The sequence below is a fragment of the Bacillus sp. TH22 genome (assembly GCF_016651015.1).
Lineage (GTDB): Bacteria > Bacillota > Bacilli > Bacillales > Bacillaceae_G > Bacillus_A > Bacillus_A mycoides.
In genome coordinates this window covers 3,873,711-3,931,381 of record NZ_JAEKER010000001.1, presented here as the reverse complement: position 1 = coordinate 3,931,381, position 57,671 = coordinate 3,873,711, and the positions used below count along the sequence as shown (strand labels likewise).

61 protein-coding genes, 4 pseudogenes and 1 other annotated feature (2 of these 66 cut by a window edge) are annotated in these 57,671 nt (G+C 36.5%); of the genes and pseudogenes, 19 read left to right on the top strand and 46 right to left on the bottom strand.

Annotated features, from left to right (window positions below):
- From accD to dnaE, 4 genes are all read right to left on the bottom strand, one after another.
- A protein-coding gene (gene accD / locus JFU18_RS20070; protein ID WP_002015500.1) for an acetyl-CoA carboxylase, carboxyltransferase subunit beta crosses the window boundary here: on the bottom strand, nt 1-571 show its 5' portion. 299 nt of this gene lie to the left of the window's left edge; only the first 571 of its 870 coding nucleotides appear in the window; its start codon is at nt 569-571; its stop codon lies off the left edge, out of view.
- 185 nt (nt 572-756) lie between these two features.
- A complete protein-coding gene (locus tag JFU18_RS20065; protein WP_002015502.1) occupies nt 757-1,401 on the bottom strand; it encodes a FadR/GntR family transcriptional regulator in 645 nt (214 codons plus the stop codon).
- 14 nt (nt 1,402-1,415) lie between these two features.
- Complete coding sequence (ystJ, locus tag JFU18_RS20060; RefSeq protein ID WP_161793975.1) at nt 1,416-2,624, bottom strand: NADP-dependent malic enzyme; 1,209 nt, start codon at nt 2,622-2,624, stop codon at nt 1,416-1,418.
- 133 nt (nt 2,625-2,757) lie between these two features.
- Nucleotides 2,758-6,090: a DNA polymerase III subunit alpha gene (gene dnaE / locus JFU18_RS20055; protein WP_201034366.1), complete on the bottom strand. Its 3,333-nt coding sequence runs from the start codon at nt 6,088-6,090 to the stop codon at nt 2,758-2,760.
- Nucleotides 6,091-6,132: 42 nt separating this feature from the next.
- Here dnaE and JFU18_RS20050 point away from each other — a divergent pair, with 42 nt between their 5' ends.
- Together JFU18_RS20050 and ytrI are read left to right on the top strand one after the other, a co-directional pair.
- Nucleotides 6,133-6,546: a YtrH family sporulation protein gene (locus JFU18_RS20050; protein WP_002015507.1), complete on the top strand. Its 414-nt coding sequence runs from the start codon at nt 6,133-6,135 to the stop codon at nt 6,544-6,546.
- Complete coding sequence (gene ytrI, locus JFU18_RS20045; RefSeq protein WP_002190855.1) at nt 6,543-7,046, top strand: sporulation membrane protein YtrI; 504 nt, start codon at nt 6,543-6,545, stop codon at nt 7,044-7,046. Before JFU18_RS20050 ends, ytrI begins: the two co-directional genes overlap by 4 nt.
- A 52-nt stretch (nt 7,047-7,098) precedes the next feature.
- Here ytrI and JFU18_RS20040 read toward each other — a convergent pair whose 3' ends face one another.
- Nucleotides 7,099-8,031: a DHH family phosphoesterase gene (locus JFU18_RS20040; protein WP_207192152.1), complete on the bottom strand. Its 933-nt coding sequence runs from the start codon at nt 8,029-8,031 to the stop codon at nt 7,099-7,101.
- 314 nt (nt 8,032-8,345) lie between these two features.
- Here JFU18_RS20040 and JFU18_RS20035 point away from each other — a divergent pair, with 314 nt between their 5' ends.
- Complete coding sequence (locus JFU18_RS20035; RefSeq protein ID WP_002088950.1) at nt 8,346-8,651, top strand: YtpI family protein; 306 nt, start codon at nt 8,346-8,348, stop codon at nt 8,649-8,651.
- Nucleotides 8,652-8,659: 8 nt separating this feature from the next.
- Here the strand turns inward: JFU18_RS20035 and JFU18_RS20030 are convergent, their stop codons facing one another.
- Together JFU18_RS20030 and JFU18_RS20025 are read right to left on the bottom strand one after the other, a co-directional pair.
- Nucleotides 8,660-8,923: a DUF3949 domain-containing protein gene (locus JFU18_RS20030; protein WP_063218372.1), complete on the bottom strand. Its 264-nt coding sequence runs from the start codon at nt 8,921-8,923 to the stop codon at nt 8,660-8,662.
- A gap of 213 nt (nt 8,924-9,136) precedes the next feature.
- The gene (locus JFU18_RS20025) at nt 9,137-10,450 is read right to left on the bottom strand and encodes a DRTGG domain-containing protein (RefSeq protein ID WP_002034295.1); all 1,314 of its coding nucleotides are present in this window, start codon (nt 10,448-10,450) and stop codon (nt 9,137-9,139) included.
- Nucleotides 10,451-10,697: 247 nt separating this feature from the next.
- On the opposite strand from JFU18_RS20025, the gene JFU18_RS20020 reads away from it, so the two are divergent.
- Nucleotides 10,698-10,856, top strand: coding sequence for a hypothetical protein (locus JFU18_RS20020; RefSeq protein ID WP_165690427.1), 159 nt, complete (start codon nt 10,698-10,700; stop codon nt 10,854-10,856).
- Nucleotides 10,857-10,896: 40 nt separating this feature from the next.
- Here the strand turns inward: JFU18_RS20020 and JFU18_RS20015 are convergent, their stop codons facing one another.
- Nucleotides 10,897-11,580, bottom strand: coding sequence for a metal-dependent hydrolase (locus tag JFU18_RS20015; RefSeq protein ID WP_002088954.1), 684 nt, complete (start codon nt 11,578-11,580; stop codon nt 10,897-10,899).
- 149 nt (nt 11,581-11,729) lie between these two features.
- On the opposite strand from JFU18_RS20015, the gene pepQ reads away from it, so the two are divergent.
- Complete coding sequence (gene pepQ, locus JFU18_RS20010; protein ID WP_201031889.1) at nt 11,730-12,827, top strand: Xaa-Pro dipeptidase; 1,098 nt, start codon at nt 11,730-11,732, stop codon at nt 12,825-12,827.
- 45 nt (nt 12,828-12,872) lie between these two features.
- Here the strand turns inward: pepQ and JFU18_RS20005 are convergent, their stop codons facing one another.
- The 9 genes and pseudogenes from JFU18_RS20005 to JFU18_RS19965 all read right to left on the bottom strand — a co-directional run bounded on the left by JFU18_RS20005 (nt 12,873) and on the right by JFU18_RS19965 (nt 18,918).
- On the bottom strand, nt 12,873-13,079 hold the full coding sequence (locus JFU18_RS20005) for a hypothetical protein (protein ID WP_002088956.1): 207 nt from the start codon (nt 13,077-13,079) through the stop codon (nt 12,873-12,875).
- A 63-nt stretch (nt 13,080-13,142) separates the two neighbouring features.
- Nucleotides 13,143-13,389, bottom strand: a pseudogene (locus JFU18_RS20000) (anti sigma factor C-terminal domain-containing protein); the annotation flags it as partial.
- A 50-nt stretch (nt 13,390-13,439) separates the two neighbouring features.
- Nucleotides 13,440-13,784 (bottom strand): DUF6176 family protein, encoded by a 345-nt coding sequence (locus JFU18_RS19995; RefSeq protein ID WP_201034368.1) that lies wholly within the window; start codon nt 13,782-13,784, stop codon nt 13,440-13,442.
- A gap of 2 nt (nt 13,785-13,786) precedes the next feature.
- Nucleotides 13,787-14,575, bottom strand: coding sequence for a GNAT family N-acetyltransferase (locus JFU18_RS19990; protein ID WP_201031893.1), 789 nt, complete (start codon nt 14,573-14,575; stop codon nt 13,787-13,789).
- Nucleotides 14,572-14,904 carry a cupin domain-containing protein gene (locus JFU18_RS19985; RefSeq protein ID WP_201031894.1) on the bottom strand — a complete coding sequence of 111 codons (333 nt, stop codon included), beginning with the start codon at nt 14,902-14,904 and terminating at the stop codon, nt 14,572-14,574. Before JFU18_RS19985 ends, JFU18_RS19990 begins: the two co-directional genes overlap by 4 nt.
- Nucleotides 14,905-14,949: 45 nt before the next feature.
- Nucleotides 14,950-15,359, bottom strand: a pseudogene (locus JFU18_RS30390) (hypothetical protein).
- Between the two features lie 137 nt (nt 15,360-15,496).
- Nucleotides 15,497-16,630 carry an alanine dehydrogenase gene (gene ald, locus JFU18_RS19975; protein ID WP_085312499.1) on the bottom strand — a complete coding sequence of 378 codons (1,134 nt, stop codon included), beginning with the start codon at nt 16,628-16,630 and terminating at the stop codon, nt 15,497-15,499.
- Between the two features lie 214 nt (nt 16,631-16,844).
- The gene (locus JFU18_RS19970; protein ID WP_088034664.1) at nt 16,845-17,609 is read right to left on the bottom strand and encodes an SDR family oxidoreductase; all 765 of its coding nucleotides are present in this window, start codon (nt 17,607-17,609) and stop codon (nt 16,845-16,847) included.
- Nucleotides 17,610-17,760: 151 nt separating this feature from the next.
- Nucleotides 17,761-18,918 (bottom strand): RNA-guided endonuclease InsQ/TnpB family protein, encoded by a 1,158-nt coding sequence (locus JFU18_RS19965; protein ID WP_201034369.1) that lies wholly within the window; start codon nt 18,916-18,918, stop codon nt 17,761-17,763.
- A gap of 477 nt (nt 18,919-19,395) precedes the next feature.
- Between JFU18_RS19965 and JFU18_RS19960 the strand changes: the two genes are divergently transcribed.
- Nucleotides 19,396-19,854, top strand: a complete 459-nt coding sequence (locus JFU18_RS19960) for a universal stress protein (RefSeq protein ID WP_001066676.1) — start codon at nt 19,396-19,398, stop codon at nt 19,852-19,854.
- A gap of 41 nt (nt 19,855-19,895) precedes the next feature.
- On the opposite strand, the pseudogene JFU18_RS19955 reads toward JFU18_RS19960, so the two are convergent.
- A pseudogene (locus JFU18_RS19955) lies at nt 19,896-20,621 on the bottom strand (hypothetical protein).
- Nucleotides 20,622-20,846: 225 nt separating this feature from the next.
- On the opposite strand from JFU18_RS19955, the gene JFU18_RS19950 reads away from it, so the two are divergent.
- Complete coding sequence (locus tag JFU18_RS19950) at nt 20,847-21,026, top strand: hypothetical protein (RefSeq protein WP_002034316.1); 180 nt, start codon at nt 20,847-20,849, stop codon at nt 21,024-21,026.
- Between the two features lie 108 nt (nt 21,027-21,134).
- On the opposite strand, the gene argH is transcribed toward JFU18_RS19950, so the two are convergent.
- Together argH and JFU18_RS19940 are read right to left on the bottom strand one after the other, a co-directional pair.
- Nucleotides 21,135-22,523 carry an argininosuccinate lyase gene (gene argH / locus JFU18_RS19945; RefSeq protein WP_088045196.1) on the bottom strand — a complete coding sequence of 463 codons (1,389 nt, stop codon included), beginning with the start codon at nt 22,521-22,523 and terminating at the stop codon, nt 21,135-21,137.
- Nucleotides 22,520-23,725 (bottom strand): argininosuccinate synthase, encoded by a 1,206-nt coding sequence (locus JFU18_RS19940; protein WP_201031896.1) that lies wholly within the window; start codon nt 23,723-23,725, stop codon nt 22,520-22,522. Before JFU18_RS19940 ends, argH begins: the two co-directional genes overlap by 4 nt.
- 167 nt (nt 23,726-23,892) lie before the next feature.
- Between JFU18_RS19940 and JFU18_RS19935 the strand changes: the two genes are divergently transcribed.
- Complete coding sequence (locus JFU18_RS19935; protein WP_063218482.1) at nt 23,893-24,210, top strand: hypothetical protein; 318 nt, start codon at nt 23,893-23,895, stop codon at nt 24,208-24,210.
- Nucleotides 24,211-24,238: 28 nt separating this feature from the next.
- Here JFU18_RS19935 and JFU18_RS19930 read toward each other — a convergent pair whose 3' ends face one another.
- Complete coding sequence (locus JFU18_RS19930) at nt 24,239-24,433, bottom strand: hypothetical protein (protein ID WP_002067549.1); 195 nt, start codon at nt 24,431-24,433, stop codon at nt 24,239-24,241.
- An 856-nt stretch (nt 24,434-25,289) separates the two neighbouring features.
- Here JFU18_RS19930 and JFU18_RS19925 point away from each other — a divergent pair.
- Nucleotides 25,290-25,952 carry a YitT family protein gene (locus tag JFU18_RS19925; protein ID WP_002015542.1) on the top strand — a complete coding sequence of 221 codons (663 nt, stop codon included), beginning with the start codon at nt 25,290-25,292 and terminating at the stop codon, nt 25,950-25,952.
- A gap of 31 nt (nt 25,953-25,983) precedes the next feature.
- On the opposite strand, the gene JFU18_RS19920 is transcribed toward JFU18_RS19925, so the two are convergent.
- Nucleotides 25,984-26,817 (bottom strand): EcsC family protein, encoded by an 834-nt coding sequence (locus JFU18_RS19920; RefSeq protein WP_201034370.1) that lies wholly within the window; start codon nt 26,815-26,817, stop codon nt 25,984-25,986.
- A 183-nt stretch (nt 26,818-27,000) separates the two neighbouring features.
- On the opposite strand from JFU18_RS19920, the gene JFU18_RS19915 reads away from it, so the two are divergent.
- Entirely contained in the window at nt 27,001-27,459 is a 459-nt protein-coding gene (locus JFU18_RS19915; protein ID WP_085312504.1) for an NUDIX hydrolase, read from the top strand.
- On the opposite strand, the gene ackA is transcribed toward JFU18_RS19915, so the two are convergent.
- The 5 genes from ackA to JFU18_RS19890 form a co-directional block, all read right to left on the bottom strand.
- A complete protein-coding gene (gene ackA, locus JFU18_RS19910; protein ID WP_002015546.1) occupies nt 27,456-28,649 on the bottom strand; it encodes an acetate kinase in 1,194 nt (397 codons plus the stop codon). The genes JFU18_RS19915 and ackA overlap by 4 nt on opposite strands.
- Before the next feature lie 299 nt (nt 28,650-28,948).
- Entirely contained in the window at nt 28,949-29,935 is a 987-nt protein-coding gene (locus JFU18_RS19905; protein ID WP_201034371.1) for a class I SAM-dependent methyltransferase, read from the bottom strand.
- Between the two features lie 211 nt (nt 29,936-30,146).
- Entirely contained in the window at nt 30,147-30,647 is a 501-nt protein-coding gene (gene tpx, locus JFU18_RS19900; RefSeq protein ID WP_002015549.1) for a thiol peroxidase, read from the bottom strand.
- A 135-nt stretch (nt 30,648-30,782) separates the two neighbouring features.
- Nucleotides 30,783-31,178: a GerW family sporulation protein gene (gene ytfJ, locus JFU18_RS19895; protein ID WP_000350005.1), complete on the bottom strand. Its 396-nt coding sequence runs from the start codon at nt 31,176-31,178 to the stop codon at nt 30,783-30,785.
- Between the two features lie 11 nt (nt 31,179-31,189).
- Nucleotides 31,190-31,828, bottom strand: a complete 639-nt coding sequence (locus tag JFU18_RS19890; protein WP_002067581.1) for a DUF2953 domain-containing protein — start codon at nt 31,826-31,828, stop codon at nt 31,190-31,192.
- 205 nt (nt 31,829-32,033) lie between these two features.
- On the opposite strand from JFU18_RS19890, the gene JFU18_RS19885 reads away from it, so the two are divergent.
- Nucleotides 32,034-32,837, top strand: coding sequence for an NAD kinase (locus JFU18_RS19885; RefSeq protein ID WP_002015552.1), 804 nt, complete (start codon nt 32,034-32,036; stop codon nt 32,835-32,837).
- Nucleotides 32,838-33,058: 221 nt separating this feature from the next.
- On the opposite strand, the gene JFU18_RS19880 is transcribed toward JFU18_RS19885, so the two are convergent.
- The 9 genes and pseudogenes from JFU18_RS19880 to refZ form a co-directional block, all read right to left on the bottom strand.
- A complete protein-coding gene (locus JFU18_RS19880; RefSeq protein ID WP_201034372.1) occupies nt 33,059-34,627 on the bottom strand; it encodes an amidohydrolase in 1,569 nt (522 codons plus the stop codon).
- A gap of 87 nt (nt 34,628-34,714) precedes the next feature.
- A complete protein-coding gene (locus tag JFU18_RS19875) occupies nt 34,715-35,146 on the bottom strand; it encodes a VOC family protein (protein ID WP_088040244.1) in 432 nt (143 codons plus the stop codon).
- A gap of 102 nt (nt 35,147-35,248) precedes the next feature.
- Nucleotides 35,249-36,835: an acyl-CoA synthetase MbcS gene (gene mbcS / locus JFU18_RS19870; RefSeq protein ID WP_002034333.1), complete on the bottom strand. Its 1,587-nt coding sequence runs from the start codon at nt 36,833-36,835 to the stop codon at nt 35,249-35,251.
- A gap of 221 nt (nt 36,836-37,056) precedes the next feature.
- A complete protein-coding gene (locus JFU18_RS19865) occupies nt 37,057-37,251 on the bottom strand; it encodes an alpha/beta-type small acid-soluble spore protein (protein ID WP_000168891.1) in 195 nt (64 codons plus the stop codon).
- A gap of 79 nt (nt 37,252-37,330) precedes the next feature.
- Nucleotides 37,331-38,545: a tRNA uracil 4-sulfurtransferase ThiI gene (gene thiI, locus JFU18_RS19860; protein ID WP_002034334.1), complete on the bottom strand. Its 1,215-nt coding sequence runs from the start codon at nt 38,543-38,545 to the stop codon at nt 37,331-37,333.
- Nucleotides 38,546-38,551: 6 nt separating this feature from the next.
- The gene (locus tag JFU18_RS19855) at nt 38,552-39,694 is read right to left on the bottom strand and encodes a cysteine desulfurase family protein (RefSeq protein ID WP_201034373.1); all 1,143 of its coding nucleotides are present in this window, start codon (nt 39,692-39,694) and stop codon (nt 38,552-38,554) included.
- A gap of 427 nt (nt 39,695-40,121) precedes the next feature.
- The gene (gene ezrA / locus JFU18_RS19850; protein ID WP_061689084.1) at nt 40,122-41,831 is read right to left on the bottom strand and encodes a septation ring formation regulator EzrA; all 1,710 of its coding nucleotides are present in this window, start codon (nt 41,829-41,831) and stop codon (nt 40,122-40,124) included.
- A 248-nt stretch (nt 41,832-42,079) separates the two neighbouring features.
- Nucleotides 42,080-42,373 (bottom strand): annotated as a pseudogene (locus JFU18_RS19845) (LysR family transcriptional regulator substrate-binding protein); the annotation flags it as partial.
- An 87-nt stretch (nt 42,374-42,460) separates the two neighbouring features.
- The gene (refZ, locus tag JFU18_RS19840; RefSeq protein WP_060750625.1) at nt 42,461-43,099 is read right to left on the bottom strand and encodes a forespore capture DNA-binding protein RefZ; all 639 of its coding nucleotides are present in this window, start codon (nt 43,097-43,099) and stop codon (nt 42,461-42,463) included.
- A gap of 147 nt (nt 43,100-43,246) precedes the next feature.
- Here refZ and JFU18_RS19835 point away from each other — a divergent pair, with 147 nt between their 5' ends.
- Nucleotides 43,247-43,726 (top strand): GAF domain-containing protein, encoded by a 480-nt coding sequence (locus JFU18_RS19835; protein ID WP_002138633.1) that lies wholly within the window; start codon nt 43,247-43,249, stop codon nt 43,724-43,726.
- Between the two features lie 199 nt (nt 43,727-43,925).
- Here the strand turns inward: JFU18_RS19835 and megL are convergent, their stop codons facing one another.
- A complete protein-coding gene (megL, locus tag JFU18_RS19830) occupies nt 43,926-45,104 on the bottom strand; it encodes a methionine gamma-lyase (RefSeq protein WP_044442168.1) in 1,179 nt (392 codons plus the stop codon).
- A 398-nt stretch (nt 45,105-45,502) separates the two neighbouring features.
- Here megL and rpsD point away from each other — a divergent pair, with 398 nt between their 5' ends.
- Both rpsD and JFU18_RS19820 read left to right on the top strand, forming a co-directional pair.
- Nucleotides 45,503-46,105: a 30S ribosomal protein S4 gene (rpsD, locus tag JFU18_RS19825; RefSeq protein ID WP_002015568.1), complete on the top strand. Its 603-nt coding sequence runs from the start codon at nt 45,503-45,505 to the stop codon at nt 46,103-46,105.
- 241 nt (nt 46,106-46,346) lie between these two features.
- The gene (locus tag JFU18_RS19820) at nt 46,347-47,495 is read left to right on the top strand and encodes a type I restriction endonuclease (protein ID WP_098635273.1); all 1,149 of its coding nucleotides are present in this window, start codon (nt 46,347-46,349) and stop codon (nt 47,493-47,495) included.
- Between the two features lie 87 nt (nt 47,496-47,582).
- Here the strand turns inward: JFU18_RS19820 and JFU18_RS19815 are convergent, their stop codons facing one another.
- Entirely contained in the window at nt 47,583-47,711 is a 129-nt protein-coding gene (locus JFU18_RS19815; RefSeq protein WP_000050938.1) for a hypothetical protein, read from the bottom strand.
- Between the two features lie 150 nt (nt 47,712-47,861).
- Between JFU18_RS19815 and JFU18_RS19810 the strand changes: the two genes are divergently transcribed.
- Nucleotides 47,862-48,164 carry a YjdJ family protein gene (locus tag JFU18_RS19810; RefSeq protein WP_033709496.1) on the top strand — a complete coding sequence of 101 codons (303 nt, stop codon included), beginning with the start codon at nt 47,862-47,864 and terminating at the stop codon, nt 48,162-48,164.
- A gap of 78 nt (nt 48,165-48,242) precedes the next feature.
- Here JFU18_RS19810 and tyrS read toward each other — a convergent pair whose 3' ends face one another.
- From tyrS to acsA, 6 genes are all read right to left on the bottom strand, one after another.
- Entirely contained in the window at nt 48,243-49,499 is a 1,257-nt protein-coding gene (gene tyrS / locus JFU18_RS19805; RefSeq protein WP_002015575.1) for a tyrosine--tRNA ligase, read from the bottom strand.
- A 70-nt stretch (nt 49,500-49,569) separates the two neighbouring features.
- Nucleotides 49,570-49,798 (bottom strand) — a binding site (T-box leader).
- Between the two features lie 77 nt (nt 49,799-49,875).
- A complete protein-coding gene (locus tag JFU18_RS19800) occupies nt 49,876-50,121 on the bottom strand; it encodes a hypothetical protein (RefSeq protein ID WP_016092439.1) in 246 nt (81 codons plus the stop codon).
- Nucleotides 50,102-50,647, bottom strand: coding sequence for an RNA polymerase sigma factor (locus JFU18_RS19795; RefSeq protein ID WP_085312528.1), 546 nt, complete (start codon nt 50,645-50,647; stop codon nt 50,102-50,104). Before JFU18_RS19795 ends, JFU18_RS19800 begins: the two co-directional genes overlap by 20 nt.
- On the bottom strand, nt 50,628-51,083 hold the full coding sequence (locus JFU18_RS19790) for a hypothetical protein (protein ID WP_002112291.1): 456 nt from the start codon (nt 51,081-51,083) through the stop codon (nt 50,628-50,630). The genes JFU18_RS19795 and JFU18_RS19790 overlap by 20 nt, the downstream gene beginning before the upstream one ends.
- A 66-nt stretch (nt 51,084-51,149) precedes the next feature.
- The gene (locus tag JFU18_RS19785) at nt 51,150-51,707 is read right to left on the bottom strand and encodes a maltose acetyltransferase domain-containing protein (RefSeq protein WP_002143401.1); all 558 of its coding nucleotides are present in this window, start codon (nt 51,705-51,707) and stop codon (nt 51,150-51,152) included.
- A gap of 90 nt (nt 51,708-51,797) precedes the next feature.
- Nucleotides 51,798-53,516, bottom strand: a complete 1,719-nt coding sequence (gene acsA / locus JFU18_RS19780) for an acetate--CoA ligase (RefSeq protein ID WP_201034374.1) — start codon at nt 53,514-53,516, stop codon at nt 51,798-51,800.
- 176 nt (nt 53,517-53,692) lie between these two features.
- On the opposite strand from acsA, the gene acuA reads away from it, so the two are divergent.
- From acuA to JFU18_RS19760, 4 genes are all read left to right on the top strand, one after another.
- Entirely contained in the window at nt 53,693-54,325 is a 633-nt protein-coding gene (gene acuA / locus JFU18_RS19775) for an acetoin utilization protein acetyltransferase AcuA (RefSeq protein ID WP_201034375.1), read from the top strand.
- A gap of 17 nt (nt 54,326-54,342) precedes the next feature.
- Nucleotides 54,343-54,987, top strand: coding sequence for an acetoin utilization AcuB family protein (locus JFU18_RS19770; protein ID WP_000634566.1), 645 nt, complete (start codon nt 54,343-54,345; stop codon nt 54,985-54,987).
- Nucleotides 54,984-56,150 carry an acetoin utilization protein AcuC gene (acuC, locus tag JFU18_RS19765; protein ID WP_078175968.1) on the top strand — a complete coding sequence of 389 codons (1,167 nt, stop codon included), beginning with the start codon at nt 54,984-54,986 and terminating at the stop codon, nt 56,148-56,150. The genes JFU18_RS19770 and acuC overlap by 4 nt, the downstream gene beginning before the upstream one ends.
- 135 nt (nt 56,151-56,285) lie before the next feature.
- Entirely contained in the window at nt 56,286-57,146 is an 861-nt protein-coding gene (locus tag JFU18_RS19760) for an alpha/beta fold hydrolase (RefSeq protein ID WP_098168542.1), read from the top strand.
- A gap of 66 nt (nt 57,147-57,212) precedes the next feature.
- On the opposite strand, the gene JFU18_RS19755 is transcribed toward JFU18_RS19760, so the two are convergent.
- Both JFU18_RS19755 and JFU18_RS19750 read right to left on the bottom strand, forming a co-directional pair.
- On the bottom strand, nt 57,213-57,482 hold the full coding sequence (locus JFU18_RS19755) for a hypothetical protein (RefSeq protein ID WP_088040250.1): 270 nt from the start codon (nt 57,480-57,482) through the stop codon (nt 57,213-57,215).
- Between the two features lie 123 nt (nt 57,483-57,605).
- Nucleotides 57,606-57,671, bottom strand: the 3' portion of a protein-coding gene (locus tag JFU18_RS19750) for a response regulator transcription factor (RefSeq protein ID WP_002034338.1). It continues 624 nt past the right edge of the window; the window shows 66 of its 690 coding nt (coding positions 625-690); its start codon lies off the right edge, out of view; its stop codon occupies nt 57,606-57,608.

Genomic DNA, 57,671 nt, shown 5'->3' with positions numbered 1-57,671 from the left:
TACTATGCTTTTTCAAAGCTACGCTTGTTTTTGCCATTTGCATTAAACTTAATATCCCTTCTTGCATACGAGCACCACCCGAAGCAGTAAAGATAATAAATGGAACTTGTAAGTCGTATGCCTTTTCAACCGCACGGGCAATTTTCTCTCCTACAACAGAGCCCATGCTGCCCATTCGAAAACGAGAATCCATTACTGCAACAACAACAAGCATGTCATCAATTGTTCCTTCACCAGTTACAACCGCTTCATTCAATTTAGTCTTCTTACGATCGTTTTCTAGTTTCTCTTCATATCCCGGAAACTCAAGTGGATTTAGTGAAACCATCTCTTTGTCATACTCACGAAATGAACCTTCGTCCAATATACTATCAAGGCGTTCCCATGCATTCATCGGATGATGATATCCACAATTCACGCATACTTTTAAATTTTTAAGAAGCTCTTTCGTATACATGATTTTTTTGCATTTCGGACATTTTGTCATAACGCCATCTGGTACATCTTTTCGTACTTGTTCTGAAGGTATTGCAGCGTACTTTTTCTTTTTCACGAATAAATCTCTTAGCACAATTTGACCCCCTTCATTGAGAGCTAAGGTTAGCGTAAGAAGAAAATGGGGCTAACACCAATGTTTGATGTTAGCCTTATCTTCTCAATCTGTCTAATAACCTCTCTCTTTACGTTTAACTTTAACCGCTATGCGGTAGAATGTTTGTCATAACGTGTCATGGTCATTTCGACAAATTTTATACATTACGAGTGAAACTGTATATTCTCTACTAATTCATCGTAAATTTTTAATGCATCATTTTCTTGTTTCACTTCCAAAGTAGCATAAAGCTTTCTATACATTTCGATAGAATCTCCTGAAACTTCACAAGAAAGAGTTGCAACGTAATCATTTACGATCATCCAAATGCGATAGAGTAAATAATTATCGAATTGTTCAATAAGTGTTTTAAAGAACGTTTGATGAAGCACCGGAATTGAGCTTTCGTTTTCTTCAAGCACTTGGTGTAATTTACTTAGTACTTCAGAAAACGTTTCTTTCGGTAAATTACATACAAGTCGAATCATATCTTTCTCAAGCAATCGTTTTGTTTGTAATAAATCACGAATTGTTTTCTCATCTTGCAGCAAGAACGGAGCAATTAATTGTACAAGACCGTTATCGTAAAAGTTTCGAATAAACGTTCCCTCACCACGTCTCGTTTCAATTAATCCTACCAGCTCTAACGCACGTAATGCTTCTCTTACAGAGGAACGTCCAACATTTAAGCGTGAACTTAACTCACGCTCAGATGGCAAACGATCCCCTGCTACTAAACAATCCTCTTCCATAATGGAACGGATTTTTTTTACAATTTCGAGATATACTTTTGTATTTGATGATGTCAATGGAAATTCCTCGCTTATTCTTTACCAATCAGCGCTAATTGTTTTGTTTTCTCAGCGACTTCATTTGGATCTACTTGACGGCGAGCTACTCCTGTCTCCATTGCTGCTTTCGCAACGTAAGCCGCTACTTGAGGCGCTACACGCGCGTCAAATGGTGCTGGAATGATATGATCTGCATTCAACTCATCCTCTGATACAAGCTCTGCAATGGCCTGTACAGCTGCCATCTTCATTTCCTCATTAATTTGTGTCGCATGTACATCAAGTGCACCGCGGAAAATCCCTGGGAACGCTAGTACATTATTTACTTGGTTCGGGAAGTCAGAACGACCTGTTCCAACAACAGCTGCGCCCGCTGCTTTTGCCAATTCTGGCATAATTTCTGGAACCGGATTCGCCATTGCAAAAATAATTGCATCGTCATTCATTGTACGAACCATCTCTTCAGTTAATGCACCTGCTGCAGATACACCAATGAATACGTCCGCACCTTGTAAAACGTCAGCTAAAGAACCTTCTATACGACTCTTATTTGTATATTTTGCAACTTCATCTTTCACCGGATTCATACCGACAGGACGACCTTCATAGATTGCACCTTTACGGTCACACATAATAACGTCACGTACACCATAGCGGTATAAAAGTTTAATGATTGCAATACCTGCTGCACCTGCACCATTTGCGACAACTTTAATGTCAGACATTTTCTTTCCAACTAACTTCAGCGCGTTCACAAGGCCTGCTACTGTTACGATAGCTGTTCCGTGTTGATCATCATGGAATATTGGAATGTTTGTCTCTTTTTTCAAACGTTCTTCAATAACGAAGCAGTTTGGCGCTGCGATATCTTCTAAGTTTACACCGCCAAAAGTTGGCTCCATTAATTTTACAGTTTCAACAATTTTATCTACATCGTTTGTATTTAAGGCAATCGGGAATGCATCTACACCAGCAAAGCTCTTGAATAATACAGCTTTACCTTCCATTACTGGAAGAGATGCTTCAGGTCCAATGTTACCAAGACCAAGTACAGCCGTTCCATCTGTCACAACTGCTACCATATTTCCCTTCATTGTATATTCATATACCTTACTTTTATCGTCATAAATTTCTTTACAAGGCTCTGCAACCCCTGGAGAATATGCAAGACTTAAATCTTTTGCATTTTCTACTTTTACTTTTGATACAGTTTCTAATTTTCCTTGATGCACTTTATGCATGTGAAGTGCTTCTTCACGAAGTGTTGACAAACTATCCACTCTCCTCAAATTATGCTTGCTGATATCAATTTCTCCAAGTGGTCTGACCACGAACACTACTACTATAATAATCGAAGTGTAGGGAGATTGTCCATTATATTTTCACAACGACATTTTCGTCACCGACAATTTCACGAAGTGCTCCTAGACATTCTTCACTTGGATGAATCGATAAACTTCGAGATAATTGTACCATTTTATGTTCCTTTTCATAATAAATTAGTACTTTCGTAAAACCTGAATAATCAAACAATATTTTCGTAACTTGATTTACAAGCTTTTTTTCATATTGAGACGGCAATTTCACGTAAACAGACGCTTCTTTCATCCCTTCATAAACATCCATTTCTTCTAGCGGATATAGTCCATTCACGATCCATTGCAACTTATGATTTCTTTGCTCGATCGTACCATCAACTAAAACGATTGCACCTTCTTGTAACCTGTCTGAAAAATGTATATACGTTTCTGGAAAAATAACGGCTTCCATTTCATCATTTTGATCACAGAATGTAATAAACGCCATCTTTTGCAACTTTTTCGTACGAATGACTTTCACACTTGTTATATATACGATCGCTCTTTGTACTTTTTTCTTATGTCGCATCGCCTGAGCAAGAGATGGAATTTCTAATTCTTTTCCTAGCTCCGCATACTGCGCTGTCGGATAGCTAGATAAATAAAAACCGAGTGCTTCCTTCTCTTTATTTAACTGTTCAATAAAGGATAGCTCTTCTCCTTGTACGTATTTTGATTTCGGAACAGCATCCCCTAAATCAAAATCACGTGCAAGATTTGCATACTCCAACGCTCCTTTAAGACTTCTCCATAACGTCGTCCTCGAAACACCAAAACCGTCAAAACAACCAGACCAGACAAACGCTTCTAAATTTCGCTCTGTTACAAATTTTGATGGCATACGAAGACAAAACTCAAATAAATCTTCGAACATTTTTTCCTCTCGTTCTTCGAGTAATGCCGTCACGGTAGCCATTCCGATATTCCGAATCGAAAGTAAACTATATCGAATCGCATTCCCTTCTATTTGGAAATTGTAACCACTTCTCTGAAGAGACGGCGGTAAAACGTGAAAACCTTTCCGCTTCGTTTCTCGTACATACTGCACAATCTTATCTTCATTTCCAATTGCACTTGATAATAACGCAGTCATAAATTCCAGCGTATAATTTGCTTTTAAATATGCAAGCTGATATCCGATCATACTGTAAGCTACAGCGTGACTTCGGTTAAAACCGTAATTCGCAAATCTTACAATTAAATCATAAATTTGTTCTGAAGATGTCTCATCGTATCCGTTTTCCAAACAACCTTGAACAAAATGCTTACGTTCTTGATCTAAAATATCACGATTCTTTTTACTCACTGCACGGCGCAGCAAATCCGCTTCTCCAAGCGAAAATCCAGCTAACTTCGATGCGATTTGCATAATTTGTTCTTGGTATACAATTACGCCGTATGTTCTTTCTAAAATCGGCTTTAAATCCGGATGTAAATATTCAATTTGTCTTTTCCCATGCTTCGATTCAATAAAGGTTGGAATTTGTTCCATCGGTCCTGGTCTGTATAACGAGTTAACAGCGACTATGTCTTCAAATTCATTCGGTTTTAACCCACGAAGTACATTTCGCATACCACCTGATTCAAGCTGGAATACACCTGTTGTATCCCCTCTTCCTAACAATTGAAACGTCTTTTCATCTTGCAGAGGTAAATTTCTTATATCAATTTGTTTCCCAGTTTTTTCAACAATAAATTTTATAATATTTTCAAGTAACGTTAAATTACGTAAGCCTAAAAAGTCCATCTTGAGCAATCCAAGTTCTTCTAATGCATCAGCTGGATATTGCGTAACATAAACATCGTTATGCCCTTCTTGAATCGCTACACTTCCCGTTAACGGTTCTTGGCTCATAATAACGCCAGCTGCATGAATAGACGTATGACGCGGTAATCCCTCTACACGTTTTGCAATTTCAAACACACGCTCATGTAACAGATTCCCTTGTATAAACTCACGGAGCGATTGCGATTCCTCATATGCATCTCTTAACGTTATACCAAGCTTTGATGGGATAAGTTTTGAAAATATGTCAATATCTCTTGGCAGGAGCCCCATTACACGAGCAATGTCTCTAATTGCGGCTTTCGCTGCAAGAGTTCCGAACGTTACAATTTGAGCAACACGAAGCTGACCATATTTATCTTTCACATATCGAATCATCTCATCACGTCTTATATCTGGAAAATCAATATCAATATCTGGAAGTGTCACACGTTCAGGGTTTAAAAACCTTTCAAATAATAATTCATATTCAATCGGATCAATATCTGTAATTTCCAATACGTAAGAAACGAGTGAACCAGCTGCCGATCCACGGCCTGGCCCAGTTAAAATATGATTTTCATGTGCATATTTCATAAAGTCCCATACGATGAGGAAATAATCGCTAAATCCCATACGAGAAATAACATTTAATTCATGATCCAAACGTCCTATATGCGCTTCTTTCGGCGTACCATAGCGTTTCTGCAAGCCTTCTTCACAAACACGGCGCAAATACGTATCATTCGTCTCGTTAGATGGAACAGGAAATTTCGGTAATTGATTTACATGGAAAGGAATTTCTACTTGGCAACGTTCCGCGATTGTTATTGTATTTTGAACCGCTTCCTCAGCATGAGAAAATAATGCTCGCATTTCATCCGATGACTTTAAATAATACTGATCCGTTTTCATTCTCGGTCTATCTGGATCAGTCATTTTCGTTCCGCCTTCAACAGATAATAAACATTCATGAACAAGTGCGTCACTTTGATTAATATAGCGAACATCATTTGTTGCAACGACTGGAACGTTTACCTTATTAATAAATTCAGGCAGTTTTTCTTGTAAAAGCAGTTCATCTTGAATTGCATGATGCTGCAAACTTATATAAAAATTGCTGAACATATTTTGATACGTATGAGCTACTTCTTCAGCCTGACTCTCTTTGTCTTCTAATAATAGCTGTTCAATCTCTCCGTCTTTCCCTGGTGAAATTGCAATTAACCCTTTCGCATAATGAGCAAGCCACTTCTTCGGGATACCTTCTTTTGACTTCGTCATAATGCTGCTAGAGATCTTTAATAAATTTTGATAGCCTATTTCATTCTCAGCAAGTAAGACGAGTGGATAAGACCTTTCTTCTTCTTCACTAAAAATAGAAGCTGTTAAGCCGATAATAGGCTGTATACCATTTTTCTTGCATGCTTTATAAAACGGAATAACTCCATACATAACATTTTCATCTGTAATGGCCAGCGATGAAAATCCAAGCTCTTTCGCCCGAATGACAAGCTCATCAATTTTACAAGCACTTTTTAATAAACTAAAAACGGTTTGACATTGTAAATGCACAAACTTCACTGTTGTACCCTCTCTTTACCTATGTGACTACTTTTATTATAGGTGATGAGGAAAGCGGAAATCAAAACATACTTCTCATACTTTGTCCATATATATGAAGAAGAAAGGGGAATGACGATGGATGTAAGAGAACATACTTTTTTCTCTCTGCTTATTATTAGTTATTTTATTGCCTTTGGAGTTATACTTGGTGGTTCATTAATTGGCGGATTTGGTGCATTTCTCATCGGAAAACCAACTCTAACTTATATTAATCAATTCGCCCAAAATTTAAGAATTTGGGCACTCGTTGCAGCAATTGGCGGAACGTTCGATACCTTTTATAGCTTTGAAAGAAGCTTCTTTGGCGGAGATATGAAAGATATCGTAAAACAAATTCTCCTTATTTTTTTTGCAACTGGCGGTATGCAAACTGGTCTTATTATTATTAAATGGCTTACACAGGAACATGTATGAGAGTACCCAGCGCCAATACAGCCAAAAGGTGGTATTTAGTTTTAGCTGGTGCTGCTGTTGGAGGAGTGTTGAGCTGGTTTGTTTTTTTGTACATATACGGTGTTTTTCAAGAAGAACAAACTAGTAAAATAGCAGAACAAAAAGAAATTATCGAAAAACAAGAAGCAAAACTCCACGTCCTTCTCGAAGACCAAGAGAAATTGAACACAGAAAATAAACGGCTCTTAACAATTCAAGAAATCAAAATAAAAATTATAAATCGAAAAAAATATAATTTAGACAATCTTACACTTGAAAACATGACCACTTCTATCCATAATGATCTCCAGCATCTTTTAACGAAAAACATTCAAAGCATCGCAAAAAATAAAGACCTGCTCAAAAAAGTCATCGAAAATAAAACGTACAAACATTACGATCGTATATACCGCTTTAAAGTAGACACAGTCTCTTTTGATACCGTACTTGAAATTAGTATTGATATAGAGAAGGAAAAATAAAAAAAAGGAGGGCTTCAGTGCCTCTCCTTCTCTTTCGTTCAACATACAATTTTTATCTACACAGCTCACGTAAATCAGCAAACAGGCGATCTGCTTCTTCCCAAGAAGATGCTTTTGCACCAGAAGCCATCGGATGTCCTCCGCCATTATATTGCATTGCTAACTTATTAATAACTGGTCCTTTTGAACGAAGACGAACACGAATAACATCATCTTCCTCTAAAAATAGAACCCATGCCTTTAATCCATCAATATTACCAAGTGCTCCGACAACACCAGATGCTTCAGTAGAAAGTACATCAAACTCTTCTAGTACCTCTTTCGTTAATTTAATGTACGCTGCGCCTTCTTCTACCATTGTGAAGTTTTGTAAAATATAACCATTTAAACGAGCGATTTTTTCTTTTGTCTTATACATTTCATTGTATAAATCTGTGAATTTCACATCCATGTCAACGAGCTCACTTACGTAACGGAGTGTTTTCGCTGTTGTATTTGGGAATAAGAAACGACCTGTATCTCCAACAATACCCGCTAAAATAAGGCGAGCTGCTTCCTTTGAAATCGTTAATCCTTTATCTTTTCCATAACTGTAAAATTCATAAATCATTTCACTTGTAGAACTTGCTGTCGTATCCACCCATGTAATATCTCCGTACGGGTCTTCATTCGGATGATGATCAATTTTAATTAACATCTTTCCTTTTGCATAACGATGATCACAAACACGCTCTTGGTTCGCTGTATCACAAACGATAACAAGTGCATCTTCATATACACTATCTTCAATATCATCCATTACTCGTAAAAATGATAAAGAAGGCTCGTTATACCCAACCATATAAATATTTTTCTCTGGAAACGATTCTTGCAGAATTGTACCAAGTCCGCACTGAGAACCTAACGCATCTGGATCCGGACGTACATGACGATGAATAATAATTGTATCAAACTCTTTAATTGCTCCTAAAATTTTCTCATGCATATGTATAATCTCCTTTTTATTCAACTTCTTCATTTTATCCCGCATTAACGTGTAGTAAAACTCCTACCTCAAAAGTATTAAAAACAATGGGGCAAAATTAATTTGGAGCCTGGATGCACGTAAAAGCCCGATTGGTGAGGGCTAATAATTAGTAAGTGGGATCTCCCCACACTAATTAAAGTTTCACTTTATCCCCCATTATAACGGAAAACATTTCATACATGCGAACAATTGCTTTATAATAAAAGTTAGAAAGTTTAGATTTTTCTTTTTCTAAATTGTTATTTTTATACCAATCGATGGGAGCGTGTATTATGCCAGTATTCGTCTTTTGTATTATCATCTCATTTGTGTTGTACCTCTTCTACAAAACAAAGTTCTTTCGTACAAACCGTCCAATGGAGAAAGGTTGGCTCTCAGGAAAATCCGCAATGGCACTCGGCTTATTCGTCCTATTCTTTGGGATAAACCAATTCTTTTTAGAACTTTCAACTGCACGCATTATCGTTGGTGTTTTGTTTATTTTACTTGGCAGCGCGAGTACATTTAATGGATTCCGCCAATATAAACATTTTCTACCATTAGCAGTCAAAGAAGCCGAATCTTATAAAACAACGTAAAAAAAGCATCAACATTGTGATGCTTTTTTACGTCCCTTCACTTTCAAAATCATATATGCAACAAACGCAGATGGTATATTAAAGGGATTACCTTGCACGTGAAAATGTAATTGTTCTTCTCCAAAAGACATCTGTTTGTATAGTTCTTGCTGAGATAATCCTGTTCGTTTCTTTTTTTCATTTAATCCTTGTAAGTATAAGTATTGAATTGGTATCATCACAAGGAAATAAAAGAGTGCGATACCACAAAAAAAGAGTAATTCTGATGACATATTGCATCCCCCTTCCGACATCCATTATCTTACAATCTAATTATATCATAGTATACAATCTAAATGAATTAATATTCTGTTTTTTCTAATTATAAAATCATCTCTCCTTATATATATATTTCCCGCTAAAACTCTTCCACATCTTTAACAACAGCTTCCCAACCCAATAAAACAAAAAAGATGGAACAAACCAAAGCGATTTGTTCCACCTTTTTATTTATCGATTAACTGCACCATAAGTAATGCTTTCCCGACAACATTACCTTCATGATGTACTTCTACATCAACCTTACCAAATTTACGGCCAATTTCTAATACTTTCGGATGAACCGATACAACATTATCAATTTGAACCGGTTTTACGAAATAAATTGTTAAGTTCTCAACAATTGAATCGCTCTTCTTCTGCGCACGAATGACGCGGTTTGTTGCTTCTGTCACAATTGTTGTGAATACACCGTAAGATAACGTCCCGATTGAATTCGTCATTTGTGGTGTCACTGAAAATTGATATAAATGCTCATTTTTTGCTTCTTTCGGCGTCATAAATTGATTCGTTACAATGTCATCAATCGTTTCACCAACTTGTGGTTGACGCTGAATCATTTGCAGCGCCTGAAGTACATCTTGACGACTAATGATACCTTGCAATTTATTTCCATCCTCCACAACAGGAAGTAATTCAATACCTTCCCACACCATCATACGTGCTGCAGCTGCGACGGACATTTTTCCATTTACCGTAATAGGGTGTTTTGTCATAACTTTATCAATCGGTGTTTCTTTCGCAACACCAATCATATCTTTCGAAGTTACGATACCTAACACCTTTTTATTTTCATCAACAATTGGATAACGTCCATGCATCGTCTCTTCATTGTACTCATGCCATTTCTGCACTATGTCACTAGGCTTTAAATATAGTGTTTCTTCAATTGGTGTTAAAATATCTTCAACTAGTACAATTTCTTTCTTAATAAGTTGATCATAAATTGCACGGTTAATTAACGTTGCGACCGTAAATGTATCATAACTACTCGAAATAATTGGCAATTTCAATTCATCTGCTAACTTTTTCACATGCTCTTCTGTATCAAATCCACCTGTAATTAATACAGCAGCCCCTGTCTCTAGTGCTAATTGATGTGCGTTCGTACGGTTACCGATGATAAGTAAATTCCCTGCTTCCGTATAGCGCATCATCGCTTCTAATTTCATAGCCCCGATTACGAATTTATTTAATGTTTTATGTAGTCCTTCTCTGCCTCCAAGTACTTGACCATCGACAATGTTAACGACTTCTGCATATGTCAGTTTTTCGATATTTTCTTTCTTCTTTTGTTCAATTCGAATTGTTCCGACACGTTCAATTGTACTAACATATCCTTTATTTTCTGCGTCTTTAATTGCACGGTAAGCTGTCCCTTCACTTACACTCAAATCTTTCGCAATTTGCCTCACAGAAATTTTATGCCCTACCGGCAGGCTATTAATATGTTCTAAAATTTGATTATGTTTGGTAGCCAAATGGTTTCACCATACTTTCTTTTCCCTAAATTCTTCATGTGTTGTATTTTCAGTATACTATATTTTCAAAACTGTTACACTCTCTCTTTATATGCCTGTACCATTTTTTTTATAACAAAATACCCCTTACATTCCACCAGTCATTCTATTACAACAATGTAATGGTATTGTCATCTCGTTCGATAGTTTGTCCAGACGCTTCAATATACAATTAAGACAAGAAATGAAACAAAGGAGCGAATACATTATGAAAAAATTTTTAGAGGTTGTAGGTGCTGTATTTTTAGCTTTCGTAGATGGAAAAAAAGTTGCAATGGAGTTGAATGAAACACCCGAACAGCCACTTCCAAAAAGAAAAGAATCACCAAAACAAGCGCAAACTTTAAAAACTGTACTACACACATAAAAAACCCTTCACTTGTCATTTCAAATGAAGGGTTTCTTTTTTATAGTGTAATACTTTCTCCAGCTTCTAATACTTTCCCTGTACAATTTTGTAGCTTTCCTACAAATTGATATGGATCTTGTTCAATAACTGGGAACGTATTGTAATGCATCGGTACAACTGTTTTCGCCTCTATCCATTTTGCTGCTAACACAGCATCTTCTGGCCCCATTGTGAAATTATCGCCAATTGGTAAAAATGCTAAATCAATATTATTCAGTTCTCCAATTAACTTCATATCAGAGAATAAAGCAGTATCCCCTGCATGATATACCGTTTTCTCCTCTGCTGTAAACAAAATACCAGCTGGCATACCTGTATATGTAATCGTCTTATTTTCTTCATCAATATAACTAGAGCCGTGGAATGCTTGAGTAAATTTCACCTTTCCAAAGTCAAATTCATGTGAACCACCAATATGCATTGGATGTGTATTTACACCTTGCCATCCTAAAAATGTCGCTAATTCAAACGGTGCCACAACGACCGCATTATTGTTCTTTGCTAACGCTACTGTATCCCCAACATGATCACCGTGTCCGTGCGATAAAATAATCGCATCAACTTTTACATCTTCAGCCTTTAAATCTGTTTTCGGATTTCCCGTTAAAAATGGGTCAATTAAAATAACTTTTCCATTCGTTTCAATCTTTACAACTGAATGCCCGTGATACGATACTTTCATCATTACATTCCTCCCCTATTCACATTCTCGCTTTTTATTCTACATGATTTCTCAATTCCCTGTCTTTTCTAACATCGATTTACTTGTCATAACGCTTTCCTCCGATGTAAAGTTATATTTGTAATTAAATATCTCGGGGGTGCCAATCGATGAATGCTAGATTAGAAAATTTAATGCAATGGCTAAAAGAAAAAAACGTAGAAGCTGCGTTCTTAACTTCTACACCGAACGTCTTCTACATGACAAACTTCCACTGTGAACCACATGAAAGACTACTTGGTATGTTTGTATTCCAAGAAAAAGAGCCTATTTTAATTTGTCCTAAAATGGAAGAAGGCCAAGCACGTAACGCTGGCTGGGCACATGAGATTATTGGATTTACTGATACGGACAGACCATGGGATATGATTGCAAAAGCAATTAAAGATCGTGGTATTGATGCAAATGCAGTTGCAATTGAAAAAGAACATTTAAACGTAGAACGTTACGAAGAATTAACGAAGTTATTCCCAAATGCAGCTTTCAAATCAGCTGAAGAGAAAGTTCGCGAACTTCGCTTAATTAAAGACGAAAAAGAACTTTCTATTTTGCGTGAAGCGGCTAAAATGGCAGATTATGCTGTTGAAATTGGTGTAAATGCAATTAAAGAAAATCGTAGTGAGCTAGAAGTATTAGCAATTATTGAGCATGAATTAAAAACAAAAGGCATCCATAAAATGTCATTCGATACGATGGTATTAGCAGGCGCAAACTCTGCTCTTCCACACGGTATTCCAGGTGCAAACAAAATGAAACGCGGCGATTTCGTACTATTTGATTTAGGTGTAATCATTGAAGGTTATTGCTCTGATATTACGCGTACAGTAGCATTTGGTGATATTTCTGAAGAACAAACTCGCATTTACAACACTGTACTTGCTGGACAACTACAAGCAGTTGAAGCATGTAAACCAGGCGTTACATTTGGTGCAATTGACAACGCCGCTCGCTCTGTTATCGCAGATGCAGGTTATGGAGACTTCTTCCCACACCGACTTGGTCACGGACTTGGAATTAGCGTACACGAATATCCAGATGTAAAAGAAGGCAATGAGTCTCTATTAAAAGAAGGTATGGTCTTCACAATCGAGCCAGGTATTTACGTACCAAACGTAGGCGGCGTTCGTATTGAAGATGATATTTACATCACAAAAGACGGATCAGAAATCTTAACGAAATTCCCGAAAGAATTACAATTTGTGAAATAATAAAAAAGGTAGCGTGATCGCTACCTTTTTATTAAAGAAGGCCCTTTAAAAAGTGCCTTCTTCTATCTCACTAATATTTATTTGAAATTTCACGATCCAAACTGAGAAAAGGTGGACAAGAAGCGCAAACGCCATACATGCTCCGCTTAAAAAAGTTAGTATAGGATGCGAATACACGTGCCCTAATCCATAGGATATCGCCACGAAAAACATTGTTATGTAAATATAAATTGCTCCATGTATTTGCCTCATATAAACCTCCTTTTCCCATATTATAACATGAATTTTCTGATTATTCACATTAATTAACTGTAATTAATATTTCTCCACTGTTACACCTCTAACAGCCGCTTTAATATATGGTGCTCCTTGTAAACCTTGTAAATCCTCTGTTTTCCCTGTTACAACTACACCGTATATTGGTAGGTCTTTTGGTTTGATGTTTTTTATTTCTTTATAATATTGTTCAAAATAATCACTTGGTATACCTTCACTATTTTTTTGCTAAAGACTTCATTTGGTACAGAAATTCTTTTGAGTTTATTGTTAAATCGTTTTTCAAAATAAAAAGCACATTTATTTTGATGCGCTTCTCTCCAACATACTATTCTATTATTTCATTACTTCCTTCACAACATCTTGAATCATAACAACTTCTTTTTTCATATCAACAGACGGTGCTTCTTCATCAATACACTCATACCAAAACGCTACATGCTTTTTATCAATTTCATGATGAGAATTTTCGACAAGAGTACCGCCTTCTCCTTGCACAGAATACCAATATAAGTACTCTTCTCCATCTCTTATTTCCCGGAAAATTGTCTCTACATACATTTTCTCGTCGTTTAATGTCAAAAGCACTTCTTTCATATTGCCATTAAGAAGCTGCATCCATTCATCTACCCGATGACTTTTACCTTGTTTCACTTTAAATCTCGTTAACTCCACATTCATTTTTATTCCCCCGTTCTCTTACGTACAAACAAACTATATTCTATTGGATTATGAAAACTTAATTTACTAGCTAATTTTTGAGAAGGAATATTGTCTACATAACAATCCCAGCACGGTATAATATCATTTTGCATGCAATGCTCAATGAAACGTGTTGCGACAGCGTGAGCTAACCCTTTCCCTTGATACGCTTCATGCGTTACAATATCAATTTCAGCAAATCCATTCCCGCTAAATATCGAAACACATTCAGCTACAATTATCCCATCTTGTTCTATACAAAATCCAAAACCACCGTTCAAAAACGTTTCTTTTGATCCCCAATATTCTTTGTAGTACTCCTCTGTAAATTCACTGCTTCTTTCTATATCTCTTCTATCAATATGCTTCACTTCATATGTATTTTTGTTACAATCTCGCTTTCTCTCTTCAAAGGTTACTCTTTGAAATTTCATTCGTGGGATTTTCCGAAGCACATTACTAAAACGCTCTTCAATCATCATTTCCCATTCTTCACTAGAAGTGCAGAATGTAAATCTCTTCTTTGTTTTTCCAATAGCCGTTTTTAAATACGAAAATAAATCTTCGTTATAATTTTGATCATCCGTATCACCAAATAAATAATAGATACCATTAGCTGTACGAATTAGTCCTGCTGTTAACTTCTCGTTTGCAAAAACTTCACCATCTATCATTTGATCACATACCGCATGAGCAAAGGTTGTTGTCCTTGTATGACCTTCTAAAATCGGAAGGATTTTTCTATACTGGGCTACAGATAATTTTTTCATAATTGCTCCACTTTAATCGTATCAGCCTCTATATTTTCAAAACAAAGATTTACCGTTCTCTTGAATGCTCTCGTTCTATGGATCGTGCATGCTGGAATTAAGATAGAATCATTTGGCTTTAAAACCGCCGTCTCTCCATCTTCAAAATCGATAAGTAGTTCTCCCTCTAGCACAATAAATAATTCATCCGAATTAGAATGATAGTGCCAATCATATTCACCCGTAAATACAGCAATTCGTAAGCAATGACTATTTATATTTGAAACGACGAAGTTTTTATGTTGATTTTGAATATCTTTTGTTAGTTCTATTAAGTTCACAGTTTCCATATTTCGTCCCATCCTTTCACTATTCGTTTTTTTGAAATAACCAATTTAATCTCCTCCACCATCACTTGAGCTACTACAATCGTTGCTACTGTAGTCACCAAATCCACTTGACGAACTTGAAGCGTATGAAGATTTTTTTCTCTTTTTTCTTTTCCTATCTCTCTTACTTTCATGACTAGGCCATACTGTATCAAAGAATATAACGAATAAAACTAATTCTATTACGGCAAGTATAAACTCTAAAATACTCTCAATAATATTCGGGGTTATCCCAAAACTGTAAAGCACCCCAAATGAACCCATACACAAAATCACATACAGAACCATACAAACATACCGAAACGTTTTTTCTATCATAATGACTATTTTTTTGAAGTTGGAATGTTCTGTTCCTTTTTTTTCTTTATATATTTTTGTCTTTTAGCTTGCTTTTTCTTCTTATTTTTGCTCCCCATTGAATCCCCTCTTTTTTATTGTATAATTCTAAATTATCACAATAAATACCCATTAACATCAACAAGTAACAATTTTTTACATATTATTCCCTAAAAAAAGACCCTCCTCATAAAGGAAGGTCTCAAATGTATCTCTATTATGATAAAGCAGGAGCTTTTTCAAGAAGCTCTTTTGCATCTGCATATTGTAAGCCGTGAGCTTCTGCAACTGCTTCGAATGTTACATAGCCATCTAATGTGTTAATACCTTTTAATAATGCAGTGTTGCCTAAGCAAGCATCTTTATAGCCTTTGTTAGCAATTTGTACTGCATATGGTACTGTTACGTTTGTTAATGCAAGAGTTGATGTACGTGGAACCGCACCTGGCATATTTGCAACTGCATAATGAACAACACCATGTTTCTCATAAGTTGGGTTGTCGTGAGTTGTAATACGGTCAGTTGTTTCGAAAATACCACCTTGGTCAATCGCGATATCTACAACGACAGAACCTGGTTCCATTGATTGAATCATTTCTTCTGTTACAAGTTTTGGCGCTTTTGCACCTGGGATTAATACTGCACCGATTACAAGATCAGATTCTCTTACAGCTTCTGCAATGTTATACGGGTTAGACATTAACGTTTTTACTTGGTTTCCGAAAATGTCATCTAATTGACGAAGACGTTCTGCACTTAAGTCGATGATTGTTACATCTGCACCTAAACCTACTGCAATTTTCGCTGCGTTTGTACCAGCTTGACCACCGCCGATAATTGTTACTTTACCGCGTTTCACCCCTGGAACACCTGCAAGTAAAATACCTTTACCACCTTTGTTTTTCTCAAGGAACTGTGCACCGATTTGCGCAGACATACGACCAGCTACTTCACTCATAGGTGCAAGTAATGGTAAAGAACGATTGTCTAATTGTACTGTTTCGTATGCAATTGATACCACTTTGTTATCAATTAATGCTTTCGTTAATTCTGGCTCTGGAGCTAAGTGTAAGTATGTGAATAAAATTAAACCTTCGCGGAAATAACCGTATTCACTTTCAACTGGCTCTTTTACCTTCATAACCATATCTTGATTCCATGCTTCTTCAGCAGTTTCAACAAGTTTCGCACCAGCTTGTACGTATTCTTCATCTGTAAAGCCTGATCCTACACCTGATCCTTTTTGAACAAAAACTTCATGACCATTTTGTACTAAATGTACAGCTCCCGCTGGCGTCATTGCCACGCGGTTTTCATTGTTTTTAATTTCTGTTGGAATACCGATACGCATTATTAGTTCCCCCTTGAGTTATGAAATGACCCCTGAATCATTTTTTAAAGCGCTTTCTATACTCTTATATTCTAACATAATATCTCAATATTTGACAAAAAAATAATACAAGTTTTCCGATAGGTTTAATCTTACATGAAAGGACAGTATTATCCGTACCTCTCAGTATAAAGGATAAACTGTCCAATTATTCAAAACTTCACTTTATTTAATTCTATCGATGTCTATGAATAACATCAACAGCGCCTGTTACTTCAATAATCGTGCCAGTAATCATATCAGAATCGTCCTCACATAAAAACGAAATGGTTCTTGCGATATCTTCCCCTGTTCCAGATCTACCAATGGGTGTGTTACTACCTTTCAGATTTCGTGCTTCTTCAATCGTTGCCTCTTTCATTTCACCAATTATATCACCAGGACATACCATATTCGCAGTAATACCGTATTCAGCTTCTTCGTATGCGACTGTTTTCGTTAAAGAAACAAGTCCGACTTTCGCAGCTGCAAAGGCTGAACGATAAATCCATCCAGGCGCGCTATCTGCCCCTTGAAATCCATAGTTAATAATACGGCCAAATTGCTGGTTTCTCATAATCGGTACGACAAGTTTTAATAAATGAAACACCGCTGTTAAATTACCCTGGATCATTTCATTCCATTCGTCTTCTTCGTAATCGACTAATTTTTTCCTTTCAAATACGTAAGGACCAGCATTATTAATTAAGAAGTCAATTTTGCCAAAACGGCTCATCGCTTCTTCTACTATTTTATGTAAATCTTCCTTTTTCGTGACATCAGCTTGCACGAACTGTAGACGTTCTTCCATATTTTTATATGTTTCTTTCATTGTTTCCATAGCACTTGTATCGCTATGATATGTTACTGTTACTGAATATCCTTTATCCAATAACTTTTCTGTTACTTGCTTTCCTAAACCTTTCGTACCGGCTGTAATGAGCGCGTGTCTCACAAACATGCCTGCTACTAAAAATATAGACAAATGTACATTCTTAGAGTATTCCTGCTTCTCTGTGTCCTGTCTCGCCACTAACTCGCTACTACATTTTGCTGTGACACTCCACAGGCGTAAATTCCGATGTAGCCCACCGTACATATATACAATCTATTTACGTTAGTATTGTATATATTTTTGCTTGTAAAAGGTTGATTGACGCGTTCAAATCTCTATCCATTACATTACCACAGTCACATTCATATACTCGGTCGGATAGCTTTAAGCCTGCTTTCTTTTGACCACAACATGAGCATAACTTTGACGAGGGATAGAATGTATCTACTTGACGTAGTTCAATTCCATATTCCTCACATTTCGTTAACAACCATGTTTTAAATGTATAAAAGCACTGCTTCGCAATTGCTTTAGATAGATGTTTATTCTTCATCATACCTTTCACATTCAAATCCTCCACTGTAATAAACGTTGGCTTGGTTTTCACCACATCATTTACAATAGACTTTACATACGCTAATCGAATATTTGCTAGCCTGGCATGTAGTTTTTGGACTCTAAGAATATTTTTATCTATATTCGCTCTTTTATTAGCAACAGGTTGTTCACCTCTCTTTCTTATATTTTCAAATTTGCGTGATAAAGAGCGTTGTTCACGTTTTAACCGTTTTTCTATCTTTTTTACTTTTATTGTTTTGTTGATGTTTTCATAAATTATGCCATCGCTACGTATAGCGAAATCCTTCAGCCCTAAATCAATCCCTAAACCTATTTTATTCAGCATTGGTTTTACTCTTACTTCTTCTCTTACACAAAGTACAGATACAAAATATCTTCCTGCTCTTTGATATACTGTGCCACTTTTTACAGTTGCATTTTTAGGGATATATCCATATTCTTTTAACCTTACCCAACCAATTGTAGGTATTTTTACTCTATGCCTTTCTACTATCCAATCTGTTTTATTGTTTTTCGGAAAGTAGCACTTCACATCTTGCTTCCTCTTTTTTTTATATCGCGGAAACTTAGATAAACCTTTAAATAATCGCTTAAAAGCTTTCTCTCCATTCATAATCGCTTGTTTTACCGCTTTGCTCGACACTTCTTTAATCCACTGGTCGCACTCTTTTGTATGAATGTTATTTAGCCATTTAGAAAAGTCATAGCCACTAAGAAATTTTCCCTCGGATTCATATATCTCCTTATTTTTAGATAGATATAGATTGTAAACATATCTGCACACTCCAATCGTTTGATGGATCTTGGTTATTTGTTCATTTGTCGGTTTAATCTCTACTAGATAGGCTTTTTTCATAGCTCTTCATCCTCCGACATTTTCTCTTTATATTTCCTCAATCCGTATATTCTACAACTCCATACATGAATGATAGATATCAAATTTTGAACAATCTCTTCTTGTGAAGACAACTTTTCATTAGTAACAATGATAACGTGGACTTCAATTTTATGAAGAAACCCCTTAAACCAGTCGTAACCAAAACGAAAAAACTATCTTGTGTGCGATGATGATGTTTGAAATATTTCTCTCTATACAGTCATCGAGCCTATATTTCACTACGCATGTCCAGGTTTGCCTATGTTTTTACTTACTGTTGTTTTCTTCTTTTAAATTGCCATACTTCATGTTTAACAAGTTCTCGCCTCAATTACAACTAAAATGAATTAAAACAAAGTTTTCAAAATTCTGTAACGTTTCCGACAAGCACATTACCAAAATTTGTTTTATAATAAAGTTGTAAACGGTAATAAAAATGATTGGGAGGAATTTACTATGAATAATACATATACAAATATTTTAATTGCGGTGGACGGTTCTAAAGAAGCAGAAAAAGCCTTTAAAAAAGCAATTCAAGTTGCAAAACGAAACAACGCAACATTAACAATTGCTCATATCGTTGATGTAAAAGCATACTCAGCAGTAGAGGCTTATAGCCGCGCAATTGCTGAACGTGCAAATCTATTTGCAGAAGACTTATTAGAAGACTACAAAAAAACTGCGCTTGAAGCTGGTCTTGAAAAAGTGGAAACTGTATTAGAATTTGGTAATCCTAAATCTAAAATTTCAAAAGAAATCGCTCCAAACCATAAAGTTGATTTAATTATGTGTGGTGCAACTGGTTTAAATGCTGTAGAACGTTTCCTAATTGGTAGCGTCTCTGAACATATTATTCGCTATGCGAAATGCGATGTCCTTGTTGTTCGTGGTGACGAGGAGCAAGGTGATCTTTAATTTATAAATAAAACACCAAGTCCACATAGGCTTGGTGTTTTTCATTTCACAAACTTCACTATAAATACAAGACAAGCTACAACAACAACGGTACCTGCCAACACATACGGCGGAAGGAATTTCAAAGACCATAGCGCCATCATTATCGTCGCAACAGTTAAGTACGTTTACTTTGCATCTTCTGTCATTTTTTTACGAAGTAAGAAAACATACACATAACCGATTGGCGGCGTAATGAAGCAAAGAACATATATAATTTTTGATTTTAAATACCACTTTTGTTCGCCAAGTTTCTTTATGTCTTCTTCTATTCTCTTACTCTCTTGTTCTCTCACTTCTTCTTCAATCGGATCTTCCTCTTCTCCTCGCCTTTCTTTCATATAAGGAAGAAAGTGCATGAAAAAATAACATGCAAATACGATTGCCCAAAATTCGATATCCAATCTTTCTAGTGGAATATGCTCGCTAAAAAATGCAGCAGCAATCACTAAAGAAAAACAATACGTTGTCATCCAAAATGAACGTTTTCTCTTTTTCTGTTCTATTTCTTTTTTATCTTTTACTTCTTGTACTTTCTTTTTTCTAGAAAGCCATACAGAAATACAGCAATCTACTACAAATAAAGTAAAGATAAAGATTGCTATATGCATTGTTGTTACATTCTCAAATGAAAATACTTCTGGGAATGCAACGTGTAATACAATTAGCGTGTACAAAATTAACCCTACAAAATAAAGTGAAACTTTAATCAGTGGGGTTTTGTTCATCCCCCACTGATTATTAGTTGAACCAATCGGGCTTTTACGGGCAGTTGATCCCCCACCTAACTTCTTTGCTTTCGCTGAATTTTGAGGTGGGGGTCTTACTGCCCGTTAATGCGGGATAAATACGTCTCATCTTCCATTCCTTTCTCATTTCCTAACATTAAGTTAGCATACATTTTTTAGAAATAGACGGACAAAATATATGTGTTTAGAAAAGGAGGATGCTACATGGATGATTATGAACGTATTATTTTAGATGTGAACGGTACAGAACTCGAAATGTTAAATACGATTCGCGAGCATTTTAAAGAAAAACATGGTGTTGAACTAAGTCACGGTGCATTACTTAGAGATTTAATGGATATTGAATACATTCGGATTACGGAAGATCGACACAAGTATGATTAATCAATGAAGCTTTAAGCCTAGAACATATTGTTCTAGGCTTAATTAAATCCATACAAAAAGGTAAGGTACTTTCTAAAAAAGTACCTTACCTTCTATATCATATATCATTTAACTTCCAACAAACTCTATTGCTAACCCCTTCGCTTTCTCCAAAGCTTTTTCAATTTGCTCAAATCCTGTCCCACCAGCACTGTTACGACGCTTTACAGCTGCATAAGGTGAAAGAACTTCATATAAATCTTCTTCAAATAACGGACTCATTTCTTTATACGTTTCAAGTGGTACATCTAATAAATAGATTCCTTTTTGCGTACAATGAAGAACTAGTTTCCCGACAATTTCATGAGCTTGACGGAACGGCAGTCCCTTGCTTGCTAAATAGTCGGCAATTTCTGTTGCGTTAGAGAAGTCTTGCGTCACAGCTTGCCCCATTTTTTCTTTGTTTACAGTCATCGTTTCAAGCATGCCTGCCATAATATGAAGGCATCCTTCTACTGTTTTCACTGTATCAAACATTCCTTCTTTATCTTCTTGTAAGTCTTTATTGTAAGCGAGCGGCAATCCTTTCATTACTGTAAGTAAACTGAATAAATTACCGTATACTCTGCCAGTTTTACCACGAATAAGTTCCGCCATATCCGGATTTTTCTTCTGCGGCATAATACTGCTTCCTGTTGCGTATTGATCGCTCATTTCAATAAATTGAAATTCTTGACTACTCCATAAAATAAGTTCTTCGCAAAAGCGTGATAAGTGCATCATAAGCATAGATGAGTTACTTAAAAACTCCAGTATGAAATCACGATCACTTACCGCATCTAAACTATTTTCATAGATTCCATTAAATCCAAGAAGCTCCGCACTATATTCTCGGTCAATCGGGAATGTTGTACCAGCTAGTGCTCCAGCTCCTAATGGTGAAATGTTAATACGCTTTAACGAATCTTCATAACGATTCACATCGCGCTCTAACATCCAAAAGTAAGCAAGAATATGATGCGCAAATGAAATCGGCTGTGCACGTTGCAAGTGCGTATAGCCGGGCATAATTGTTTCAATGTTATTTTCCGCTTGATGAACAAGAACAGTTTGCAATTGTTTTGTAGCTTTTATAATATCTTCTACTTTTTCTTTTAAATACAAATGCATATCTGTCGCTACTTGATCGTTACGGCTTCGGCCTGTATGAAGTTTCCCTCCTACTTCACCGATTCTTTCAATTAACATCTTTTCAATGTTTAAATGAATGTCCTCAGCCTCAACTGAGAAATTCAATTTATTTTCTTTCGCTTCCTCTAGTAAATATTGAAGCCCTATCTTTATTTTCTCTGCTTCTTCTTTCGTAACAATGCCTTGCTTTGCTAACATCGTTACGTGTGCGATACTCCCTTTTATATCTTGATTTACTAATTGTTGATCAAAGGAGATGGATGCTCCAAACTCTTCAACCCACGCTTCCGCTTCTTCTGTAAAACGTCCGCCCCAAAGTTTGCTCACGCTTCCACCTTCTTTTGATTCACTTGACTGTATACTTTCGTAGGTAAACCGAATAATGAAATGAATCCAACTGCTGCATCATGATTAAATTCATCCTGGACAGTATACGTTGCTAATTTTTCATCGTATAAAGAGTACTCAGATTTACGCCCTTCTACAATCGCATGACCTTTAAATAATTTCACACGTACTGTACCTGTTACATTTTTTTGCGTTTCTTGTAAGAAAGCATTGAGCGCTTGTTTTAAAGGTGAGAACCATAAACCGTTATAAATTAATTCTGTTAGTTTTTGCTCAATCATCGGTTTGAAATGAGCGACCTCTTTCACAAGTGTTAAATCTTCAAGTTCTTTATGCGCTGTTATTAATGTCATTGCTGCTGGGCATTCATATACTTCACGAGATTTAATACCGACAAGGCGATTTTCTACATGGTCGATACGTCCAACGCCATGTTTGCCAGCAAGTGCATTTAACGTTTTAATTAGTTCTGAAAGTGAATATGCAGTGCCGTTTAAAGTCGTCGGTACTCCTGCTTCAAATCCGATTTCTACAAACTCTGGTTTATTCGGTGTATCTTCTAATGCTAATGTCATCTCGTATGCTTCTTCTGGCGGCGCTGCCCATGGATCTTCTAAAATTCCACATTCGTTGCTGCGTCCCCATAAGTTTTGATCGATTGAAAACGGGCTATCTAAATTAATTGGAATCGGTATATCATTTTCTTTTGCATATGCAATTTCTTCTTCACGTGACCATTTCCATTCACGTACGGGCGCAATAACTTCTAAATATGGATTCAACGCTTGAATAGAAACTTCAAAACGAACTTGGTCATTCCCTTTCCCTGTACATCCATGTGCAACTGCACTTGCGCCTTCCTGCTCTGCAATTTCTACTAATTTTTTTGCAATAAGCGGACGAGATAATGCAGAGACAAGCGGATATTTCCCTTCGTATAACGTGTGAGCTTGCATCGCTATCAATGCATATTCATTCGCATATTCTTCTTGAACATCAATCATATATGATTTAATTGCACCTACTGAAAGTGCTTTTTCTTTTACAAACGCTAAGTCTTTACCTTCCCCTAGATCTAAGCAAAGCGCGATAATATCATAATTCTTCTCTTGTAACCATTTAATTGCAACGGAAGTATCAAGACCTCCGGAATATGCTAATACAACTTTTTTCTTCTCCATTTTGCATCCCCCTAAAGAATAAATATTCATCTTTTCTTATAATAATCCAAACTTTATCACCTTTCATAAAATGAATCAAGGGGAATTTATAAAATTTTTTCAAACAATTTCGTCGAACTTCTTTCTTTTTTTATGTAAAATAGAGGAAGGAAAATGGAGGGGTGTCCATGAAAAAGTATTTTATATACAATGAACATCTAGGAATTGAAGTACCGAACATACAAGAAAAATGGGAAGACATCTCTGAACAAGCGCAGCATTCTATTTTATTAAAATGGGAGCAAGTTCGCGGGAAAATACCTGATCGTATAAAGGAACTTGAGCACCATATTAACGCTAAACAACACCACTTAAATAACGAAGAAGACTTCGAAATTTCTTGCAAGCTTAATTCAGAAATTGCCGATCTTGCTTCCATCATTAATGACCTTTGGCTTTGGTATCGACTCACTCAAAATGTATCTGAGGGAAAAGCACACCAATGAAAAAAGCATGCCCCTCAATTACTTTGGGTCATGCTTTTTTGTCGTAACACGATTTACAATATATTTCTTGTGCTGTTTTCGCCAAACACACATCAAACGGACCAACTAATATACTTCTTTCTTTCGGCAACTTTACAAAAGCAACTAGCTCTTCTTCATATTGAATCTTTTTCTGACATGAAACACATTTTAATTCTTTTCTTTTAAACATGTCTTTTAGCATATCTCCATTCTCCCCCTCATCTATCTATATTAATATACTCTCATAATAGTTAGAGCTTGTAAAAAAATGACACATTCCGAAACAAATTATTCATATACTATGTACAAAAGGAGGTCTCAAACTTATGCGAGCTTTCATTATTATCGCTTTAACTTTTTTAAGTATCATTAGCTGGGATGCATTTTTTAAAGATAAAAGTGATGAGAACAATACAATTGAATAAAAACCCTTCTTTTCTTACTTATTGGATAAACTTCTAAAAGTTGTCCAGTTCTACGAAATAACTTAGGCTTTTCTACAAAAATATTTAAACATAACATTTTTTGTAGATTCTCTTCGGTTATTGTCGGTTTCCATCCGCATGTATTTTTTGAAAGTATGATATAATAATATAAATCTTGAAGGAAGGGATTTTGATATCATGATCGCTCGAAGGAGCATGTGGCATCGTATTGACGAATCATACACGTAGCGTATTTTTCAGCTCAGATACTTTAGTCTAGCGAAAAAAATACGAGAGTGGGGAAATTATGATTGCCCGAAGGATAATTTGGCAAAAAAAAGACTCTTCTTACACATAGCGTTTTGTTTAGGACTTAATTGTTACTAGCTAAACAAAACAAAGAAGAGCAGGATTGCTAAATGAAGAATCCTACTCCCCGTTTTGTTTAGTCGCTTTAAGACTTAAACTAAAACGAAGGTAGGGAGAATTGATGGACGAGAGGATTATTCGTTATTTCTTCAGCGACATATAGCGTAGTTAGTTGTTTTCGTAAACTAACTGAAAGCTACATGTGAGCTCGTAGTTAGTTTACAACACCAAAAGGACTACTAACTACGGAAAGAAGGAATAACGATGAGGAACATCCAAAGTCGACAAATTATTAAAGAAGTTTTTATGGTTTTAATCGGTTCATTTATATTAGCAGCAGCGCTATATCACATTCACTTCCAAAACCACTTAACAGAAGGTGGCTTTGTAGGTATTGCACTATTCATCCAAAATTTTTATGATATTTCACCATCTATTTCAACTGTAGTAATGGATATCCCTATTATTTTACTATGTGCTTCATTTTTAGGTAGAAAAATGGTTGGCTATTCATTCTTAGGTTCACTTTCATTCGGAGTATTTTATTCCCTTATGGAAAATTATTCTCCTTTTACGGTAGATTTATCAAATAATTTATTTGTAGCTGCAGTAGTTGGCGGTGCGTTAGCTGGTATTGGACTCGGTTTTATATTGCGATTTGGCGGTGCAACCGGTGGAGACGATATTTTAACAATTATATTAAGTAAACGAACTCGGTTTACAATTGGGCAAATTTTCTTCGTCTTTGACGCGATTGTTCTTGCGCTTTCATTATATTATTTAAATTGGACAGAAATTGCTTTTACTATTCTTTCGATTGCCGTACAGGCAAAAACATTGGATTTAATTTACTATCCAAAAACAGAAAAGAAAGCAGCGAAGCAACCCGTTTCTATTCCAATATCCAAAAAACATGCGACAAACTAAAAAGCGAAAGGCTTCGGCCTCTCGCTTTTTTTCATGCTCTCTTTTCTTTTTCTAATATGTAGCGTACTTGATAAAACTTATTTGCAAATTCAGTAACATTCCTCGTTAAGCGATAGTTCACTGTAGAGCCAATCGCCATTCCGAGTACAGGAATGCCTTGGAATACTTTACGACGAAGAGCATAAATCGAAAACGTCTTCAAAATTTGTTTTAACACAACCTCAGTAGAAGCTGGCTTTAATACTGCTTCGTCTCCTTCATAGAAGAATGAATCCTCTTGTTCGAGTTCTCTCAGTAAATTGTACCATGCATATTGCTGAAGTCTCGCCGGCAATAATGCTGCATGGAATACCTTTAACGCAAGCATCATTTCATACGGCTTGTTCACATCATGCCCAAATGATGTCACAACAAGTTGGACAGCCTTCACATTTAACGCAATCATAACCGGAAAATCAGCCGTTAATAATAATAAACCACCAGCACCAGTTGCTCCGCCTTGTACGAATGAATATAGACGATGACGTGCTGTTTGCTGCTCTGCTATGTATGTTAATTGATCAATAGATAACGCCTTCAAATCTTCAAGTTGCTCAATTGATTCATCAAATAATCTCGATGTTCCTAAAATACGATTACGTGCATCTAACTGTGATTGTGAACTTTGAATAAGTGCATGCAAATGAAAGAGCCATCCATCTGCTTTCGTAAAAAAGTCTTTTCGTTTTTTCTCAGGTAGTTTTGCAACTGTAGTATGCAACCACTTATCAAACATCTTTTGAAAATCGGTCGCTTCTTGCTCTACTAATTGCCCTTCCCACTCTTTTATATTGTCTAAAATGGCTTGTTCTCGCTTCGATCGCATCACAACAACCACCTCGTTCGATTTTTTTCTATTGTATCATATTTGCAAATATGCTTGTACATCGCATGTTCTTTATTTACAGCCTAAGAAGTCGCAACATTCTATCCGAATAAATGGTACCAGTTTCTATTCAGCTAGATTATAATCGTCCCTATACAAAACAAATGAGGAGCGATTATACATATGTACCCACGTGCAAAAGCTTTTGGCATTGCTATACATCACGATCGACTTCTCGTACAAGAATATAATATGGAAGACGCAATCTTTTATCGGCCTCTTGGCGGTTCAATTGAACTTGGTGAGAAATCAGCAGATACCGTTATTCGAGAATTTACAGAAGAACTTCATACAGAAATAGAAGTTACCGATTATTTAGGATGCTTAGAAAATATTTTTTATTCAGGTGAGAAAATTGGTCATGAGATCATTCAACTATATTCTGTGCGTTTATTAGACACATCACTATATGAAATGGAAATACTGAATATAAAAGATGAACAAACAGCCTCATATGCAAAATGGATTCCCCTCACTGCATTCATTCAAAAGGAAAAAATACTATATCCAGATCAGATTTTAAAATATATACAAAAAAAGACGAAATCCTTTAGGATCTCGTCTTTTTCATGCATATATTAACCAATATCTCCAAGACGTAATACGTCACGAGCAATCATAACTTCTTCGTCAGTTGGAATTACGATAATTTTTACTGGAGAGTGTGGGAAGCTGATGAATGCTTCTTCACCGAATACGTTATTGCGTTTTACGTCGAAGTATACGCCCATGTACTCAAGGCCTTCTAATACGCGCTCACGAATAATTGCACTGTTTTCACCTACACCAGCTGTAAAGATGATAGCGTCAACGCCTTTCATACGAGCTGTGTAAGAACCGATGTATTTATGGATACGGCTCACGAACACGTCAAGTGCTACTTTCGCACGGTGGTCGCCTTCTTCTTCTTTCGCAATGATGTCACGTAGGTCACTAGAGTAACCAGTAAGACCTAACATACCACTCTTCTTGTTTAATACGCTAACTACTTCTTCTACAGTTTGGCCTGTTTTTTCCATGATGTATGGAATTAACGCAGGGTCAATGTTACCAGAACGTGTACCCATTGTTACACCAGCAAGTGGAGTGAAGCCCATAGAAGTATCGATAGACTTACCGCCTTCTACTGCTGCGATACTTGCACCGTTACCTAAGTGACAAGAAAGTAGGCTTAAGCTTTCAATTGGACGACCTAATAATTCAGCCGCACGCTCAGTTACATATTTATGAGAAGTTCCGTGGAAACCGTATTTACGGATGCCAAATTTCTCATAGTACTCATATGGTAAGCTGTATAGGAATGCAGATTCCGGCATTGTTTGGTGGAATGCTGTATCGAATACTGCTACTGCTGGTACGTTTGGTAGTACTTCTTGGAATGCTTTAATACCAACAAGGTTTGCTGGGTTGTGAAGTGGTGCTAAATCGCTTAATTCTTCGATATCAGCTAATACTTCAGCATCAATTAAAACAGAATCAGCAAATTTTTCGCCGCCGTGTACAACACGGTGACCGATACCGCCAATCTCATCAAGAGATTTTACGATTCCGTTTTCAGTTAATTTCTTAAGAAGCATGTTAACTGCTACTGCATGATCTGGGATGTTTGTAATTTCTTTTTGTTTTTCGCCATTTACAGTAATTGTGAAGATACTATCTTCTAAACCGATACGTTCTACTAAACCTTTTGTTAATACTGTTTCACTTGGCATTTCAAATAATTGGAACTTTAACGAAGAGCTTCCTGCGTTAATCGCGATGATTTTTGACATCTAGTCTTTCGCCCCTTTTTCTCTTGGTAGTTGTGTGGATCATTCCACAAACCGCTCGATTTTATCTAATTAAATTCACTCATTATGAAAACGTTTCATCATTAGTAAATTTTATACTCACGATTTTAATTTAAACATCGTCCGACATATATTTCAAGTGAAAAAATTGTAACACCAAGAAAAAAAATATATTACAGATTTCAAAAAAATTCAGTTAAATCTTGTATATATTAAAAAACATTACATATCCTATAAAACTGTACTACATTAATTACTAACCCTGTTACATATATATCGTATTATTTATGTGTTGCAAACCAAGTATTCAATTGATCCATAACGTTCTCCATAGCCTTCATGTTAGAGAATTTAGGTAATTCCACTAGTAGTGCCTGTTTCGGCATTGTTACACCTTGGCCTTTCTTTTGGAGAACAAATATACTTTTTGCATTTTTCTCGTTTTTAAACATGGAAACAGGAAGCTGTAATAATCCTTGAATAAAACATGTCTCTTTAATGAATGCATGTAGCTTTGGCGCTTGATCACTTTCAAAAATGAAGTTTGGTACTAAGAAGAATAAATACCCGCCTTCTTTCGTATGTTTCACACTTTGTTCAATAAATAAGTGATGTGCATATGACATTCCTTCATTTGCTTTTAATGTATATTCACTTGCAACAATTTCATTTGGATAATAACCAATTGGTAAATCTGAAACGACTGCATCAACTGGATCAATATAAAGTGGTGCTAGTCCATCTTGGTGGAAGAATTCGATTGCATGCTTTTGTAAATTTGCATTTACTAAAGCAAGTTTAATTAACACCTCATCCACTTCTACACCAAATCCACTCATTGTTAGTTCTTCTTTGGCGCTATTAAACAATGTGGTCATTAAGTTACCAGTTCCAATTGCAGGGTCTAAAACAGTAATTTCTTTTTGACCTTGCATAAACTTATGGAATAAGTAGCTCATGAACATTCCAACTGCATCTGGCGTCATTTCGTGATTCGCTTGTACGCCCTCTTTCATTCCTTTTAAAATGGCTAGCTGAAATGCTTTACGAATTTCTTCCCCTTTATATGTTTCTTCATTAAACGTACTATATTCACGATTCAACCGTTCAATTGTTGATTCGGATAATTCCTCTTGTAAAATCGCTCCTTCAAACAAGTTATCACCTGTTTCTACAAGCGCCTCTAAATATGTTACATCTAATTCTTTACGTAAAACTACCGTAGAAGAATCAAAAATAGAAAATAATGTTTCTACTGCCTGACTCACGTACATTCCTCCTTCTCTCTTTTACACATAACTTATATCATACCATAATCTAAATTTTTCCCAAAAGAAAAAGCGACCTCTTGCAAAGAGCTCCCCTTCAAGTTGTTTATGATGTAACGTCTTTTCTCATATATTGGTTCAGTTAACAATACATGAGAAAAGACGACCTCTTCTAAAGTAAAACTTTAATGAGAGGTCGTCTTCATTTACATTACTTCGCAGATTTAGCTGCTTCTAATGCTGCTTCATAGTTTGGATGGCTTGTACCTTCGCCTACGTATTCTGCGTAAACTACTTTGTCATTGCTATCTACTACGAATACTGCACGAGCAAGTAAACGAAGTTCTTTCATTACTAAGCCGTAAGCTTCACCGAATGAAAGGTCACGGTGATCAGAAAGTGTTACAACATTTTCTAAACCGTTTGCTGCACACCAGCGTTTTTGAGCGAATGGTAAATCAGCGCTAATTGTTAATACTTTCGCGTTTTCAATACCTGCTGCATCTTCGTTAAAACGACGAGTTTGTGCATCACATACACCTGTGTCGATTGAAGGTACAACACTAATTAATTTCACTTCACCTTTGTATGTTTCTAAACTTACTGGAGATAAGTCATTTGCTAATACTTGGAAGTTAGGCGCTTGATCGCCAACTTTAACTTCTGTTCCAACTAAAGTCATTGGGTTACCTTTAAAAGTTACATTTGCCACTTAAAAATCCTCCCTTATTTTAAACAAAATATGTACAATGTAAATGATAGTTTGTCCCTATCGATAATGCAAATAAAATCGCTTTATTTACAAAAAAATTAAAGAAGCTAATCCACTGATTAGCTTCTTTATTCGTTAAATTTGAAATTCAGGATCATCTTCTTTTCGTTTATCCATCATTTCTTTCACTTTATCAACAGCTTGTGGCGCTAATTCAATTATTTTATCGATGACGTGTGTTTGCTTATCTAAGTGTAATACTTTCACACCTTCTCCATTTATAACAAGAAAGGCAACAGGATTAATAGAAACTCCTCCACCACTTCCCCCGCCAAATGGATGACGGCCTGAATGTTCTACTTTACCAAATTCACTTCCACCAGCAGCAAATCCAAAACTGACTTTCGAAACTGTAAGAATTACACTTCCATCTGCCGCTTTAATTGGATCACCAACAATTGTATTTACATCAGTCATTTGTTTTAAATGCTGCATTGCGGTTGTCATTAAACCTTGAATTGGATGGTCCATTCTATATCCCCCTATGCTTGAACAGATTTTTCTGTCATACCAGATCTTTGCTTTCTCATAAACATGAGTAATTTTATCGCTGTTTTTACAGTACGGAATATACGAAAAGATGCTGTTAACTCGCATCTTGATGCAAATCCCTTTCCTTGAAAAACAGGAGTAATTTCAAATTCTGGTACGTCGACAATATGCATATATTGTCCTACAACTCCAGCAGCCATTCCTTTTGTCCCCCATGCATATCCAGTGACAATTCCAGTACTAGCCGCGTCGCCTGCTCCAATTTGCGTATGCCATTTCCAACCATTGATTTTCACTCTTTTGAGAAAATCTTTAACAATAGTATGAACGTCTTGAAGCTTTTTTATCAGTTCCCCTATACTATCGAGTTGTGCCATAATTTTATTATCTATTCCGCCGTCCTCTTCAGCTTTTTTAATTTTTTGTCCTGTCTTCTTCTGCTGTTTTTCAATTCTTTCCAATACATCAAACGTATATCGAATCATCCATATTTTCACTTGAAATAAACATTGTTTTTCCATTTCTGAATATAAAAACGTCACCTTAAGCGATATTTTCGATAATAGTATAAGCAAAATAAAAAGCAGAAGAATTATCATTCCAATTACGAGCCACTTCATTCGTACCATCCTTTCACTCCATACCCATTATCGACAAGTTTATTCATCATTAAACAGACTTTGATAAAATTGAATATAAAAATTTTTCTAAAAATAAAAAGGAATTTTGACAATTTATATCGAAATATACTATTTGAACATATCATCCAGAAACATACTCTGACGATATGTAGCACTAAGACTAGAAAATTTAACTGCAGTGGAGGGATACATAATGGCAAATCGTCGCAATTTATTTTTCTTTTATGGTGATGACAAAGTAACGCTCGTTGAAAAAATGAAACCAGTATATCGTATTTTAGAGGAGAATGGATTTACCATATTAGATCATCCAAAAAATGCAAACGCTATCGTCAGCGTTGGAGATGATGGGACTTTCTTACAAGCCGTTCGTAAAACCGGCTTTAGAGAAGATTGCTTATACGCAGGTATTTCTACGAAAGATGAAATTTCTTTCTACTGCGATTTCCACATCGATCACGTTGATACAGCCCTTCAAGAAATTACAAAAAACGAAATTGAAGTGCGAAAATATCCAACAATTAAAGTAGATGTAGATCACGGTACATCTTTCCATTGTTTAAATGAATTCACATTACGCTCTAGTATCATTAAAACATTTGTCGTAGATGTACACGTCGACAATTTACATTTCGAAACCTTTAGAGGTGATGGATTAGTTATCTCCACACCAACAGGAAGTACCGCTTACAATAAATCATTACATGGTGCAGTTGTCGATCCACTTATCCCATGTTTCCAAGTAAGCGAACTAGCATCTTTAAATAACAACACATACCGTACACTCGGGTCACCGTTCCTTTTAAATCACGAGCGTACGTTAACTTTAACACTTAAACCAGATGGAAATGATTATCCTGTTATCGGAATGGATAACGAAGCACTTAGCATTAAACAAGTGGAAAAAGCCGTTGTTCGTTTAAGCGATAAACAAATTAAAACTGTTAAATTAAAAAACAACTCCTTCTGGGAAAAAGTACAGAGAACGTTTTTATAGTAATCAAAAAAACCTCGAATTATGAGATTTCCATAATTCGAGGTTTTTTTATTTATCAAATGCAACTTGACGCTGTTTCACAAAACATTTTGGAACAGGACAACAGTATATGAAATTATATCAACGATTTTACCCAAAATATCAATTTACCGACATCATCAACCTATCTAAAAAGAGGAAGCAGCACCAAAATGTATTTTCGGAGCCGCTCCCTCAAATTTTTAGACGTCTTTTCTATAAACAATCTTCCCATCAATGACGGTCATTTCTGCCTGTACTTCTTTTATTTCTTCCGCCTCAATTTCAAAAACATTGCGGTCTAATATCGTAAAGTCTGCCTCATATCCTTTTGCGATTTGTCCTCGCTTCGCTTCTTTTCCGATTGCATAGGCACTTCCTGTTGTAAATAAAGAGACAGCTTCATATACCGTTAATCTTTCTTCTGGCATATAGCATACGCCGTCAATAAAACTTCTACGTGTAACAGCACTATATACACCTAAAAACGGATTCACTTGTTCAATTGGAGCATCAGAGCCTCCATTACAGTGTAATCCTGCATCCAGTAACGTCTTCCAAGCATACGCATAACGAAGACGGCGTTCTCCTAGTTTTTCAATCACTGATGGAAAATCCGATGAAACAAAGACTGGTTGAATATCAATAATAGCTGGCAATTGTTTCATTCTTTCAATCAACTCTTCACGAGCTAGCTGACAATGAATAATACGGTCACGTAATCCTTCCGCTGGTGGATGTAATTCAAGCGCATCAATGACATATTCAAGCGATAAATCACCAATTGTATGAATCGCAACTGGCATATGTAAATCTCGTGCTTTTTTCACTAAACCTGCAAGCTCTTCACGTGAGAAAATGGCAACTCCATTTGTTTCCTTCGCATCTTCATACGGTTCACTTAATAAAGCTGTTCTTCCGCCAAAAGAGCCGTCAGAAAAAATTTTCATCGCACCAAATTCAATATAGTGCTCATTTTCATATTCTTTTCGTTCATTTGCTACTTCATGGTGAACGAGTAAATGCGCTTTAAACCGCATTTCTTTTATAACGTGTGAAAACGCATTGTACGTTTTTTGAAAGCCGCCATAATAATTTAAGTCTTCCGTATGTCCGCCAACGAGTCCGTATTGCCAGCAGTCTGAAATCGCTGTTTGCAGAGCACTTTGCAAATACACTCCATCTATTTCGGGCTGAACATGTTTAATTAACTCTTGTCCTTGCTCATATAAAAGTCCTGTTAATTTATTTAATGAGTCACGACCAATTTTTCCACCCTTTGGATCTTGCGTCGCTTCTGTTATGTTCGCTTCTTGCAATATGTATGAATTCACCCATGTCACGTGACGACAAACACGCTTTAATAAAATCGGATGTTCTTTAGAGATTTCATCTAAATCACGTACATGAACTTGTTTTGTATCTGTGAAATTATTTTCATTCCATCCTTCTCCGATAATCCAAGATCCTTTTGGCGCTTCTTCTACGCGCTTCTGAACAAGAGTAAGTACTTCGCTATAAGATTTACAATTTGATAGATCTAGACAAAGCAACCTCTCCCCCTGCCCAATAAGATGCATATGGCTATCAACGAGTCCTGGAATCATCGTTTTCCCTTTTAAGTCATATAACTTCACTTCTGAATATCGGTTTTCTAACTCTTCTTTATTCCCCATATGAACAATGACGCCATTTTCAACGTAAATAGCTTCTACTTTTTCATTCTCTTCTCGCATAGTGTAAATGGTGCCGCCATACCAAATTTCTCCCATATACTCGTCCCCCTTTTCCTTTAGTCTACGAAATTAGAGTGTATAAAAAAAGCACCATTTCGATTAAAAATGGTGCTTTTCCAAAAATTATTTTTGTTCAGTAGGGTTCGTTGTAACTTGCCATTCAATGTTAAATTTATCTTTTAGTTGTCCGTATGCTGGGCTCCAGAAAGTTTCTTGAAGTGGCATAATAACTTCTCCATCTTCTTGTAACTTATCAAATACTTCTTTCGCTTTTTCTGCATTATTAATTTGAATTGCGATTGTTACTTGAGATCCGATTGCATGCCCTTGACCTGGGAATGTATCAGAAATCATAAGGTCCGTATTACCAACTTTTAAAGTAGCATGTAAAACGCGCTCTTTCGCTTCAGCTGGAATTGGGTATTCTGGATTTTCAGGCATGTCACCAAAAGTTTGCATTACTTCTACTTTTGCGTCTAACGCCTCTTTGTAAAACTGTACAGCTTCTTGCCCACTACCATCTAAAACTAAGTACGGATTAATACCTAAAATCATACGGACACCTCTTTTTTTAGTTTATAAAATAGAACTTGTGTTCGTTTTTATAATATCATCGTTTTACATTTCATTCAACTATTTACTTCCCTATTTTCAAAATTATTTTGAAGGAAGCTCCATTTCTTGTTTTCTAAGTTCAATACGGCGAATTTTTCCGGAAATCGTTTTTGGTAGTTCATCTACAAATTCAATTTTGCGAGGGTATTTATATGGTGCAGTCAATTCTTTGACGTGTTGTTGGAGCACTGGAATTAATGTTTCTTCGTTCTTGTCTATATTCTCTCTTAATACGATAAATGCCTTCACGACACTTCCGCGAATTTCATCAGGGCTTGCAACAACCGCACATTCTCTTACATATGGATGTTTTACAAGTGCATCTTCGACTTCAAACGGTCCGATTGTATAACCAGAGCTAATAATAATATCATCACCGCGACCTTCAAACCAAAAATAGCCTTCTTCATCTTTTTTCGCTTTATCACCGGTAATATAATAATCACCGCGGAATTGCATCGCTGTGCGCTCATCGTCTTTATAATATTGTTTAAAGAGTGCTGGTGTTTCAATGTGAACTGCGATATCACCAACTTCTCCTACCTGTACAGGAGTTCCTTCTTCATTTACGATATCAACATGGTTTCCCGGCGTCGGTTTTCCCATTGATCCTGGTCTAATGTCCATCCCTTTCATTATCCCAACGAGTAATGTGTTTTCCGTTTGCCCATAACCGTCTCTTACCGTAATATCAAAATGCCTTTGGAACGTTTCAATAACTTCCCTGTTTAACGGCTCACCAGCTGATACAGCGCTATGTAACGCTTCTAAATTGTACTCACTTAAATTTTCTACCTTTGCCATTAATCTATACTCAGTCGGCGTACAACAAAGCACATTCACCTTATTATCGCCTAATAAATTTAAATACGTTTTTGGTTCAAACTTACCATTGTATACAAATCCTGTTGCACCTGAACCGAGAGTCGCTACAAATGGGCTCCAAATCCACTTTTGCCAACCTGGACTAGCCGTTGCCCATACAACATCATTTCCTTCAATTCCGAGCCAGTTCGGAGCGCTTGTACGTAAATGAGCGTATGCCCATGCATGCGTATGAACAACTCCTTTTGGATTTCCTGTCGTCCCTGACGTATAAGATAAAAAGACCATATCTTCTTTATCTGTCTTCGCCATTTCTAACATGTCACTTTCTGTTTCTAATGCTGTTTTTAAATTTTTCCAACCATCTACTGAACGCTCGCTCAAAACGAATTTCTGAAGAGATTCCACCGCTTCTACGCCGTCGAATTGTCCAATATACGGTTCGTAACTTACAATTGCTTTCACTTCTCCGTGCCCAATACGGTACTCAATATCCTTTTTACGCAACATTTCTGAGCTTGGAATAACGACAAATCCTGCTTTAATCGCAGCAATATACGTCATGTAAGCTTCAATTAAGCGCGGCATCATAATAAGGAGCTTGTCCCCTTTTTGTAAGCCACTTTTTATAAAAGCGTTTCCAATTCTATTCGCACCTTGCATTAATTCAAAATATGTAATCTCTCGTCTATTCCCTTTATCATCTTGCCAAATTAAAGCAAGCTTCTCTTTATCACTCGTATATTTCTCTATTTCCGAAACTAAATTATAAGACGGCGGCGCTAACAATTCCTCTCTCTTCATATAACATCCTCCTTTATTTCTATGCCTCCCTTATATAATAAAGAATTTTCAGTAAATTTTGAACCCTCTTCTTTTGACAATTTTTTTATATTTATGTCGAATTGATGTATGAATGTATAGCGACGATGTTTTTAACATAACGATTCATCGGCAAATAACGACGAAAACGACAAAAAGAAAGAGCGGGAGAACCCGCTCTTTCTAAGCCATCGTATATGGGATTATTTTTGGTAACCGCCTAATTGTTGCTCAGCTAGTGAAACTAGACGTTTAGTAATTTCGCCACCAACAGATCCGTTAGCGCGAGATGTTGCATCAGCTCCAAGTTGAACACCAAACTCTTGAGCGATTTCGTATTTCATTTGATCTAATGCTGCTTGAGCACCAGATACTGCTAATTTATTTGTGCTTGCCATGTTGTATCACCTCCTTGTGAGTATAGAGTGTGATAAACAACATGACTTCATGCACATTTGAATGTGGTAATTTATGGGTTTAGAAAAGTTCTTCGAATTTTTCTTCTTCAGCCACTACTTCTACTGTTTGTAATACCATTGTTTCTTTGTTCGCTACAGCCTCTTCAATTAACGGCGCGAAATCGTACTTCGCTTCAAAACGATTTGCTTTCTCACGCTTCGGTTTCGTCGATGGACTTGCTGGTGTAAACACTGTACAGCAGTCTTCATATGGACGAATTGAAATATCATACGTTCCAATTTCTTTTGCAATTTTAATAATTTCTAATTTATCCATCGTAATAAGCGGACGAATAACAGGATAGTTTGTCACTTCGTTAATCGTATGCATACTATCTAACGTTTGGCTCGCTACTTGTCCAAGACTTTCACCAGTCGTAATTGCAAGTGCATTACGCTCCTCTGCAATACGCTCTGTAATACGCATCATCATACGACGCATAACTGTCATAGAATAGCTAGATGGAATTTCTTTATTAATCGTTTTTTGCACTTCAGTAAATGGAACAAGATGAAGTGTTACACGTTTACAGTATTGCGTTAACTCTTGTGCTAAATCGATTACTTTTTGTTTCGCGCGCTCGCTTGTGAAAGGTGGACTATGGAAGTGAACTGCTTCCACAGATACGCCGCGTTTCATCGTTAAGTAAGTTGCTACCGGGCTATCGATACCACCAGAAAGAAGTACCATTACTTTTCCGCCAACGCCAACTGGTAAACCGCCAGCTCCCATGTGCTCACCACACATAATATAGCTGTAACCACTGCGAATTTCTATACGTACATTCACATCTGGATTATGAACATCTACTGTGATATCCTCTGTATTTTCTAAAATGTGCCCACCGATTTCTGGAAGTAACTCCATCGTCTTCATTGGGAAGCGCTTATCAGAGCGGTGCACTGTAATTTTAAATGTTTTCACATCACCTTTTACTTGTAAGAAAGCTGCTAATGCACCTTTTTTAATATCTTCTAATTCTGATGGTACTTTCATTGCTAAGTTAAACTTATGAATACCAAATACATCTTTCAACCTTTCAGAAATTGCTTCATGGTCTTCACCATTTAACTGAATGTACATACGATCATGTGTTGCATCAATTTTAATGTTTGGGAATTTTTTTAATTTGAATTTCACATTATCTTTTAACGTACTTACAAACTTAGAACGGTTCTTTCCTTTTGTCGTCATTTCTCCATAACGAACTAAAATATATTCATATGTCATCATATTTCTTTACCTCATCACTTCATATAATTTTGGCATCGTCTCTTTAACAATACCTTCAAATTGTTTTACTTCTTCCATCGTGTTGTCTGGTGCTAGACTAATGCGAATCGCACTTGTAGCTGCGGCGTGCGGTACTCCCATTGCCACTAGTACTCTGCTCACTTCATTTACTTTTGAAGAACAAGCAGACTTCGTCGATACATATACACCATGCTCTTCTAAAGCATGAACGACTACTTCTGGTTTTAAACCGACAAATGATACATTTAAAATGTGCGGTGCCGCATATTCAAGTGATGTATTAATCGTTACAGTTTCCATCTCTTTAAAGAAACGGACCAGCTCTGTTTGTAAATTTTGCAAATGAACTATCTTTTCTTTCACTTGTTCCATCGTCATACGAAGTGCTTTCACCATCGCTACAATACCAGGTAAATTTTCTGTACCTGAACGATACTTGAGCTCTTGTTGACCACCTGATAAGATTGGATCTAACCTTACACCATCACGTACGTAAAGAAGACCTGTCCCCTTTACGCTATGAAATTTATGTCCAGATATTGAACAAAGGTCAATATGAGAAGCGTATAAATCAAGTGGTACTTTTCCTATCCCTTGTACATGGTCCACGTGGAATCTTATTTTCGGATAGTTCGTTAATAATGTTCCAATTTCAGCAACGGGCTGAATCGCTCCAGTCTCGTTGTTCACGTGAATAATTGACACAAGAATCGTATCTTCACGAAGTGCTCGTTTTACATCTTCTACCGATACAACACCGTGCTCGTTAACCGGTAAATACGTTACATCAAAACCGAGATCTTCTAATTGTTTATATGCTTCAAACACAGACGCGTGTTCAATATTTGTTGTAATGATATGTTTGCCGCGCGAACGATTCCTCATCGCTATCCCTTTAATCGCAAGGTTATTCCCTTCCGTTCCACCTGATGTGAAAATAATTTCAGCAGGTTTAACGTGAAGGAGCTGTGCCGCAATCGTTCTCGATTGTGTTAATAGACGCTCTGCCTCTCCTCCAAGCGAATGAATAGAAGAAGGATTACCAAAATATTTCCCTGCAACCGTTACGTACGATTGAAGCGCTTCTGGATATGGCTTCGTCGTCGCACTATTATCAAAATAGATCATCGTTCTTCCCCTTTCAGCGCTATCACATCATATAATCATATCACAAATACGTGTAATTACGCTAAGACTACTCAAAGGTTCCGTTTTTATATAAAAGTGTACATTTCCCCCGGCCATTTGCAGGCATACTGAGTGGTGAAGATTAATAATCAGTGATGGATGAAACCCCATCACTTATGGTTTCACTTTATCCCGCTATTTGTGGGCAGTAAGACTCCCACCTCAAAATTCAGCTGGAGCAAAGAAGTTAGGTGGGAAATCCACTGCCCGTAAATGCCCGATTGGTGAAGGCTAATAATCAGTGGGGGGGTGGCCCCCTCCCACTGATTAAAGTTTCACTTTATTTTGAAACGAACAACCTTACTGTATTCCGCTATTCATTATAGCAACATCGACTTCAAAATTACACAAAAAAACAAACCCTTTATTAAAGGGTTTGCTCATTGTCTACATATTCAGCTATTTTTTGAACAACACCAGGTTCAAGTTGCTCTAATATAGAAGCCGCTTGTTCTAAAGCTGCATCGTATTGATATTCACGGAATAATTTCTCCGCATAATTTAAGCTTTCTGCAAGATTCTCATCATGACTGCGGTATCGGTTACCGTATTGAATTAGTTTTTCAACTAAATAAGCTTGTCCAATTAATTCTTCTGTCATTTCAGATACACCATTCACAACTGTGTATGCTTCTTCTAAACTGCTATTTACAGTATTCATATTTAACGGCTTTACTTCTAATTGCTCATATACAGCTTGCATCGCCATTTGCCCTTTTTGTAAATCTTCCATAATACTCTCTGGAAGACCTGGTAAATTCGACTTTTGCATAAAACGTTTCGTCTCAAAAATTGTATTTCGCATTTCTTGTAACTTCTCACGTGCTTCAAATTCTTCTTTGCGCATCGTTTGCAGCATTTCTTTATATTCTGCATGAAGTACTTTTAAAGTTTCACATTGCTCATAAACCTCTTCTAGTTCCTCACGAATGATAGAGAATGCAATATCTTGTTCAGCAACGCGTATTTGTAACACTTCAAAACGTTTCATTAAAATATGCATTTGCTTTTCAATTACTTTTTGTGACTCAATATCTTTGTCTTGTAATTGATAACTTTGTTTCACAAGTTGTGTTTCTATTTTCGTTTCAATTGTTTCTGTACGAATTTCTTCTAAATCTTCATAAACAGACAGTGTTTTTTGCTCCACATAATGTTTCGCATGCACTTCTTGTTCAAGTTGATCATAAAAACTGTCTAAACGAGTTTTTAAGTTCTCTACTTTTTCTGCCGCTTCTGTTATATGAAGTTCCTGTATATCCATTAAACATGTGTGTAGTTGTGTCGTCATATCGCGGACTTCTTTAGGGATTTCCAAATACTCTAATACATAGCCTTGTCTTATCATATCATCATGACCTTGTAATAAATCTTCCAGCTGAACTGGTAATGTCGCTTGACACTCTACCAATAAATCCGGAATTTGATGAATAACGATTTCTAAACTTGCTAAACCTTCTTCTAAACTAATAACAATTTCTCTCGCTTTTAAATAATCACCATTATCTGTTGCCTCTTCAAAAGTTTTGAACTTCCCGGATTCAACATCTAACATCTCTTCAATTTTTTGCTCAGCTGCTCCATACATGTGTCGATGAGCAAGAACGCTCTTTTTCATACTACGATATGTATCACGTAACCCTTCAATTTCCGCGCTATTTTTCTCATGGCTTTCTAACAGTTGCTGTAATTCATTTAAAATGTCTGTAATACGATTATCAGCGTCATCTAAACCACCTATGGATTCTTTCATCGCATGCTTTGCTTTGCGGAAGGAGAATTGCGAGGCGAATTTTCGCGCTTGCCCTAAATCTTTTTCAGCTTTCGGAAGAGTTGTTGATACAATTTCATCCCACTCTTCACGCCATTTACCAAACAGCTCTTCTGTTTGACCTGTCATATTTAAATCTTTTACCCGCTTTAGTTCATCTGCCACAGGTTTATCTTTTATCTCTTGTTTCCACTGCTCCAGTGCTTCAATATCTTTATATGAACGATTTCTTATCACAAGCTCTATCATGAGCAGCACTAGAATAGAGCTTACTACAATGATAACGATCGTCAGGATAGAATCCATGCAAAAAAGCCTCCTAGTTATATCTCTTTTTTTGTCCGTTCCGTTTATGAAATGGAAGGCATTATGTATAAAAAGGGAATTCCCCTATATTTAACAACTAACAATGTTCTAATCATACCATGTAATGACGTGTTTTTGACCTAGTTTTTTTTAAAATTTCATGTTTCTTTACATGTGATTGTAATATTTCTTAATATTCCACTTTTTCCATTATCCGTCCTCAAATGAATGCAATAAAGGTAAGACTTTTACGGGCAGTTAATGCAGGATAACGAGCTCTCTTTCATATGAGAGACGAAATAAATCTTTCGCATTAGTGGTGGTTCTACAGAAATCGCACGTACGTTACCTTGCATTACGGCTTACTGTAACGCGGTTTCCGGAAGCAATGTTATACCAAGTCCAGCTCCTACCATCGCAATCATCGGTTCTGCATAAGATGTTTCAACCGCAATTATTGGTTTCGCGCCCATACATTGAAACACATTCATAATCATTTTCCTTACATCACATATTTCTAGGTATACAATTAGCTGTTCATTAACAATTATTGCGCTAGTATGCAACAATTTATGGCAAAGAAAACAACATATAAAAATCCCCACCTCAGTTCGTTAGGTGGGGATTTTTCACATATGAACAGCTCTTGGTAGTTCATAATACATACTCGCTTTATATAATGTTCGTTCCATCCATTGCTCAATTTCCTTCGTATACATTTCTAAGAAAAACGTCTCAGACGGAAATGAGTGTAGCACCTCTGATATATATTGTGGATATAAAAACGGCATATTTATCATGCCTTTTAATTGCGTCATAAACATTGTAAAAGATATCTTTTTAAATTCTTGCTTCATTTGTCCTTGTTTAATGATTTGCTCTATATAATATCTTTCTCTAGAAAAATAAACGGTCATCACTTCACGAATTAATGTCGTATCAAGCGAAAGCTCTCTATAAAAAAAACGTGTCAGTTCTCTATTATCAAATTGATATCGTAAAATCCCGCGCACCATTTGCACCATCACATCTTTAGCCGATAAATATTCTCTCTGTTCAAATGACGTTTCAATTACGTGAATATATCCTTCTAAAAAATCAGTAATAAGCTGTTCTAATAACCCTTGCTTTCCAGCAAAATAATATGAAATATTCGCTACATTCACATCCGCTCGCTTTGCAATTTCTCGCACCGACGTTCCATCATAACCTTTTGTATTAAACAACGATATTGCCGCATCAATTACTTTTTGTTTCGTCTGTTTCATGCGCTCACTTCCTCTCACTGAACAGCTATAGTTTAAATTTCTTGACTTTTAAGACAAATTCCTTTAATTTTCTATCGACAAAGTCATGTGAAATACATCGTATTTTGCTATCGTTTTACATATCTCGCTAAAAAGGGAGTTGTTTCCATGTTTACAAAAGAAAGTTATGCAGGATCTCGTGAAGAGCAATATGAGACAGTAATTAAACAACTGGATGCATTATTAACTGGCGAACCGAACGTAGTCGCAAACTTATCAAATGCGTCCGCACTATTAAATCAATTTTTAGATCGCGTTAATTGGGTTGGCTTTTATGTAACAGAAGGAAATCAACTTGTTCTTGGACCATTCCAAGGGATGCCAGCTTGCGTGCGTATTCCGTTCGGACGTGGTGTTTGCGGCGTTGCAGCTGAAACAAAAACAACGCAACTTGTAGCAGATGTTCACCAATTCCCAGGACATATCGCTTGCGATAGTGCCTCTAATTCTGAAATCGTTGTACCGATTATGAAAGAAGGAAATATCATTGGTGTGCTTGATATTGATAGTCCTGAAAAAAATCGTTTCGATGAAGTAGATCAGCACTATTTAGAAAAGTTTGTGGAAACACTCCTAAAACATATTTAATAAAGAAAAGAGTGAGCTATCGATTACGTACGTAACGTACGAAACCGATAGCTCACTCTTTTTTATCCCGCATTAACGGGCAGTAAATTCGGCGAATACAAGGAAGTTAGGTGGGAGATAACTTCCCGTAAAAGCCCGATTTGTGAGGGCTAATAATCAGCGGGGGATGGACAAAACCCCCATTGATTAAAGTTTCACTTTATTGATTACTAACAGTAGATATCTTCTTTAGTGCCTGTTCTAAATCAGAAACGATATCTTCCCATGATTCTAAGCCGACAGATAGGCGTATTAAATTATCGAAAATACCCATTTCTTTTCTTAGTTCAGCTGGAATAGCTGCATGCGTCATCGTCGCTGGATGCTGAATTAACGTTTCTGTATCACCTAAACTTACGGCAATTGTAATAAAATGGAGGTCATTGATAAACGACTGTGTTTCCTCTTTCCCGCCTTTAATTGAAAAAGAAATAACGCCCCCGCCTCGTTTCATTTGGCGGGATGCTAATTCTCCCTCCGGATACCAAACACCTTCTACTGCTTCATGATTTTTCAAAAACGATACAATTTTTTCCGCATTATCACAATGACGATCCATTCTTACTGCTAATGTTTTTAATCCGCGTAACAATAGCCATGCGTCAAACGGCGCCATAATACCGCCGATATCTTTTCGCATCGGACGGATTTTGTCAGCTAACGTTTTCGTTCTACAAATTGTTACACCCGCTACAACATCCCCGTGACCACCAATATATTTTGTCGCACTGTGAACGACGGCGTCACAACCAAGTTCAAGAGGTCTTTGTAAATAAGGTGAACAAAACGTATTATCAACAATAACAAGCAAGTCATTGCGCTTCGCTACCCCGATCACCTTTTCTAAATCAATTAATTTCATCGTTGGATTTATCGGTGTTTCAACGAAAATGAGCTTTGTATTTGGACGAATTTTATTTTCAATATCAGTCTCTGTCTCCATATCACAAAACGAATGCGTAATCATAAATTTCTCTTCTAATACTTCTAAAAAACCGTACGTACATCCATATAATCCATTTGAACAAATAATATGATCTCCAGCCTTTAGAAAACCGATTAAAGTTGCTGAAATGGCTGCCATACCTGAACCGAACGCCAGCGCTTCCTCTCCATCTTCTAAAACAGCCATACGTTCTTCAAATAATTTCACAGTTGGATTCCCAAGCCTTGAATAAATATAAGATGGATCTTCTCCCGCAAAACTCGCTTCTCCTTGCTGTGCTGTCTCAAACGTAAATGTAGAAGTTTGAAATAAAGGTGGTGTTAAACTCCCTTTATTTTCATTTGATTCATATCCGTGATGAATTAATGCTGTCTCTATATGTTTCTTTTTCATAAAAACATCCCCCTTATGTCTTTATTTCCACATATCCACCAGGAAAAATCTGATGAACGTCTTTACTACATTTTATGTAAGCGTTTTATTTGTGTTTCTATCATTTCTTTTATATTGTTTTAAATTCCTTCTTGTTAATTTCCAAAATTTATCTGCATAAAACAAAAAGGGAGTCTCTTGACGAAACTGTAAGTAAAAGATATAATAGCGTTTGTGTAAAATAAAAAGGCAGCCTTGTAATGTGAGTTTATCGTTTGTATTTTGTTCCTCTGCGGAGGTGTATCTCGTAACTCCCTGCTGCTGGAGCGAAGGTACATGAAAACAAAATACCCGTAAATATCGATTACGTCTGTTTTTATTTTACGAAAATAAAAACATTTTTAAAGGAGGAGTCAACTATGGCTCGTTATACAGGTCCAGCATGGAAACTGTCTCGTCGTCTTGGAATCTCTCTAAGCGGCACAGGAAAAGAATTAGAAAAACGCCCTTACGCACCAGGTCCTCACGGTCCTAACCAACGTAAGAAACTTTCAGAATACGGTTTACAATTACAAGAGAAACAAAAACTTCGTCACATGTACGGCATGACTGAGCGTCAATTCCGTCGCACATTTGACCAAGCAGGTAAAATGCCTGGTAAGCACGGCGAAAACTTCATGATCCTTCTTGAAGCTCGTCTTGACAACCTAGTTTACCGCATGGGCTTAGCTCGCACTCGTCGTGCAGCTCGCCAATTAGTAAACCACGGTCACATCACGGTTGATGGCGCTCGCGTAGATATCCCATCTTACCGCGTTAAACCTAACCAAACTATCAGCGTTCGCGAAAAATCTAACAGCCTTGTTGTTGTTAAAGAAGCGATCGAAGTTAACAATTTCGTACCAGAATACTTAACTTTCGATGCTGATAAGTTAGAAGCTACTTACACTCGTCACGCTGAGCGTTCTGAGTTAGCAGCTGAAATCAACGAAGCATTAATCGTAGAGTTCTACTCTCGTTAATGACAAAAAGCCAATCCTCTGGATTGGCTTTTTTCAATTCCCACCATTATTTTTATATCACACGTAACATAAAAAATACTCCTCACCCCCATTTAAAACAAATATTTTTTATTTAATCAAATTCAAACCCCAAAAATAACCTCCCTATTTTCATACAGAACTTCTGTTATATTATCAATTTTCATAGTAGAATAATATTAATATTAAGAATTTTCAATCGAAAAACCAAGGAGACGTGGATATGGAATTTAGAAATGATATAAATAAAATAGCTAACCAAGTTTTAGAACGAAAAGAGTACATAACTAATGAAGAAATGACCAAACAATCATTAATTATTCCGTTTCTTCAAAAGCTAGGTTATGACGTTTTTAATCCTTTAGAAGTTAGACCTGAGTATATTGCGGACTTTGGAACTAAAAAGGGGGAAAAGGTCGATTATGCGGTTTTCAAAAATGGAGTGCCAATTATTTTAATTGAGGCAAAATCCGTAACAGAAAACCTCCTTAAACATGATGCACAATTATCTAGGTATTTTAATTCCTTACCCGATGTCAAAGTAGGAGTGCTAACTAATGGTATAGAATACAAGTTTTATACTGATTTAACAAATGACAACGTGATGGATGAAAAACCTTTCTTCACATTTAACATGGATAATTTAACCAATACAGACATTGAAACAATTGAAACTTTTACAAAAGAAAATTTTGAAGCTGAGGGAATCGTGAAATATGCCGAAGAACTTATTTATATGACCAATTTAAACTCTACAATTAAAGAATTATTTAAAAATCCTTCAGATGACTTCCTTCGCTTTCTAATTAAAGACTTTAGCTCAACTAGAATTACAAATAACGTTTTAGAGCGATTTCGACCAATTGTTAAAAAAGCAATTAATCAAACACTATTAGAAATAATCAGTGATGGTTTAACACCAAAAGAAACAAAAACAACGGAGAAAATAGAAACAAACTTGGTTGCAGCCGCTTCTACCGAAATGATTGAAGACATTAGCAAAGAAGACAAACCCGATAGAGTTTTCACTACCGAAGATGAACTAACCGCATTTAACATTGTTAAAGAGATTTTAACTGAAAATCACAGAGACATCAGCGACCTTAAATATAAAGATACCATTAGTTATTTTTGCATCATGAATCGTGTAATCACAAAATGGTTTATACGTCTCTTCCTCGATGGAGAAGCAAAATCCTTAGTTGTAAGATTAGATTTAGAAACTACTAAACAGCTATGCCCTAATTTTGTAGTTGAACAGGCTCCAAAATCACAGGGAGTGAGTAGAATTTTCATTGATAATGTTAATGATTTAAAAGATTTGGAACCACTTATTATTTCTTGCTATGATCAAATTTTAGCTAATGTTTAAAAGAAAGAAATCCCCACTCTTTTTCCAAATACCTGACAAAAAGCCAATCCTCTGGATTGGCTTTTTTCGTTTATATATAAAATAAAATTATTTATTTTCCTCTTTTTGAACATATACATAAGCATCTTTCTGCTCTTTATGTACATCAACCTTCGAATGCTCTGCAAGCTGACCAGCGTTTAGCAAAGAAAAAATAATGAGCGCTTCTAGTGACATTTTGTTTTACCACTCCTTTCTATTTGTTATACATTTATCATACCGCTTACATGTGATTTCCGTATGAACTCGAAAAGGAGATTACAACAAAAAGGTTACAGGAATGTGAATGCACGCTACAATATCCATAATATAGGAGATTAATTCATTTTGACAATAAACCAAATGGTTCAATTAGGTAGTTCATTTATGCTGTTTATTACTTCAGCTTTGATTAGTTGGTATCAAGGGAGTAATTTAATAGATAATCCTGATGAATGGAAATATAGCGCTAAGTTTACGAATTATTTTAAAGGGTACGTTTCACATTATGACGATATTTATCAAATCGATTTCTTTATATATGCGGCAAAATTTTATCCCGGGGCATTTGTCGTTATGCTAATTAGCTTACTTTACATGCTCGTATTAATTCTTCATATTCTATTTAAAAGAAATCATGAGGCAATTTAAATGCATACATAAAAACCCCGAACGATAGACTTTTCAGCCTACCATTCGGGGTACTATTTGTTTTAATTTATTTTCTGATTAGTAACGAATTAAGAAATATTTCTTTTTACCGCGACGAATGATTGTGAATTTACCTTCGATGCGGTCGTTTTCTGTTACAACGTAGTCTAATGCTTGTGTACGCTCACCGTTTACGTAGATTGCACCGTTCGTTACATCTTCACGTGCTTGGCGTTTTGATGGAGAGATTTTGCTTTCTACAAGTAAGTCGATTAATACTGTATCTTCTGCAGTACGTTCTACAGATGGTACGTCTTTGAATCCTTGTTCGATTTCGCTTGCAGTAAGTTCTGCTACAGAGCCACTGAATAATGCAGCTGAAATTTTAATTGCTTGCTCTAACGCTTCTTCGCCGTGAACAAGTTTTGTCATTTCAGATCCTAATGATTTTTGTGCTGCACGTTTTTCTGGTGCTTCAGTTACTTGCTTTTCAAGCTCAAGAATTTCTTCATGAGATAAGAATGTGAAGTATTTTAAGTATTTAACAACGTCGCGGTCATCTGTGTTAATCCAGAATTGGTAGAACTCGTAAGGAGTTGTTTTCTCTGGGTCTAACCAAATTGCGCCGCCTTCTGTTTTACCAAACTTCGTACCGTCAGATTTTGTAACTAGTGGAATTGTTAAACCGAACGCTTTCGCATCTTCTTCTGATTTACGGATTAATTCAAGACCAGCTGTAATGTTACCCCATTGGTCACTACCACCGATTTGTAGACGGCAATTATGGTTTTGGTATAAGTTTAAGAAGTCGTATGATTGTAAAATCATATAACTAAACTCAGTAAATGAAATACCAGTATCTAAACGAGATGCTACTGTATCTTTTGCTAACATATAGTTTAAACCGAAGTTTTTACCGATATCGCGTAAGAATGAAATTACATCTAAGTTACCAAGCCAATCATAGTTATTAGCCATTGTTGCTGGGTTGTCCACGTTTTCGAACTCTAAGAAGTTTGAAAGTTGGTTTTTAATGCTTTCTGTGTAGTAAGCAACTGTATCTTTCGTATTTAATGTACGTTCAGCTTTTTTACCACTTGGGTCACCGATCATACCAGTACCACCGCCAACAAGTGCGATTGGTTGGTGACCAGCTAATTGGAAACGACGTAACATTAATACTGGTAACATATGACCGATGTGTAAGCTATCGGCTGTCGGATCGAAACCACAGTATAATTTAACGCTTTCTTTTTCTAATAATTGCTCAAGGCCCTCAGCATCTGTTTGCTGGTTAATTAGACCGCGAAATTCAAGATCTTGTAAAATACCCATATCCTACATACTCTCCTTTAAGTTCATTACTGGCGTGAAGGTTGAAAACATAAAAAAATCGCCCCTTTAAATAAGGGACGATTTTGATCATCGCGTTACCACCCTAGTTGCAGACAAAAAAAGCCTACCACCTTATTTACATAACGGCTTAGCACCGTCTTTTCCCTTTTGAATATAACTCAATCGAAAAAAGATGCTCTAGGGGCGTAATTCGCGATCATCTATGTGCTGATTTCCACCGACCATCAGCTCTCTAAAACAGGGAAATGATCACTACTTCTCCCTTTCCACGCTCAATTATTCATATACTTTTCTTTATACCATCATTTATATAGGCGTGTCAAATAGAGGTATGAGTTCTTTCCCTACCAATCCTTTATAAAGTCGCAAGGAATATTGTAATAAGAGAAATAACTGGAACACCAACTAATAACGACACATGAAACACAACCGATAAATCATTCCCAATCGTCGCTTCCACAGGATCTTTCGCTGGAGAAGCAAGAAATCCAAGTAATCGCTCGAAGCGGCTTACCGTTTTTGGAAAATCCGGTATTTCTACATGATCGCTATCTAAATGCTGCTTTAATTTATATTCATTCTTAAAGGGATTTTCGTTCAATTTCATCCACCTCCAGCAATTGTTTTAATTTCTTTATCCCGTTATGAAGTCTCGACTTCACTGTTCCAACAGGAATATCCAGTACCTCTGCAATTTCTTTTTGCTGCATATCATGATAATAAGAAAGAATCAGGACCGCTCGCTGTTCTTCAGGAACTTTCAAAATTGCTTCTCTTACCGTAAGCCGGTCTTCGTGGGAAAACTCTACCTCTTGCATTGGTACTAAAAACGGTAAGAGCGAACGCCACTTTTTTCTTCTATTTAATTTATTAATCATAAGACGGTAACCGATTTGAAATAAATACGTTTTAATTTTTCCTTTTCGGGTTTCATACATATGTTTCTTACGCTCTAGAGTCAAAAACGTATCTTGAACGAGATCTATACTCAGTTGTTCATCACGATTAAATCGATACAAAAATGTATATAGCGCTGGTTTCAATAAAACGTATAGTTTTTCCCCAGCCTGCTTATCTCCACTTTGATACGCAAACATGAGCTCCTCCTCAATCCCAATCTGCGCCATGATTTTTGATCTCCTTTATTCCTTTTAACGTTAATGAAATTCGGGAAATTAAATATACACTTGCGACAATAATCCACACTTGTGATTGATTCGTAAAAAATTGAACATATGGGTTTTGAATTGTATGGCCGGTTGAAACTAAAATGTTTAATGCTTGCACACATATGCATGCATACACTGCAAGACTGGCCGAGATAGTATCAAATACATTCCAGCGAAAATACACTTTTGTTTTTGTAAAATCAATTTTATATCCTTTTTTCCGCACTATATATTTTCTATCAAACGGAATAATGATTGAAAACATAACAATCATCATAACTCCAGCTGTAATCATTGAAACTTTAAATCCAATTGGCATCGGTAATAACAGACCACAAGAAAATACGACTATAATTCCAATTAAAGCAAAAGTAAGAAGTAACTTATTAGACATATAAAAGCCTCCCTCATCTATTCTTTCATAAATGTATACAGACGAGGAAGGCGCTTCGTTCAAATATTATTTTATTTTTTTTATGATTCTCGCAGGATTCCCGCCAACTACTACATTATCTGGCACATCTTTCGTTACAACAGCGCCAGATGCGATAACTGCATTGTCTCCAATTGTTACGCCCGGATTAATGATAGCTCTTCCGCCAATCCATACGTTATCGCCAATTGTAACGGGTTTTCCGTACTCTGATCCGCTTATGCGCTCTACCGGATCAAGCGGGTGTGTTGCTGTATAAATGTGAACACCTGGAGCTAACATACAGTTCACTCCGATTGTCACCGGACACACGTCTAAAATCGTACAATCAAAGTTCGCGTAAAAATTTTCGCCAACATGAATGTTATAACCGTAATCACATCTAAAAGAAGATTCAAGATGAATGTTATCTCCAGTCGTTCCGAATAGTTCTTTTACGATTTCGCTACGCTCTTTTAATTGTACTTCTGGCGTTTCATTTAATTTTCTCGTTAATATACGAGCTTGCTCCCTCTCTTGAATCAAAACAGGATCAGCTGGTATGTACATTTCCCCAAGTATCATCTTTTCTTTTTCTGTTTTCATTTCCTTCTCCCCTTTAACTCGTATGTATAAGTTTATGATACCATAAAAAAAGAAAGGTCTGAACATATTACTTGTTCAGACCCTTCCTTCTTAATCTTCCATCGTTGATAAGTCACCTGTTGGTAAGTTTAGCTCCCAAGCTTTTAATACACGGCGCATAATTTTACCACTTCTCGTTTTCGGTAATTTATCTCTAAATTCAATTTGTCTTGGCGCTGCATGAGCTGCTAAGCCTTTTTTCACAAATTGACGAATCTCTTCTTTTAATTCATCAGATGGTTCGTATCCTGCTCGAAGCGCGATAAATGCTTTAATGATTTCTCCGCGTACTGGATCAGGAATACCAATTACACCAGCTTCCGCTACAGCAGCATGCTCGATTAATTTACTTTCTACTTCAAACGGACCAACACGCTCACCTGACGTCATAATTACATCGTCAATACGTCCTTGGAACCAGAAGTATCCATCTTCATCCATATAAGCAGAGTCACCTGATACGTACCAATCTCCCGGCATAAAGTAAGAATCATATTTTTGTGGGTTATTCCAGATTCCACGCATCATAGATGGCCAACCTTTACCAATTGCTAAGTTCCCCATTGTGTATGGAGGCACTTCATTTCCTTCATTATCAACAATCGCTGCTTTCACACCCGGAATTGGTTTCCCCATTGAACCTGGACGGATTTCCATACAAGGATAGTTACAAATAACTTGTCCGCCTGTTTCTGTCATCCACCACGTATCATGAATACGAAGTCCAAATGCGCTCATACCCCAGCGAATTACTTCTGGATTTAATGGCTCACCAACACTTAATACGTGACGCACTTGTGATAAATCATATTTTTTAATTGCGTCTTGTCCAGCTCCCATTAACATACGGAACGCTGTCGGTGCACTATACCAAACTGTTACACCGTAATCTTGCAGTGCTTCATACCATGCCTCTGGACTAAATCTCCCGCCTAAAATAACATTTGATGCTCCCACTAACCACGGTGCAAAAATACCGTAAGCTGTTCCAGTTACCCAGCCTGGGTCAGCTGTACACCAATATACATCATCTTCTTTTAAATCTAATACCCATTTCGCTGTTTGATAGTGCTGAACCATTGCGTTTTGAGCATGAAGGACGCCTTTTGGCTTACCAGTAGAACCAGATGTGTAATGTAGAATTAAACCGTCTTCACGGCCTAACCACTCGATATGTAATTCTTTTGAAGCTTGTTCAAATAAAGGATTGAACGCTACAGTTTTACCGCCTTCTTCTGCATTGTCTCCAACAAGGAAGACTGTTTTTAAAGAAAGTAAATCATTTAATGGTATGCGCTCTAACAATTCAGGAGTTGTAATTAACACCTTCGCTTCGCTATCTTCTAAACGATCGCGAACTGCGCCTTCCATAAATGCTTCAAATAATGGTCCAACAATTGCCCCTAATTTCACTGCACCTAAAAGTGCGAAATATAATTCTGGGGAACGCGGCATAAAAATAAAAACGCGATCGCCTTTCTCAACATCGCCATAGTTTTTCAGGACATTTCCTGCTTTATTAGAAAAATCCTTCATTTCCTTAAACGTATATTTCTCTTTTCGCGATCCATCTTGATAATAAAGTGCTACTTTATTCTTTCGATCTGATTTCGCATGCTTATCAATTGCCTCATACGCCATATTTACTCGTCCTGTTTCATTCCAAGTAAAATTTTTATTAACCTCTTCCCAGTTAAAATTCGCGTATGCCTCTTCATAATTCGGCAAATTATTTTCTCCTTTAATGACAGGAAGCGTTTCCACTTTCATACTTTACATCCCCCTCCTATGTATTCTATTATCTATTATAATGACATTATTTAAAATTTTCAGTATTTTTGTTGATTTTTAGACAAATTTTTAATGACAAAATTCGATTCACATCGCATATATTATAAAGTACGATATTAATAGATTCACAAACCCTCAAGGTGGTGAGCAATAAATTGATTCATAAAAAAATATATAATGCCAGAAACTTAAAAACAGCGAACGGCACTTTAATTATTGAAGGTCCTGTCTCTACACATAATCTTGAAATGTATGAATTTCATCCAGACTTAATTGCGTTTCGTCCTGCCGAGCAGCAATATAAAGCAATTGTCGAAATTTCTAAATTACCAGAAGCTCGTCTCATTATTGCTAGACATGACCAAACGATCGTTGGGTATGTTACATACTTATATCCTGATCCGCTCGAGCGATGGTCAGAAGGAAAGATTGAAAACTTAATTGAACTCGGGGCGATTGAAGTTGTCCCAGCCTTTCGTGGTTGCTCTGTCGGAAAAAATTTATTAGAAGTTTCAATGATGGACGATCATATGGAAGATTACATTATATTAACGACTGAATATTATTGGCACTGGGATTTAAAACAAACAGGCTTAAATGTTTGGGAATACCGAAAAGTAATGGAAAAAATGATGAATGCTGGTGGTTTACAATGGATGGCTACAGATGATCCTGAAATTTGTTCACATCCTGCCAACTGTTTAATGGTCCGCATCGGTAAACGTGTTGATACGGATTCCATTCAAGCATTCGATCGTCTACGTTTTCACAATCGTTTTATGTATTAATAAAGGGGGCAACTGGAATGATTGTAGAAGAAATTATGAATCAAGATGTAGTGACACTGCATCCAAACGATACAATTGAAACAGCAATCCGAACGATACGTACGAAAGGCATTCGGCACATTCCAATTGTCGATCAAAATAATCATGTCGTAGGCATTATTTCTGATCGGGATGTAAGAGATGCAAGTCCGTCTATTTTAGATGAACAAGTTTCACTCGATATGCTGAAGCAACCGCTTGAACTCATAATGAAACACCCTGTTATGACTTGTCACCCTCTCGATTTCGTTGAGGAAATTGCGACTTTATTTTTTGAAAATAAAATAGGCTGTCTTCCTGTTACGAAAGCTGGAAAACTCGTAGGTATCATTTCTGAATCTACAGTGCTGCACACGTTAGTAAAATTAACAGGAGCTCATCAACCGAGTTCACAAATTGAAATTCAAGTGAAAAATGAGCCTGGTATTCTTGGAAAAGTCGTTGCTATTTTTAGTGATTTACAAATAAATATTGTGAGCGTTCTCGTCTATCCAGCAAAAGATGAGAATGATAAAGTGCTCGTTTTCCGCATTCAAACGATGAATCCTCTAAAAGTGATCGATGCACTCGAAGCAGAGGGCTACCGCGTATTATGGCCAAACATAATGGGGATGCAAGCATGAGCAGCGCCTTCATTTATTCGGATGACTTTCGGGGCTATTCTTTTAGCCCTGATCATCCTTTTAACCAACTACGCGTCACACTTACGTATGACTTATTACAAAAGAGTGGTTTTATCTCCCCTTCTCAAGTCATCTCGCCAAGAATGGCTACAGATGAGGAAATTGCATTCATTCATACAGAGGAGTACATAAATGCGGTAAAACTTGCTGGAGAAGGAAAGTTAGAAAAATCAATTGCGATGACATATGGACTTGGAACAGAAGATACACCAATGTTTCCAAATATGCATGAAGCAAGTGCATTACTCGTTGGCGGAACATTAACAGCTGTCGATGCTGTTATTTCTGGGAAAGTAAAGCACGCCCTCAATTTAGGCGGCGGCTTACATCATGGCTTTCGTGGTAAAGCATCTGGCTTTTGTATTTATAACGATAGCTCTATCGCAATGAAATATATTCAGAAGAAATACGGTTTACGCGTTTTATATATTGATACAGATGCTCATCACGGTGACGGGGTACAATGGTCTTTTTACGACGATCCTAACGTATGCACCATTTCATTACACGAAACTGGGCGTTATTTATTTCCTGGAACTGGCGCAGTAAATGAACGTGGACAAGGAAATGGATATAATTATTCTTTTAACGTTCCACTCGACGCTTTTACAGAAGACGAATCGTTTTTAGATTCATATCGAACAGTTGTAAAAGAAGTGGCAGCATACTTTAAACCGGATATTATTTTAACGCAAAATGGTGCTGATGCACATTATTACGATCCACTTACACACCTTTGCGCAACGATGAACATTTACCGTGAAATACCGAAGCTCGCTCGTGAAATCGCTAATGAATATTGCGACGGTCGCTGGATTGCTGTCGGCGGTGGTGGCTATGATCACTGGCGCGTCGTACCAAGAGCTTGGGCACTTATTTGGCTCGAAATGAACAACATCCAAAACATCTCAGGTTATCTCCCTCCAGAATGGATTGACGCTTGGAAAGGACAAGCAGAAACCGACCTTCCCCTTACATGGGAAGATCCAGACAACATGTATCAACCTATCCCTAGAAAACCAGAAATCGAAGAAAAAAATGCATTAACTGTAGCGAAATCTCTTGAAATTATTCGGAATAATATGACAAAATCTTTATATTAAACAGAGAGGAGGCTCGCTTTTTGAACAGCCTCCTTTTATTTATAGCTAGCTATTATTGTCGTTTTCTGTCGGTAAGTCGATATATTTTGAGATTCGCTGATATATTTTATTTAAGAATTAGCCGGTCCAACTTTTATGAGAAAAGGTCGTGATATTATGTGGACACAACAAATAATCAACACGAAACGTGGCACATTTGAAATCTTTACAAAAGGAAATGGCGAACCGCTTTGCATTACACATCACTATTCACAATTTAATGAAACTGGCGATTACTTTGCGGATGTTTTCACTGCTACGCATCGTGTATTGCTCATTAATTTACGAAACGCTGGTAACTCAGCAAAAGCCCATTCAGAAAAAGAATTAAGTATGATTGAAACCGTTCACGACTTAGAAGCAATACGAGAAGCTTTACAACTCCCAACATGGCATTTCGCTGGCCACTCAACAGGCGGTATGCTTGGACTTTTATATGCGATTACATATCCAAATTCCTTACAATCATTAGTCATGGCCGGAGCCGCAGCAAGTAACTATACCGAAACACTATTTTGCATTTATCACCCAGCACATCCTCAGTTTCATTATATGCAACAACTCATCGAAACTTTAAAAAGCCCTCACCTTACAAGTGAAGAACGGAAAGAACTATCTACTAAGAGAACAAAATTATCATTGTATAAACCCGAAAACTACAAATTTTATTTTTGTAAACCAATCAAAAAAACTATGTCCGCTAGCCGGATGAACACTTTCGCCAATGAATATCCGTCATTTGATTTAAGAGAGAATTTACCTTCCATCCAAACAAAGACCCTTATTATATGCGGAAGATATGATGTACAGTGCCCGATCCAATATTCTATCGAGATGCATGAGGGTATACGTAATTCTATCTTTGTGATATTTGAGGAGAGTAACCATTATCCTTTTTTAGAAGAAGCTGCTCAGTTTACTTCTACTACTCAAACATTTTATAAATCGTTACACTAGTACCGTTATTACTAAGGAAAGCTCACAGCCTCTATAAGAATATGAACTTTTTTCAAAAGAAATATTTCACACTAGAAACAACAAGAAGAACAAAAAAATCATTAAGCCTACATCAATGAATATCGACTTTTTATCTCCTGCTTTTATACTCATCATAAAATTAGAAATTATTTTAATTCCAAAAAAGACCATCATAAATAACCAACCGAAATGATCATTCGTAGAATCTTCATCATAAAACATTTGTATTGCACCGATAATTAATAAGATAAGTATGATATTGGTTCCAATCTTTAAAGCCTTGTTTGATTTATTATCTTTTAATGTATCTCCCAAAATGTAGCACGTCCTCTCATGCTCTCCTATGTTTTATCTCTCTTTATATTTTAACATAAATTACCTATTATTTCCTTTTCGTTCGAATAACATAAAAAACCTACCAATTACTTGGCAGGTACATTACACGTTAAAGCGATAACCAGCTCCCCACACTGTTTCAATATATTGCGGGTGAGCAGGATCTCT

Bases quoted from the DNA above. Each gene is read 5' to 3' on its own strand.
- JFU18_RS19985 (WP_201031894.1), bottom strand. From the start codon at position 14,904: ATGGAAACTGTGAACTTAATAGAACTAACAAAAGATATTCAAAATCAA.
- pepQ (WP_201031889.1), top strand. From the start codon at position 11,730: ATGAATGCTAGATTAGAAAATTTAATGCAATGGCTAAAAGAAAAAAAC.
- tyrS (WP_002015575.1), bottom strand. From the start codon at position 49,499: ATGGGTATTTTACAAGATCTTGAATTTCGCGGTCTAATTAACCAGCAA.
- JFU18_RS19990 (WP_201031893.1), bottom strand. From the start codon at position 14,575: ATGAAAAAATTATCTGTAGCCCAGTATAGAAAAATCCTTCCGATTTTA.
- ezrA (WP_061689084.1), bottom strand. From the start codon at position 41,831: ATGGATTCTATCCTGACGATCGTTATCATTGTAGTAAGCTCTATTCTA.
- JFU18_RS19935 (WP_063218482.1), top strand. From the start codon at position 23,893: ATGAAAAAGTATTTTATATACAATGAACATCTAGGAATTGAAGTACCG.
- JFU18_RS19790 (WP_002112291.1), bottom strand. From the start codon at position 51,083: ATGTCTAATAAGTTACTTCTTACTTTTGCTTTAATTGGAATTATAGTC.
- rpsD (WP_002015568.1), top strand. From the start codon at position 45,503: ATGGCTCGTTATACAGGTCCAGCATGGAAACTGTCTCGTCGTCTTGGA.
- JFU18_RS19920 (WP_201034370.1), bottom strand. From the start codon at position 26,817: ATGCGATCGAAGCGAGAACAAGCCATTTTAGACAATATAAAAGAGTGG.
- JFU18_RS19785 (WP_002143401.1), bottom strand. From the start codon at position 51,707: ATGAAAACAGAAAAAGAAAAGATGATACTTGGGGAAATGTACATACCA.
- JFU18_RS20020 (WP_165690427.1), top strand. From the start codon at position 10,698: ATGAAAAAATTTTTAGAGGTTGTAGGTGCTGTATTTTTAGCTTTCGTA.
- JFU18_RS19820 (WP_098635273.1), top strand. From the start codon at position 46,347: ATGGAATTTAGAAATGATATAAATAAAATAGCTAACCAAGTTTTAGAA.
- megL (WP_044442168.1), bottom strand. From the start codon at position 45,104: ATGAAAAAGAAACATATAGAGACAGCATTAATTCATCACGGATATGAA.
- JFU18_RS19855 (WP_201034373.1), bottom strand. From the start codon at position 39,694: ATGATCTATTTTGATAATAGTGCGACGACGAAGCCATATCCAGAAGCG.
- JFU18_RS19970 (WP_088034664.1), bottom strand. From the start codon at position 17,609: ATGTTTGTGAGACACGCGCTCATTACAGCCGGTACGAAAGGTTTAGGA.
- JFU18_RS19925 (WP_002015542.1), top strand. From the start codon at position 25,290: ATGAGGAACATCCAAAGTCGACAAATTATTAAAGAAGTTTTTATGGTT.
- JFU18_RS19995 (WP_201034368.1), bottom strand. From the start codon at position 13,784: ATGAATGTGGAGTTAACGAGATTTAAAGTGAAACAAGGTAAAAGTCAT.
- JFU18_RS20005 (WP_002088956.1), bottom strand. From the start codon at position 13,079: ATGAGGCAAATACATGGAGCAATTTATATTTACATAACAATGTTTTTC.
- JFU18_RS19915 (WP_085312504.1), top strand. From the start codon at position 27,001: ATGTACCCACGTGCAAAAGCTTTTGGCATTGCTATACATCACGATCGA.
- JFU18_RS19960 (WP_001066676.1), top strand. From the start codon at position 19,396: ATGAATAATACATATACAAATATTTTAATTGCGGTGGACGGTTCTAAA.
- JFU18_RS19890 (WP_002067581.1), bottom strand. From the start codon at position 31,828: ATGGTACGAATGAAGTGGCTCGTAATTGGAATGATAATTCTTCTGCTT.
- ystJ (WP_161793975.1), bottom strand. From the start codon at position 2,624: ATGCATAAAGTGCATCAAGGAAAATTAGAAACTGTATCAAAAGTAAAA.
- JFU18_RS20040 (WP_207192152.1), bottom strand. From the start codon at position 8,031: ATGCATGAGAAAATTTTAGGAGCAATTAAAGAGTTTGATACAATTATT.
- JFU18_RS19770 (WP_000634566.1), top strand. From the start codon at position 54,343: ATGATTGTAGAAGAAATTATGAATCAAGATGTAGTGACACTGCATCCA.
- ytrI (WP_002190855.1), top strand. From the start codon at position 6,543: ATGAGAGTACCCAGCGCCAATACAGCCAAAAGGTGGTATTTAGTTTTA.
- JFU18_RS19875 (WP_088040244.1), bottom strand. From the start codon at position 35,146: ATGATTTTAGGTATTAATCCGTACTTAGTTTTAGATGGTAGTGGGCAA.
- JFU18_RS20015 (WP_002088954.1), bottom strand. From the start codon at position 11,580: ATGAAAGTATCGTATCACGGGCATTCAGTTGTAAAGATTGAAACGAAT.
- JFU18_RS19815 (WP_000050938.1), bottom strand. From the start codon at position 47,711: ATGTCACTAGAAGCGCTCATTATTTTTTCTTTGCTAAACGCTGGTCAG.
- JFU18_RS19950 (WP_002034316.1), top strand. From the start codon at position 20,847: ATGGATGATTATGAACGTATTATTTTAGATGTGAACGGTACAGAACTC.
- JFU18_RS19965 (WP_201034369.1), bottom strand. From the start codon at position 18,918: ATGAAAAAAGCCTATCTAGTAGAGATTAAACCGACAAATGAACAAATA.
- ackA (WP_002015546.1), bottom strand. From the start codon at position 28,649: ATGTCAAAAATCATCGCGATTAACGCAGGAAGCTCTTCGTTAAAGTTC.
- JFU18_RS19880 (WP_201034372.1), bottom strand. From the start codon at position 34,627: ATGGGAGAAATTTGGTATGGCGGCACCATTTACACTATGCGAGAAGAG.
- acuC (WP_078175968.1), top strand. From the start codon at position 54,984: ATGAGCAGCGCCTTCATTTATTCGGATGACTTTCGGGGCTATTCTTTT.
- ytfJ (WP_000350005.1), bottom strand. From the start codon at position 31,178: ATGGACCATCCAATTCAAGGTTTAATGACAACCGCAATGCAGCATTTA.
- thiI (WP_002034334.1), bottom strand. From the start codon at position 38,545: ATGATGACATATGAATATATTTTAGTTCGTTATGGAGAAATGACGACA.
- JFU18_RS19930 (WP_002067549.1), bottom strand. From the start codon at position 24,433: ATGCTAAAAGACATGTTTAAAAGAAAAGAATTAAAATGTGTTTCATGT.
- refZ (WP_060750625.1), bottom strand. From the start codon at position 43,099: ATGAAACAGACGAAACAAAAAGTAATTGATGCGGCAATATCGTTGTTT.
- mbcS (WP_002034333.1), bottom strand. From the start codon at position 36,835: ATGAAGAGAGAGGAATTGTTAGCGCCGCCGTCTTATAATTTAGTTTCG.
- JFU18_RS19865 (WP_000168891.1), bottom strand. From the start codon at position 37,251: ATGGCAAGCACAAATAAATTAGCAGTATCTGGTGCTCAAGCAGCATTA.
- JFU18_RS19795 (WP_085312528.1), bottom strand. From the start codon at position 50,647: ATGGCGCAGATTGGGATTGAGGAGGAGCTCATGTTTGCGTATCAAAGT.
- JFU18_RS20030 (WP_063218372.1), bottom strand. From the start codon at position 8,923: ATGTCATCAGAATTACTCTTTTTTTGTGGTATCGCACTCTTTTATTTC.
- JFU18_RS20035 (WP_002088950.1), top strand. From the start codon at position 8,346: ATGCCAGTATTCGTCTTTTGTATTATCATCTCATTTGTGTTGTACCTC.
- JFU18_RS19835 (WP_002138633.1), top strand. From the start codon at position 43,247: ATGTTTACAAAAGAAAGTTATGCAGGATCTCGTGAAGAGCAATATGAG.
- JFU18_RS19885 (WP_002015552.1), top strand. From the start codon at position 32,034: ATGGCAAATCGTCGCAATTTATTTTTCTTTTATGGTGATGACAAAGTA.
- acsA (WP_201034374.1), bottom strand. From the start codon at position 53,516: ATGAAAGTGGAAACGCTTCCTGTCATTAAAGGAGAAAATAATTTGCCG.
- ald (WP_085312499.1), bottom strand. From the start codon at position 16,630: ATGCGTATCGGTATTCCAACAGAAATTAAAAACAATGAAAACCGCGTG.
- JFU18_RS19760 (WP_098168542.1), top strand. From the start codon at position 56,286: ATGAGAAAAGGTCGTGATATTATGTGGACACAACAAATAATCAACACG.
- JFU18_RS19940 (WP_201031896.1), bottom strand. From the start codon at position 23,725: ATGGAGAAGAAAAAAGTTGTATTAGCATATTCCGGAGGTCTTGATACT.